Origin of the sequence: Candidatus Kuenenia sp. (assembly GCF_027493735.1) — a bacterium.
Taxonomy (GTDB): domain Bacteria; phylum Planctomycetota; class Brocadiia; order Brocadiales; family Brocadiaceae; genus Kuenenia; species Kuenenia stuttgartiensis_A.
In genome coordinates this window covers 57,672-115,342 of the sequence record NZ_JAOSKF010000020.1, presented here as the reverse complement: position 1 = coordinate 115,342, position 57,671 = coordinate 57,672, and the positions used below count along the sequence as shown (strand labels likewise).

43 protein-coding genes and 1 pseudogene (2 of these 44 cut by a window edge) are annotated in these 57,671 nt (G+C 41.1%); 22 read left to right on the top strand and 22 right to left on the bottom strand.

The genetic code is table 11. The features are described from left to right. Window positions 1-181, top strand: a pseudogene (locus tag M5U24_RS13250) (DEAD/DEAH box helicase family protein); its annotated part reaches 1,079 nt to the left of the window's first position; the annotation flags it as partial. Window positions 182-624: 443 nt separating this feature from the next. On the opposite strand, the gene argC reads toward M5U24_RS13250, so the two are convergent. From argC to M5U24_RS13210, 8 genes are all read right to left on the bottom strand, one after another. Further along, a complete protein-coding gene (gene argC / locus M5U24_RS13245; RefSeq protein ID WP_099325069.1) occupies window positions 625-1,656 on the bottom strand; it encodes an N-acetyl-gamma-glutamyl-phosphate reductase in 1,032 nt (343 codons plus the stop codon). Between the two features lie 188 nt (window positions 1,657-1,844). Next, a complete protein-coding gene (gene lon, locus M5U24_RS13240; RefSeq protein WP_099325070.1) occupies window positions 1,845-4,262 on the bottom strand; it encodes an endopeptidase La in 2,418 nt (805 codons plus the stop codon). 38 nt (window positions 4,263-4,300) lie between these two features. Next, window positions 4,301-4,753 carry an Hsp20/alpha crystallin family protein gene (locus tag M5U24_RS13235; protein ID WP_099325071.1) on the bottom strand — a complete coding sequence of 151 codons (453 nt, stop codon included), beginning with the start codon at window positions 4,751-4,753 and terminating at the stop codon, window positions 4,301-4,303. Between the two features lie 194 nt (window positions 4,754-4,947). After that, window positions 4,948-6,585: a chaperonin GroEL gene (gene groL, locus M5U24_RS13230; protein WP_099327020.1), complete on the bottom strand. Its 1,638-nt coding sequence runs from the start codon at window positions 6,583-6,585 to the stop codon at window positions 4,948-4,950. A gap of 524 nt (window positions 6,586-7,109) precedes the next feature. Beyond that, entirely contained in the window at window positions 7,110-7,448 is a 339-nt protein-coding gene (locus M5U24_RS13225) for a type II toxin-antitoxin system HicB family antitoxin (RefSeq protein WP_099325073.1), read from the bottom strand. Then, window positions 7,445-7,705 (bottom strand): type II toxin-antitoxin system HicA family toxin, encoded by a 261-nt coding sequence (locus M5U24_RS13220; protein WP_099325074.1) that lies wholly within the window; start codon window positions 7,703-7,705, stop codon window positions 7,445-7,447. Before M5U24_RS13220 ends, M5U24_RS13225 begins: the two co-directional genes overlap by 4 nt. Before the next feature lie 100 nt (window positions 7,706-7,805). Then, window positions 7,806-8,885, bottom strand: a complete 1,080-nt coding sequence (locus M5U24_RS13215; RefSeq protein WP_099325075.1) for an ABC transporter ATP-binding protein — start codon at window positions 8,883-8,885, stop codon at window positions 7,806-7,808. Then, window positions 8,882-9,583 (bottom strand): carbohydrate ABC transporter permease, encoded by a 702-nt coding sequence (locus M5U24_RS13210; RefSeq protein WP_164994388.1) that lies wholly within the window; start codon window positions 9,581-9,583, stop codon window positions 8,882-8,884. Before M5U24_RS13210 ends, M5U24_RS13215 begins: the two co-directional genes overlap by 4 nt. A 554-nt stretch (window positions 9,584-10,137) precedes the next feature. Between M5U24_RS13210 and M5U24_RS13205 the strand changes: the two genes are divergently transcribed. The 7 genes from M5U24_RS13205 to uvrB all read left to right on the top strand — a co-directional run bounded on the left by M5U24_RS13205 (window position 10,138) and on the right by uvrB (window position 24,278). After that, window positions 10,138-10,905, top strand: a complete 768-nt coding sequence (locus tag M5U24_RS13205) for a hypothetical protein (RefSeq protein ID WP_169703045.1) — start codon at window positions 10,138-10,140, stop codon at window positions 10,903-10,905. Between the two features lie 210 nt (window positions 10,906-11,115). Beyond that, entirely contained in the window at window positions 11,116-14,814 is a 3,699-nt protein-coding gene (locus M5U24_RS13200; RefSeq protein WP_298202670.1) for a mechanosensitive ion channel domain-containing protein, read from the top strand. 480 nt (window positions 14,815-15,294) lie between these two features. Then, the gene (locus M5U24_RS13195; RefSeq protein ID WP_164994385.1) at window positions 15,295-17,511 is read left to right on the top strand and encodes a TonB-dependent receptor; all 2,217 of its coding nucleotides are present in this window, start codon (window positions 15,295-15,297) and stop codon (window positions 17,509-17,511) included. A gap of 14 nt (window positions 17,512-17,525) precedes the next feature. After that, window positions 17,526-18,551 (top strand): ABC transporter substrate binding protein, encoded by a 1,026-nt coding sequence (locus tag M5U24_RS13190; RefSeq protein ID WP_099325080.1) that lies wholly within the window; start codon window positions 17,526-17,528, stop codon window positions 18,549-18,551. Window positions 18,552-19,192: 641 nt separating this feature from the next. Then, complete coding sequence (locus M5U24_RS13185) at window positions 19,193-21,577, top strand: EAL domain-containing protein (RefSeq protein WP_164994384.1); 2,385 nt, start codon at window positions 19,193-19,195, stop codon at window positions 21,575-21,577. 251 nt (window positions 21,578-21,828) lie between these two features. Further along, window positions 21,829-22,233, top strand: a complete 405-nt coding sequence (locus M5U24_RS13180; protein ID WP_099327021.1) for a helix-hairpin-helix domain-containing protein — start codon at window positions 21,829-21,831, stop codon at window positions 22,231-22,233. A gap of 77 nt (window positions 22,234-22,310) precedes the next feature. Continuing rightward, the gene (uvrB, locus tag M5U24_RS13175; protein ID WP_099325082.1) at window positions 22,311-24,278 is read left to right on the top strand and encodes an excinuclease ABC subunit UvrB; all 1,968 of its coding nucleotides are present in this window, start codon (window positions 22,311-22,313) and stop codon (window positions 24,276-24,278) included. Window positions 24,279-24,455: 177 nt separating this feature from the next. On the opposite strand, the gene M5U24_RS13170 is transcribed toward uvrB, so the two are convergent. The 10 genes from M5U24_RS13170 to M5U24_RS13125 form a co-directional block, all read right to left on the bottom strand. Next, window positions 24,456-25,043 carry a DNA-binding protein gene (locus M5U24_RS13170; RefSeq protein ID WP_197705390.1) on the bottom strand — a complete coding sequence of 196 codons (588 nt, stop codon included), beginning with the start codon at window positions 25,041-25,043 and terminating at the stop codon, window positions 24,456-24,458. Between the two features lie 123 nt (window positions 25,044-25,166). Then, entirely contained in the window at window positions 25,167-25,517 is a 351-nt protein-coding gene (locus M5U24_RS13165) for a hypothetical protein (protein WP_099325083.1), read from the bottom strand. Then, window positions 25,517-25,990, bottom strand: coding sequence for a hypothetical protein (locus M5U24_RS13160; protein ID WP_099325084.1), 474 nt, complete (start codon window positions 25,988-25,990; stop codon window positions 25,517-25,519). Before M5U24_RS13160 ends, M5U24_RS13165 begins: the two co-directional genes overlap by 1 nt. Then, window positions 25,959-26,750 carry a TIGR04255 family protein gene (locus M5U24_RS13155; protein ID WP_099325085.1) on the bottom strand — a complete coding sequence of 264 codons (792 nt, stop codon included), beginning with the start codon at window positions 26,748-26,750 and terminating at the stop codon, window positions 25,959-25,961. The genes M5U24_RS13160 and M5U24_RS13155 overlap by 32 nt, the downstream gene beginning before the upstream one ends. 338 nt (window positions 26,751-27,088) lie before the next feature. After that, window positions 27,089-27,277, bottom strand: coding sequence for a hypothetical protein (locus tag M5U24_RS13150; protein WP_099325086.1), 189 nt, complete (start codon window positions 27,275-27,277; stop codon window positions 27,089-27,091). A 240-nt stretch (window positions 27,278-27,517) separates the two neighbouring features. Continuing rightward, window positions 27,518-29,704 carry a DEAD/DEAH box helicase family protein gene (locus tag M5U24_RS13145; protein ID WP_099325088.1) on the bottom strand — a complete coding sequence of 729 codons (2,187 nt, stop codon included), beginning with the start codon at window positions 29,702-29,704 and terminating at the stop codon, window positions 27,518-27,520. A 2-nt stretch (window positions 29,705-29,706) separates the two neighbouring features. Further along, the gene (locus M5U24_RS13140; RefSeq protein ID WP_099325089.1) at window positions 29,707-30,267 is read right to left on the bottom strand and encodes a hypothetical protein; all 561 of its coding nucleotides are present in this window, start codon (window positions 30,265-30,267) and stop codon (window positions 29,707-29,709) included. Window positions 30,268-30,639: 372 nt separating this feature from the next. Next, window positions 30,640-34,071 (bottom strand): DNA methyltransferase, encoded by a 3,432-nt coding sequence (locus M5U24_RS13135; RefSeq protein ID WP_099325091.1) that lies wholly within the window; start codon window positions 34,069-34,071, stop codon window positions 30,640-30,642. A gap of 148 nt (window positions 34,072-34,219) precedes the next feature. Further along, window positions 34,220-36,169: a C-terminal helicase domain-containing protein gene (locus M5U24_RS13130; protein WP_298202663.1), complete on the bottom strand. Its 1,950-nt coding sequence runs from the start codon at window positions 36,167-36,169 to the stop codon at window positions 34,220-34,222. Then, window positions 36,075-37,568, bottom strand: a complete 1,494-nt coding sequence (locus M5U24_RS13125) for a phospholipase D-like domain-containing protein (protein WP_298202661.1) — start codon at window positions 37,566-37,568, stop codon at window positions 36,075-36,077. Before M5U24_RS13125 ends, M5U24_RS13130 begins: the two co-directional genes overlap by 95 nt. Before the next feature lie 511 nt (window positions 37,569-38,079). Between M5U24_RS13125 and M5U24_RS13120 the strand changes: the two genes are divergently transcribed. Further along, a complete protein-coding gene (locus tag M5U24_RS13120) occupies window positions 38,080-38,955 on the top strand; it encodes a helix-hairpin-helix domain-containing protein (RefSeq protein WP_099325094.1) in 876 nt (291 codons plus the stop codon). 75 nt (window positions 38,956-39,030) lie between these two features. On the opposite strand, the gene M5U24_RS13115 is transcribed toward M5U24_RS13120, so the two are convergent. From M5U24_RS13115 to M5U24_RS13105, 3 genes are all read right to left on the bottom strand, one after another. Beyond that, on the bottom strand, window positions 39,031-40,752 hold the full coding sequence (locus M5U24_RS13115) for a VWA domain-containing protein (protein WP_298202659.1): 1,722 nt from the start codon (window positions 40,750-40,752) through the stop codon (window positions 39,031-39,033). A 74-nt stretch (window positions 40,753-40,826) separates the two neighbouring features. Next, window positions 40,827-41,135: a hypothetical protein gene (locus M5U24_RS13110; RefSeq protein WP_298202657.1), complete on the bottom strand. Its 309-nt coding sequence runs from the start codon at window positions 41,133-41,135 to the stop codon at window positions 40,827-40,829. Window positions 41,136-42,107: 972 nt separating this feature from the next. Continuing rightward, window positions 42,108-43,505, bottom strand: a complete 1,398-nt coding sequence (locus tag M5U24_RS13105) for a sodium:alanine symporter family protein (RefSeq protein ID WP_099325096.1) — start codon at window positions 43,503-43,505, stop codon at window positions 42,108-42,110. Window positions 43,506-44,131: 626 nt separating this feature from the next. On the opposite strand from M5U24_RS13105, the gene M5U24_RS13100 reads away from it, so the two are divergent. Continuing rightward, complete coding sequence (locus M5U24_RS13100; RefSeq protein ID WP_298202655.1) at window positions 44,132-44,893, top strand: hypothetical protein; 762 nt, start codon at window positions 44,132-44,134, stop codon at window positions 44,891-44,893. Between the two features lie 278 nt (window positions 44,894-45,171). Here M5U24_RS13100 and M5U24_RS13095 read toward each other — a convergent pair whose 3' ends face one another. Further along, window positions 45,172-45,831 (bottom strand): protoglobin family protein, encoded by a 660-nt coding sequence (locus M5U24_RS13095; protein ID WP_099325098.1) that lies wholly within the window; start codon window positions 45,829-45,831, stop codon window positions 45,172-45,174. Between the two features lie 684 nt (window positions 45,832-46,515). On the opposite strand from M5U24_RS13095, the gene folK reads away from it, so the two are divergent. From folK to M5U24_RS13035, 12 genes are all read left to right on the top strand, one after another. Continuing rightward, a complete protein-coding gene (folK, locus tag M5U24_RS13090) occupies window positions 46,516-46,989 on the top strand; it encodes a 2-amino-4-hydroxy-6-hydroxymethyldihydropteridine diphosphokinase (protein ID WP_099325100.1) in 474 nt (157 codons plus the stop codon). Between the two features lie 15 nt (window positions 46,990-47,004). Beyond that, complete coding sequence (locus M5U24_RS13085; protein WP_099325101.1) at window positions 47,005-48,078, top strand: LptF/LptG family permease; 1,074 nt, start codon at window positions 47,005-47,007, stop codon at window positions 48,076-48,078. Beyond that, entirely contained in the window at window positions 48,071-48,820 is a 750-nt protein-coding gene (locus tag M5U24_RS13080; protein ID WP_164994378.1) for a ComF family protein, read from the top strand. The genes M5U24_RS13085 and M5U24_RS13080 overlap by 8 nt, the downstream gene beginning before the upstream one ends. A 95-nt stretch (window positions 48,821-48,915) precedes the next feature. Further along, window positions 48,916-49,275: a ribosome-associated translation inhibitor RaiA gene (gene raiA / locus M5U24_RS13075; RefSeq protein ID WP_099325103.1), complete on the top strand. Its 360-nt coding sequence runs from the start codon at window positions 48,916-48,918 to the stop codon at window positions 49,273-49,275. A gap of 36 nt (window positions 49,276-49,311) precedes the next feature. After that, window positions 49,312-49,782 (top strand): PTS sugar transporter subunit IIA, encoded by a 471-nt coding sequence (locus tag M5U24_RS13070; protein WP_099325104.1) that lies wholly within the window; start codon window positions 49,312-49,314, stop codon window positions 49,780-49,782. Between the two features lie 441 nt (window positions 49,783-50,223). Then, on the top strand, window positions 50,224-52,260 hold the full coding sequence (gene ptsP / locus M5U24_RS13065) for a phosphoenolpyruvate--protein phosphotransferase (protein ID WP_099325105.1): 2,037 nt from the start codon (window positions 50,224-50,226) through the stop codon (window positions 52,258-52,260). 464 nt (window positions 52,261-52,724) lie between these two features. Further along, the gene (locus M5U24_RS13060; protein WP_315851727.1) at window positions 52,725-53,489 is read left to right on the top strand and encodes a TIGR03936 family radical SAM-associated protein; all 765 of its coding nucleotides are present in this window, start codon (window positions 52,725-52,727) and stop codon (window positions 53,487-53,489) included. A gap of 3 nt (window positions 53,490-53,492) precedes the next feature. Next, entirely contained in the window at window positions 53,493-55,022 is a 1,530-nt protein-coding gene (locus M5U24_RS13055; protein WP_099325107.1) for an Rne/Rng family ribonuclease, read from the top strand. Between the two features lie 40 nt (window positions 55,023-55,062). Further along, window positions 55,063-55,377 (top strand): 50S ribosomal protein L21, encoded by a 315-nt coding sequence (rplU, locus tag M5U24_RS13050; protein ID WP_099325108.1) that lies wholly within the window; start codon window positions 55,063-55,065, stop codon window positions 55,375-55,377. 133 nt (window positions 55,378-55,510) lie between these two features. Next, window positions 55,511-55,759, top strand: a complete 249-nt coding sequence (gene rpmA, locus M5U24_RS13045) for a 50S ribosomal protein L27 (protein WP_099325109.1) — start codon at window positions 55,511-55,513, stop codon at window positions 55,757-55,759. Between the two features lie 878 nt (window positions 55,760-56,637). Further along, complete coding sequence (locus M5U24_RS13040; RefSeq protein WP_099325110.1) at window positions 56,638-57,129, top strand: ferritin family protein; 492 nt, start codon at window positions 56,638-56,640, stop codon at window positions 57,127-57,129. A 211-nt stretch (window positions 57,130-57,340) separates the two neighbouring features. Next, window positions 57,341-57,671, top strand: the 5' portion of a protein-coding gene (locus M5U24_RS13035; RefSeq protein WP_164994377.1) for a glycoside hydrolase family 15 protein. 2,000 nt of this gene lie beyond the right edge of the window; only the first 331 of its 2,331 coding nucleotides appear in the window; the start codon lies at window positions 57,341-57,343; its stop codon lies off the right edge, out of view.

The following is a 57,671-nucleotide window of genomic DNA, read 5'->3' as shown; positions in this document are numbered from 1 at the left end:
CGCCAATGATGGCGCGATGGGTAAACAGTATTTGCGCGAGTTTCAGGATAATGAAAAGACTATCCCGACTATTCTGACTACCTCGCAAAAGCTATCTACCGGTGTGGATGCCTGTAATATCCGCAATATTATCCTCATGCGTCCGGTCGATTCTATGATCGAGTTTAAGCAGATTGTGGGGCGCGGCACACGGCTATTTGATGGGAAAGAGTTTTTCACAATCTATGATTTTGTCGATGCCTACCATCATTTTGCCGACCCTGAATGGGATGGCGAGCCTGTTGTTGATGATTCCTGCCCTAAGTGCGGCTACAGTCCGTGTACCTGTGTAAAAAAACCGCAGGGACATTGTCCGGAATGTGGTGAACGGCCTTGTATCTGTATAAAAGAACCGACCGAACCCTGTTCTGTTTGTGGAAATGCCCCATGCATCTGTAACAGGAAACAAAAGGTAAAAATCAAACTGCGCGATGGTAAGGAGCGCGAAATTCAGCATATGATAGCCACTTCATTTTGGAGCGCCGAGGGAAGGCCGATCTCTGCAGAAGAGTTTTTACAGAATATGTTTGGAAAGCTGCCGGTTTCAAAGAGGTCAATTGTTCCGAACTATTACGTATATTTTATCTATTTCAATCCAGTTTCTTCTTTAAATCCGCACATTACATTCATATTTTGTACTGCCTGGCCTGCGGCGCCCTTGATTAAATTATCGATGGCAGAAAGAATCACTATCCTTTTTTCTGTTACCTTTACCGCAATATCGCAGAAGTTTGTGTGGCTTACGTCTTTTGTTTTCGGCAGGGTGTTGTTTTCTTTTAAGCGGATAAAGGGTTCTTTTTGATAAAATTCCCTATAGATATTCAATGCTGCCTCATCGTTCAGAGCTGAAGCGCCTGTCCTTATTTTGGGGTTGCAGTAAATAGTGCATAATATGCCTCTGTTCATGGGGATGAGGTGGGGAACAAACTGGATGGATACGGATTTGCCGGTTTGGGTGGATAGTATATGTTCTATTTCAGGACTGTGGCGATGGCCGCCCACAGCGTATGCCTCGGTATTTTCGTTGCATTCGCAGTAGTGTGTGTCTTCCCGTGCTTCTCGTCCTTTCCCGGAAACGCCCGACTTTGCATCCACAATGATATCATCGGGTTCTATAAGACCTTTCGCAAGCAATGGCGCTAATGCCAGTATGGTTGCGGTAGTGTAGCATCCAGGATTTGCCGTTAATTGAGTATTTTTAATTTTATCGCGAAAAAGCTCCGGCAGGCCGTAGACGGCTTTTGTTATGCCGGTGCTATCGGTATGCCGGGCCTTATACCATTTTTCATACAACGCGCTATCCTGAAACCGGTAATCAGCACTGAAGTCTATTGCCTTTATTCCTTTCTGAATAAAATGCGGCACATATTTCATTGAAATCGTGGGCGGCAGGGTAATAAAGGCAACATCCAGGTTATCAGGGACTTCTTTTTCCTGAATACTATTGCAAGGCAATTCGATTTGACCTTGCAATGAAGGAAATATATCGGAAATTTTAGGACGGTCTGTTCTCCTCACACCGAGAAAGGAAATTTTCACTTCCGGATGGCGAAGAAGGATTTTGATGAGTTCAAGGCTGGTGTAAGCAGTAGCACCAATAATTCCAATGTTTAACATAGCTGTATCTCCCTGCAAGAACGAAAACAGTCATTGGCATTGGTCAACCGCCAACCGCCAACTGCCGATTGCTGACTGTGGATTGTGGATTGTGGATTGTGGATTGTGGACTGTAGATTGCCTATGCCTGTTTTTAAGTATTATTCGCTCCATAAAGAATAGACTTCCTCAAATCCTGCTAATAAACTTTATCCTTTTTTTGGCTCTTCTGCGCCGAAAACAATTGGCAGCATTTCATCTACCCTTTCTACAAATGCGAAATTCAATCTTTTTTTTGCATTTTCAGGAACTTCGGTTAAATCTTTCTCATTTCTCTTCGGTAAGACAACCGTTGTAATCCCTGCCCTCTTGGCTGCCAGTACCTTTTCTTTTATGCCTCCAACGGGTAGAACCCTTCCGCGCAGCGTGATTTCGCCCGTCATTGCCACATTAGAGAGGATTGGCGTCCCTTTCAAAAGTGAGATAAGCGCCATAGCCATTGTTACTCCGGCAGAAGGTCCGTCTTTTGGAATAGCTCCCGCAGGAACATGAATGTGAAAGTCGTATTTATCAAAATCCTTAAATGAAATCTTCAGGCTTTCGAGTTTTGACCTGATATAGCTCATTGCTGCCTGGGCAGATTCTTTCATAATATCCCCTAAACATCCGGTCAGGGTGAGTTTCCCAGTGCCTGGCATAAAAGTCGCCTCAATAAAAAGTATGTCTCCGCCGGCCTGCGTCCACGCGAGACCGGTGGCAACTCCGGCGTCAGTGGTTCGTTCCGCCGCCTCAGAGAAAAACTTGATTGGCCCTAGAAGCGTATTTAATTGTTCCGCATTTATGGTTACCGACGTCTCTTCTCCGGAAGCGATTTTCTTCGCCGTTTTCCTGCAAAGGTGTGCGATTTCACGCTCCAGGTTTCTCAATCCTGCCTCCCGTGTGTAATCAGTGATTACCATCTTTATTGCATCGTCTGTAATCGTTAGCTGCTCCTCCTTGAGGCCGTGGGCTTTTAGCTGCTTGGGAAGGATGAATTTTTTCACGATGGATATTTTTTCTTCCGCAGTATATCCTGAAAGTTCCAACACCTCCATACGATCTTTCAGTGCAGGCGGTACCGTATCTAATATGTTTGCGGTGGTGATAAACATTACATTTGAAAGGTCAAACGCTACGTCGAGATAATGGTCGGAAAAGGCATGGTTTTGTTCAGGGTCAAGCACTTCCAGCAAGGCGGCTGAGGGGTCTCCGCGGAAATCAGCGCCAAGTTTGTCAATTTCGTCCAGCATGAATACCGGATTGTTTGATTCCGCCTTTTTCAGTCCCTGTATGATCCTGCCCGGCAATGCACCGATATATGTGCGCCTGTGACCCCTTATCTCCGCCTCGTCTCTTACTCCTCCCAGGGACATACGGACAAATTTCCTGCCCATCGAACGTGCAATTGACATCCCAACAGAGGTTTTCCCTGTGCCGGGCGGTCCGACAAAGCACAAGATCGGCCCCTTCATATCATCCTTGAGTTTCCTTACCGCAAGATATTCAAGGATCCGTTCCTTTAATTTTTCTAAATCGTAGTGATCTTCATCCAATATTGTGCTTGCCGTTTTAATATCCAGTTGGTCTTTTGTAGAAACCGACCATGGAAGGGCAATCAACAGATCCAGGTATGTCCTTGAAACCGTATATTCCGCCGAAGCAGAATGCATTTTTGCAAGCCGTTCAAGCTCTCGTTCGGCCTCTTTTTTTGCTTCGGCAGGCATTTTGGCATTTTCGATTTTTTCCTTTAATTCTTTTATCTCCATTGAACGTTCGTCGCCTTCGCCCAGTTCATCCTGAATCGCCTTTAGCTGCTGCCTCAGATAATATTCCTTCTGTCCCTTTTCCATTTCGTTCCTTACCTGAGACTGGATTTTTGTAGCCATTTCCAGGACTTCCAATTCGCTGGCAATCAGTGTAGTAACTTTTTGCAAACGCAATTTTACGTTTGCCAGTTCAAGCACCTTTTGTTTTTCCGCCACGCTAACATTTAAATGCGAAGTAATAAGATCCGCTAAACGGCTGGGATTTTCAATATTAACGACAGCTATCTTCAATTCTTCGGGCAGTGATGGCATCATGGAGATCATGTGCGCAAATTGGTCCGCCGCATTTCTTGCCAGTGCCTCTGTCTCTCTATCGTCTTCAATGATATCTTCGATAGCGCTGATTTTTGCTTTAAAATAAGGATCGGATTGAACGTATTCCCCGATTTTTACCCTGCGAAGTCCCTGGACAAGCATTTTTGCAGAATTATCGGGCATGCGCAGCATTTGAAGAACGACAGCCGCCGTGGCGCACTCATAGATATCGGATTGTTTTAGCACTTTAATATCTTTATCTTTCTGCGCGGTCAGGGTCAGGAATCGGTTCCCGGCTAAAACATCGTTCAGGAGTTTAATATCCCTATCGGTATAAACGCTTAACGCCGCGACCATTCCCGGGAATACAACGGTGTCTTTCACTGGAAGCACAGGGGTTTCATGTGGTATTTTTATTCTTTCTATTTTGTCCTGTACTTCTTCTTCAACCGTAAGTACAGGATGCTCCTGGTCTTCGCCATGGTTATTATTTTCGCTATTTGTCATGTTGTGTATTGTTTCCTCTCCGGCAATACAGGGAATGGTTAAAGGTTAATTTTTATGGCAAATGCTTCCGGCTCTTTTTGCTGAATTTTTGGCAGGATTATTTGTAAAAAACCTTCCTTGTATGAGGCTTTTATATTATTTGTATCAACTGGTTTGGGCATATAAAATGCTCTTTCAAAATATCCATACCTGATTTCTACCTGATAGAAACATATCTTTTCGTGAGGTGAGTCGTCAGTTCTGTGACCAGTTATCGTAAGGGTGTCTTTTGAAAAAGAAACCTGCACATTGTGCGGTTTAGTGCCAGGAATGGCCATTTTTACAATAATGTCTTCAGGTGTTTCGTAAATATCTGCCTGGGGTTTCCAGGGAGACATTGAATCGAAAGAATATTCTTTCCCGGCAAAAGAAAAAAATTCGCTTAAGATTTGTTCTATCTTATTTTGTTTTGCATCGGCTTTGTAATAAGTGTCGTTATCATTTGAAATCATTTTAGAATGAAACCTCCAGGTCAAAAGGAAAACGATGTCAATATAACAATTTTCATTTTCAAGTACAAGAGAATTTGCAGCATAAGCATCTGCAAAGAAATAATGATAAAACTGGCATTAGCGCCAAATTCTGCCGAAATAAAAAACCCCGCAAAAGCGGGGTTTTTTGTGATGGCGGTAAAAACGTAAAAAAATTAATACATATCTCCATAACCACCATAGCCGCCGCCAGGAGGCATTGGAGGGGTCTTCTTTTTCTCCGGTATCTTGCCTATTATGGCGTCTGTTGTAAGCAGCAAAGTGGAAACGCTCGCTGCATTTTGCAGTGCGGTTCTCACCACTTTCGTCGGATCAATGATGCCTTCGCTCACCATATTGCAATACCGGTTTGCCCCCGCATCATAGCCTTCATTTCCTTTCGCATTTTCAACATTCTGTACGACAATTGCAGCGCTAACCCCTGCATTCGCTGCGATTTGTCTTAATGGCGCCCTTAAAGCCCTCTGAAGGATATCAACGCCTATTTTTTCATCGCCTGTAAGGGCAAGATCATTCAGGGGGGAAATAGACCTGAGAAGTGATACGCCTCCGCCGGGAAGGATGCCTTCTTCAACGGCAGCTCGGGTTGCATGGAGTGCATCTTCAACACGCGCCTTCTTTTCCTTCATTTCACTTTCCGTTGCCGCGCCTACATTGATCATTACCACGCCGCCAGCCATCTTGGCAAGCCTCTCCTGAAGCTTTTCCCTGTCGTAATCCGATGTGGTAGTCGAGATTTCCCTTTTTATCTGTTCAATACGATCCTTGATTTTTTTGCTTTCACCGGCGCCCTCGATGATGATTGTATTTTCCTTGTCGATTTCTATCTTCTTTGCGCGGCCAAGGTCGCTTAATTCTAACGTTTCAAGGTTAATACCCAAATCTTCAAAAACAGCCTGGCCGCCGGTAAGGACAGCGATGTCTTCCAGCATCGCCTTGCGTTTATCACCAAAACCCGGCGCCTTAACTGCAGCGCATTTCAGCGACCCACGAAGCTTGTTCACAACAAGCAAGGTCAAGGCTTCGCCTTCTATCTCTTCGGCAATAATCAAAAGAGGTTTGCCTGTTTGAGAAATTTTCTCCAATATCGGCACCAGCATCTTGGTGGTGGTTATCTTTTTCTCATGAATAAGCAGGTAAGGGTCTTCCAGAACACATTGCATCGTGTTAGGATTCGTGACGAAATAAGGAGAGAGATATCCTTTGTCAAACTGCAATCCTTCAATCCATTTCGCTTCAGTTTGCAAACTTTTGCCTTCCTCTACCGTAATCACGCCATCTTTGCCGACCTTATCCATAGCGTCGGCGATAATTTTACCGATTTCAGCATCGTAATTAGAGGCTACCGTGGCAATCTGCTCAACCTCTTTTCTTCCCTTTACCGGAATACTCATCTGCCGCAGCTTGTCCACTACACACTGAACGGCCTTGTCTATGCCGCGCTTCAACGCCATTACGTTGGCTCCAGCAGTAACATTCTTAAGCCCTTCTACAAATATTGCCTCTGCAAGCACCGTAGCTGTGGTTGTTCCGTCACCGGCAACATCGCTCGTTTTTGCGGCAACGGACTTTACCATTTGCGCACCGATGTTTTGCATGTGGTCGGGCAAGTCTATTTCTTTCGCAACAGTTACCCCGTCCTTCGTAATCGTTGGCGAACCAAAACTTTTTTGAATAATAACATTACGTCCCCTCGGTCCCAACGTTACCTTTACCGCATCTGCTAATTGTTTTACGCCAATCTTGATTGCCTCCAGCGCGTCGTGATCATAAATAATTTTTTTTGCCGACATAACAAAGTTTCCTCCAAATGTATGTACTGCTGACTTTAATAAATCTTTTAACGGCTGAATTAACGGAGCAAACAGTATGCCGAACAATGCCTGCCACCCCTCAGTTGACTTCTTTTTCCCCTGCAAATTAACTTATTTAATCACAATAGGATATGTGAAAAGTTTTTTGCACAAAAAAATCTTTACGGATTACATAAACAAAAGTATGCCATTGTGGCAGTGCTTTGCTTAAAACCACCCTTTTAGATGTGTCAATATGACAGTATTACATGGTAGGCGAATGGTATTCGGCGGACGAGCAGGCTTTGCACGAAACCTACCGGCAAAAACAGTCGGCAGTCGGCAATCCACAGTCTACAATTTGCCGATTGCCTGCTGTAAGTACTTTCCATTCTAATGATGGACGACGGATGATAGATGATGGACGATGTTCGTCCTTCGTCCATCGCCCAAAGTTGGGTCGGGATAGGACACTTCATGTATTTTAAGAATTAATCAGGGAGTGTCCCTCTATTTTCAGGTGATCAATTATGTACCAATTCTTTCTCTATTGCTGTTTGAACAAGCTGATTTAATGACAAGCCTTTTTGAATAGCTCTCTCGGCTGCTTTTCTGTGCATCTCTGGCGGTATACGAACATTAAAACTTCCCCTATATGACTTTATAGGCACTTTACCCATTTCTCTGCAAAGAGCAGCATAATCATCCGCCGCATTGTGAAATGCCTTTACTAGTTCTTCTACACTATGACCCTCAAAGATTACAAGGTCATCTATACCCTCGATTTTCCCATGAAAAACTTTATCCTCTGCGCTGAAATGCACAGTTCCCGTGAAACCTTTGTACGTTAAAACATCCTTCATTGTATTAACCCCTTATTTCTTAATGCTTCTTCTATATAATCCAATTGATATCTCTTAAGCTCAACTCCCGGATGTGGTTTATGCAATCTTATAATATGCCTTGTTTCCGGATTAATAAAGGTTACCCCCGACCCGGTAGTTTTGCCTGACTTTGCCTTTTCATAACCAAATCCAGCCAGAAGACTTTTAAGATCATCATAGGTGAAATCCTTTGGCTTTGATAAGAAACGCCTCAATAATTTCTCAGCCTTACTCATGCTATAAATATAACAGCAAAATAAAAATGTGCAACTGTAATATAGTTGCTATTCCTGTTTTCTCTTATTGCGTAGCACTTTAATTTTTTGAAAAAGATATTCACGTATGCATGGTATTAACAGATCTGTCTAGGATTCTCATTCCTGTTGACTGGTCGAACCAATGAACCGCATCCGGGGAAAATGCCAGGCCAACAAGGTCGCCAGCCGAGACCGTTGATTCGGTATTTTTTACTGACCAAAGTATATCCGGGGAGATCCTCACATGGCATACTGATTCATGCCCAAGGTATTCAATATGTTCCACAATGCTTTTAATGGCGTTTTTAAAATCCGGCGAAACGCATTGCAATTTTTCAGGACGTATCCCCAGAATAACCTGCGGCGTATTTGCCGGGGGAACCGGGGATTCAAGGATTGTTTCCCCTAAGGCAAAAGAACTTGCCGTGATTAGCCGCACCTCTGCAAAATTCATGGCCGGAGCGCCAACAAACCCAGCGATGAAGGTGTTTTGAGGCGCATTGTATATTTCATAAGGAGTCCCTATCTGTTGCAGATGCCCCTTATCCATAACAGCAATCCGGTCTCCCAGTGTGAGCGCCTCGGTTTGATCATGGGTAACGTAGACGGTGGTAACATTCCGTTGTTTTTGAAGTTTTTTTAATTCCCCCCTCGCTGAAATTCTTAGGCGTGCGTCAAGGTTGCTCAAAGGTTCGTCCATTAAAAATACCTGCGGATTTCTCACGAGCGCCCTTGCCAGTGCAACCCGCTGTTTTTCGCCGCCGGAAAGTTCTTTTGGATACTTTTGCAATAAGTTGTTTATTCCCAGCATCCTGGCGGTATTTTCCACGTTTTCATTTAGATCCTTTGCCTTTCGTATCCTGAGAGGAAATGCAATATTGTCAAATATTTTCATATGCGGATATAAGGCATAGTTCTGAAACACCAGGGCAATGTCCCTTTTGCCGGGAGGCACAGTATTTACAAGGTTATCATTAAAATAAATATCTCCCGAAGAGGGAGTCTCCAGCCCCGCGATCATATTTAATGTCGTGGTCTTTCCGCTCCCGCTCGATCCGAGTACTACAAGGAATTCACCGTCTTGTATCTCCATGTTCAGGCAATTCACCGCAGCGGTGTGTTTGTAATATTTTGTAATATTTCTTAAGTGAATTCTCATTCTTTCACCGCTCCGGAAATAATGCCCTGTACGATATACCTTTGAAAGGCAAGTAAAAAAATAAGGAGCGGAACGGTAACAATCACTGAAGCTGCGGCAATATCTCCCCACGGAACCTCATATGTGCCCTGGAACAGGGCAATGCCTACAGAAGCGAGCCTGGAGGATTCGTCAAGGGTAAAAGTAAGGGCAAACAGAAACTCATTCCAGCAAAAAATAAAGGTTAGAATTGCTGTGGAAATCAGCCCCGGCAATGCAATTGGCGCAATAACGTACCTAAGCGCCTGAAAATGGGTACAGCCGTCAATGAGAGAGGCGTTATCCATTTCGATGGGTATTTTATCAATATATTTTATCATAAGAAATAGCGCCAATGGAAAGTTGTGGGCGCTGTAGGCACAAATAAGCGAAACGGGTAAATTTATCCACCCCAGGGTGTAAAAAAGTTTATACAGGGCGGCAACAAGACAGATCGACGGAAGGGTAAACAAAACAACAATCATAAACAATATCGCCGTTTTCCCTCTGAACGAAAAACGCGAAACACTGTAGGCGGCGAGCAATGCACATGGTATGGCTACGCATACGGTAGAAAGCGAGACCATGAAACTATTGAACAAATAATACGGGAAATGGCTTTTAAAGAGGACGTTTTTGTAAGAGTCAAGGACATACGTTTCAGGGAAAACGGGAGGCAATTGCATAATCTCTGAAGGGGGTTTGAAGGAGGTTAATACAATCCATGCAAACGGGCCTATGCTCCAACAGACCGCCATGAGGGTAAATAGAAAAAAAAGGCATCTTTTTCGCATTTTATAAAGGATGTTATCCGCCTTGCCTACACATTTAAGAAAGCAGGGGCGAGGCACTTGCCCGTTTGGGCATGAGCACATTTATGACAATTTACGGCAAGTGCCTCGCCCCTGCTTTGCGATTATTGGAATTTTTCAAAAACTAAAATGTTACCTATAAAAATAAAGATACGTAATCGGGTTTTTTGGGCCTTAATCGTGACCGTTATAAGACACAAGGAAGGTAAAATTATATACAATACGCATATTTATGAGAAGAAAAAAAAGACGGCATTTGAACAGTGTAAAGGGTGTCTGGCAGATACTTTCTATTGAAAAGCCCTAGTGTGTACTTTATAATCGATTCATTAATATTTGCAACAGTTTTCCGATAACCAAAAATGGAAACATGTTGTAATCATTAAAAATCGCATATCTTTGATAAGAAACAGGTGCTCAGGTTGCAAGGAATTAATAACAAGTACACAATACTTAATTTAGCAATAAAGGATTTGGGGTTAAGCGCCTTCACAAACTTCATCGGTATTAATCTGCGTTTTTTTACGGAAAATACCCTAAACGCATTTATCTTTTTTAATATTATCCAGGCGGATGACCCCGCAAACAGGTATGATATACATACCCCAAGCCCCCCCGATATAGCCGGAGATGCAGCAACCATAATTACCCTTACTATCGCGTACCTTTTTTTTACGTCCTATAACGTAAGAAATGCGCTCAACGTCACAATCCGCAATAATAATAAAATGGATGCGCAGTACATTAAAGCGGTCAAACATTTAGAAGCGTGTTACCGATGGGTAAAAAACTTTTTTTTGGTAACCGTGGCAGGTTTTGGAGTATATCTTTTTTCGAAATATGTATTGTCAACGGGAATCGACGTGGTCTTTGTTGAAGGCAATGCTATTTCAAATATTTTAGGCATCGTAAGCTGTCTTCTCCAAATCTGTTACCCCTTTATCTTTGTTTATGTATATTGTAAATATGTATTCGCAAATACGGCTATTGCCCTGTTGTTCTATACTTTTTTCTTTATAAGGAATCTTTTTGCGACGGGTTTGCTGGGATTTGTTACTTATTATGATCTGCATGTAGTTGCCCCTTTTTTAGATTGGCTGACGATTCTTATACTATTATATTCCATAGGCTGCATAATGCTGCATCATCGCGCCTCTAAATTGTTTCATAAAATTGAATTTAAGGGATGACAGGTTTACAACCTGAACCCATAGTTTTATGTTTAGGAATTTCAATATTTTCAGTTAAATAATGAACAAACCCACCCCTCAATCCCCTCCCAAGAGAGGACTTATAAAATTCCCCTCTTGAGAGGGGTCGGAGGTGGGTAAAAATGAATGCCGTTGGGTTTTTGGCTTTTCAAACCTTAGCCTAACGTAACCATAGGAGGTATTTTTCAGTTGAAAACCTTAAAAAAGTACATCATTAAAGTTGTTGTATGCGTAGCAATGTGTTTGCTGTGGACGTCACTGTGTATACAGGCACAGGACCAAACCGTTGCCGTTGAGAAAAAAGCAGATGAGATTAAACTAGCGGGACAGCGTACGACAATAAAAAACGAAGATCTTGAAAAGGCGAAAAATAGACTCGAAGAAATAAAGGTCAGCGCAGAAAAGACTATTGCTGAAAATGAAACGGCAATTTTGAAATTGCAAAGCGATCGGGAATCAACATCTTCCTACCTTAAAAAATTAACGGAAGAAAAAAATACCTATCCGGCAGAAGAACCGCATGTGAAATATTTGGAATTGTTAGACAAAGAGATCGGCATCCTAAAAGAAAAAATTGACGCGGGCAATGAGCAATTAGAAGAGTGCGAGGATCTCATCGCAGCACTTCAGCATCAGGTAAAGACATATGCAAATTACGTTTCATTATTAACCTCGGCGTTAAAGTTAAATGAAACAATTGCAGCAACCCCTGCCGACCAGGCGGCGCTTGTCAGACAGGAAGCTGAGATTGCAAAGGGATATATCAAAGCGGCGCAGGCAAGCATGAAAGAAAAAGAATCATTAATTGCCATTGCTACAAAAGAATTGGAGGATTACAGGCTTAAAGCGCCCGTTATCATGCAAGGGCTTGTTAAGGTGCTGGAGTCATTGAAGGCGGATACTGCCGGCAGTAAATTGGAAAGTCTGGTGCAGGAAAAGATAAACAATGTTTTGTTCTGGCAAAAGGAGGTAAGCAATCTATGGATTTCAATATTTAAAAAAAGACTGACGATAGCAAAAATTCAATATGATGAAGCAATTCAGGCGCTAAAGTCTGCAGAATTCAACGCGGAGTTATTGGCAGAAAAAGCCGGCCTTTTGGAGGAAAAGCAGAAAACAGAAGAATTGAAAAGAAAACAGGAAGAGCTGGCGTACGCAAAAAAGGTTGAAGAAGTTACAAAAAAGGCTGCGGAGGTCACCCGGGCAGAGACGGAAAAAACCATACAGGAGGCTGCTAAGAAAGGAGAAGAAATTGTTCAGGAGCAAATGATAACCACCTCCCCGGAAAAAAAGAGGGTGCTGGAATTAGAGGCGGAAGTCTACAAACAGAACGGTATGGTGGCAAAAATGAAGGACGCACTTATTACGGAAGGCGCACAGCGATATAAAGGGCGTACCGAACTTAAAAAATTACAGGCAGACATTGGCGTTTTTCTGAGTAAGGGCGCCACGGCAAAAGATATCGAGGAAATGGAAAAGAAGGTCGCTGCGGAGGAAAAGCGTTATTCAGAGGCGGTCAATTCAGTAAAAAGCCTTATTGTTTCCTTAGATCAGGTGAAGAAACTCCTTTCTGATAAACTTGCCCTTTCCAGCGAAGAGATGTCAAATATTAAAAAGGAAGTTTCCTCTTTTGCCGATAAGGAATTGGCGCAGCAGGCAATTAATCATGTGGAACAAAGAATCAAGGCGCAGGAAGAACAGTTCTCTCTTGTTCTGGAAAGAGTAAATATTTTATATGAACGTCTGGAAATAAGGGAATATGGCATGTCAGTGCTTTCAAATGTCAAAGAAAAATTACAACAGATGAAAGCGGCAAACATATGGAAAAGGGATGAAGTGCAGATAACCACCCAAACCTTTGACGTAATTTACCTTGATGTTATAAACCTTCCTTCAGGTATTCATGCTCTTCTTGAAACAGCAAAGAGCCATATGAAAAACGCAGCGGCATATATTACTCTTGAGAAAAATACGGTTCGTTTCTGGTTAAGATGCCTTGGATTGGCGTCACTCATAGCATTATTTTATTTTTCCAACCGGTATATACGCCGATGGAGCACAGACACCCTGCAACAGTTGCATGAATCAATAACCTTTACCTATTTTAAATCGCGGTTGCTCCCCAGCCTGCTTGTAATACTGGATAAGAGTATTACTGTGCTCTGGGTGGCGGTCCTTTGCATATTGATACGCGCGTTATTCCCTGTAAAAATACCGTCAACAACTTCAGCGATGTATATACTATTATATATTTCTCTTTATACGGCGCTGAAAGGTTTTCTTGTGGAGTCTTTCGGTCCGGAAAAGGGACACAGGAAACTCGTTGTTTCACTCGCCTACATATCACCAAAGCATATTTACAAGTCATTAAGCATCATTTTGCTCTTTTCCCTCATTTCCTTGTCTTTTATTACGGTACTTACCGTATTTCAGTACAAAAGAGACGTTATTGACCTGTTCTGGTTCATCTATCGAATAGGAATGCTGCTCCTGCTTTTGTGGCTTGCAACCCAAAAATCCCTGTTTTTCAAATTGTTGCCTGGAAAGAACAGCCAGTTGGGAAGGCTCATTCAGCGTATTATTGGCATTATTTACCCGGTGTTTGTGGTGTTTGTCGTCTCTCTTTTTGCGATACGCAGTCTGGGATATCCTATATTGACGTATGTACTGCTGAAAACATGTATAAAAAGTATAGTTGCCGCAATTATCGCTCTATGGATAGCGAAATTCCTGCTTTACCGGATAAGCAGAATGAGAGAAAGACTTTTTGCGGCGAGAAAAATAGAAAAGAACACCCCCGAAGAAAAGAAATTTAATGCGGCGACTGCGGCTTACGGTATCTCATTAAACTACGTCGCCTCCATTGTTTGTGCGATAGTTATTGTACGGATATGGATGGGAACCTTCCGGGATGCAGTGGATTCTCCCGCCGCGCCCTATCTTATTCAGAAGATTTTTGCACAGGTAGGCATAATTTTCAGGAGCATTGGCAATGGCCTGTTGTACCGTTTCGTAATGCAGGAGGGAAGGTACACAACGCCGCTGAGAATTATCTTTGCAATACTCGTATTGGTTGCGTTTTTCTTCCTTGCGCGTTATATAAAAAAATTGATGGAAGAAAGGGTGTTTTCCAGGCTGGGAATGGAACGAGGGCTTAAGCATTCGTTCTCCAACCTTATCCGATATTTTATCGTAGCCATCGCCGTGCTTATCGGGTTCAATCTGGCGGGAATACCTTTACGCAGCCTTGCCTTCTTTGCCGGCGCATTTGGCATCGGGATCGGATTCGGCATGCAAAACATCATAAGTAATTTTGTCAGCGGTATCATACTTTTACTTGAACGACCAATGCGTGTGGGCGACGTGGTAATCCTTGACGACGGGACATTAGGCACTATTGAAAAAATCAGCACCCGAAGCACCACAATGATCACCCCGGACAATTTTGTTTTAACCATACCCAACTCAAAGTTCGTTGAAGGCAGGGTGACAAATTGGTCATTGCCTGATTCCGTGATGCGGGGCAGTGTTCAGGTGGGGGTTGCTTATGGGTCTGATGTCGCCCTCGTAAAAAAATGCCTCTTAGAAATTGCCGCACAAAATCAGAATGTAAAGAAATTCCCTGAACCTTATGTACGGTTTGATGATTTTGGCGATAGCTCGCTTGTCTTTAAATTATTCTATTGGGCGGATGACCCCGGAAAACGATGGTTTGCCATGAGCGAGATGCGTTTTAGCATCGATGAAGTATTTCGCAAAAATAAAATAGAAATTGCATTTCCCCAAAGAGATATTCATATTCGTTCCTATGTGCCATTCCCCGGCAGCAACACGGTGCATGAAAACAACAAACGGGAAGAAACACAGGAAAAACCGCAGAATACCTGATGGAATGCTAAGGAATTTCAATGCGTAGAGGCGAAGCATCTGCTATAAACGGTTACGACTCGTTCCTCATCCGATATCTAAGTCCACTAAGTTCCCGGCGCGGCCTCTGGCCGCAACCAAATTCGAAATACAAAACAAATTCAAATGATAAAAAACCCAATGCTACAAACTTTACGTAAGCCCCATCTAATCCATTCTTTACAGTTCTGCATTTTGAAAAACCAGCATTAAAAACAAAAGGTTGATGGATAGTCGTCTGTCGTGCGATGCGGTTCGTCGCAATACAAATGACAATTTCCAGTTTCAAAAGGCTAAACTGTTGTATATTTTCTGATGTTCAATTTAACTACAAGAATAAAAATATTTGAAATCTTACTCATTTTTGGTTTAATGCTACCGCAGATTGAAAAAGCATTTTCCTGTCATCTCTACTTTACACCTCTCTTCTCACATCACACCATTCGGAAGTAGGCGGAGAATTTGAAAGAATCAAATATGAATCGTAATTTTGAAAAAAACGAATGTGGAAACATTATCGCGGCGTTTCTGTTTTTCATCTTTCTTCTTGCAGGCATTTCCGGGACACTTTTTGCTGCCGGTACGGAAACGGCACATCAGTGGGAAACGCCTCAAAAACCGGTTTCTCAAACATCCAACGGTGGTATTGATACTTCGGTATTAGATATGCATTCCTCTGAAGTTCTCTGGCTTGAAAGCGAAGGGGTAGCCATTGCCACGAGACATGAAACACCCGTGAGCAAGGCGCCGGGAATTGTTACCGTAATAACGGCTGAAGAAATCAAACACCTGGGCTACCGCACCTTTGCGGAAATCTTAAGGACCGTGCCTGGATTTGAAATCCTTAAGTTGCCTGATTTTGGCGACGTGGTGCCGGCTGTGCGTGGCCTTGAGGCCGCAAACAAGGTAAGGCTGATGCTTGATGGACACTTTGTAAACAGTCCCCTGAAGGGGAGTTCCTTTAACGCTTTTGATGACTTCCCGGTGCAAAATATAAAGAAGATAGAAATTATTCGAGGGCCTGGATCCGCAGTGTACGGAGAAAATGCATTCCTGGCCGTCATCAATATCATCACTAAGGATGCAGGCGATATCGACGGCGCCAGAATAAGCAGCGGCTACGGGAGTTTTAACACATACGAGGAGAATGTTATATTCGGCAAGAAATACGGGAAGGTTGACATCTCCGGCATGCTTCATTACCGGTCAACGGATGGTTTTAGCGGTACGTTAGAGAGAGACGTGCAGACAACGCTCGATGAAGTTTTTGGCACTTCGGCATCAAATACGCCTGGAAATGTGCATGATAAACGGCAGGAATTCGCAATGAATCTCAAAGTTGAGTACGATAACCTGTGGTTTCATGGATGGTATAACAATAAAAACAGGGAAACCTTTGTCGGTCCCCAATACGTGTTGAGCAATGATTCCGATATAGAAAACAATTATGTTTTCGGCGAAATAGGATACAAAAAGATTTTTGACGGGGGACTTACCATAAAGCCAAGAATTTATTATGACCAATTCGATATCAGGCCTGAAATTGAAGCATACCCGGAAGGCTCGGTACTCGCCTTTGACACAAACAAGGACGGCGTCTACGACACCACGGTATCATTTCCTGATGGTTTTATTGGCATTGGCAGTGAGATTGAAAGGATAGCAGGGGCGGAAGTGCCCTTTGATTATGAGTTATTTGATAAAAACATCCTCACCGTAGGACTGGAATATCGTTGGGTGAATCAGGGAAACGTCCGCTATCAAAGCAACTTTAATCCTGCAACCTACGAAGTCTTTGACGCAGTACAAAATCTTTCAGATACCTACCCGTATCTGAAAGAGGCGACCCGCCGGATATTGTCCGTATATTTACAGGATACCTGGGACTTGACAGACACCCTGAACTTAACGCTGGGGGTGCGCCATGACCAGTACAGCGATTTTGGCGGGGCAACCAGTCCACGCACCGGCCTGACCTGGGCGTTTATGAAAAACGCCTCGCTGAAACTCCTGTACGGAGAGGCATTCCGCGCGCCGGATTTTATGGAAATGTACATCCAAAACAATCCGGCACTTCAGGGAAACGAAGACCTCGACCCTGAAATTATCAAGACCTATGAAGCGGGATTGAGTTATAGATTTAACAAATATGTTACGGGCGGTTTAAATTATTTTTACAACGATATACAGGACTTTATCGTCAAGCGGCCGTTAACTCCCGGCAGCACCACCTTACGTTACGAAAATTATGGAGACGGGCACGTGCATGGAGTCGAAATGGAAACGAATGTGGATATTGGCGGAGGCAACTACCTGTTTATGAATTATTCGTTTCAGGATCCTAATGATGACAACGGCAACGATTTGCCATACGTCGCCCGGCACAAGGGCAACTTTGGGGTAAACGTGCGTTACTGGAAATATATAAACACCAACGTAAACACATTTGTCAGTGGAAGGCGGTCGAGGGAGGCTGATGACGCAAGGGATGACATGCCTTCATATGCATTGCTGAATCTTTCCGTAATTGGCAAGGAATTTTTCAGGACGATGGAAATACAGGGCACGGTGTTTAACCTGCTCGACAAGGATTACAATGACCCGGGGACTGCATCCATGTCAAGCGACCTTCCCCGTCCCGGGAGGTCGTTTTTTATTGGATTAAGTTATCAATTTTAGCTCCAGGGAACCGGATGGGTATGCATACACAGGGACAGGAATTGGTTCACGCCGCATCGCACCTTTCAATCGCCTTTATTGGCAACATTTCAAAGCAGATAGCACCCGTTTTCGTTTTTTTTCTGGCATTGTTTGCTGCCGTAATGTTAGGGGCTATTCCAAATGCAAATGGGAGCGGATACCGCGCCGTTATCGTGAAAAGCCTGGATATTCCGGCATATAATGACGTTGCCAAAGGTTTTAAAAAGCAGTGCCGTCATTACGGTATATCTCTCATGGCAACGTACGATTTAAAAGGAGACATTGAAGAAGGAAAACGGGACATCCAAATTATACAGGAACTCAAACCTGAGCCGGATATCATCATCACCATAGGAGTCCTTGCAACAACGCTCGCAAGAAAACACATCAGCAATATACCCCTGCTGTTTTGCGCCGTTATTAATCATGAACTGCTGGATTTGAGCGGCGAAAATATCTACGGCATCTCTTCCAGCGTGCCTTTCGAAGAACAATTTGCTGTAGTGAATAAGATGTTTCAGTCGCAAAAAACGATCGGGATAATATATGACCCGGCAAAAACCGAAAAGATTGTGTCAGAACTAACGTCTTTAGACGGCAGGCACGGCTACAAGTTTATTACCAGAAAGGTTACTTCCGGAAATGCCATCAAACCCGCGCTTGACGATTTCCGTAAGAAAATTGACGTTTTGTGGGTAGTGCCGGACGATACCGTGATTTCAAAGGAGTCAATCGGCATATTTCAGGATGCGGTAACGGAAAACCGCCTGCCCATATTTTGTACTTCGAGTGCGCTTGTCAGGACCGGTGCGCTGGTCTCTATCTCCCCGGATTATTATTCGATGGGTGAACAGGCGGCAAAAATGGCGCAGGAGTTATTGCATGACCCCTCACAAAATTCGCCGCGCTGTATGAAACCGGAAAAATTGACAATCACGATCAATGCCAGGACAGCGGAAATGCTGAAAATAGATATATCGCAGTTTTTTTCATTACCCGACGTGGTGATATACAAGTAATCTAAAAATGAGTAACACTTTGGTTTTTAAAAAAAGCGTATTACCGATAAGCTCCGTAGTAGCAACCTGTTTGTAGATAGGATATCATAACAGATCGTAGAGACAGGTTTGAAACCTGTCTCTATAATCAGGAGCGGCCTGTCTTCCTGTCAATCATATACAGGCCGCTCCTGCGGAGCTATTTACCTGTTGAATTTTATTGTGCTACAAACAGACCGCCTCTAAAGGGGCTACATTGTTTTTTATGTCCCCTTGGATTTTTCAAATAACTAAGGTGCTATGAATTATTTGATCAAAAACAACCCCCCCCCTTTTTTCCCCTTTATTAAGGGGGACTTTTGCGGCCGTTTGCTTAACTTAATGACATTGGTTTGCAACCTGAACCCGCCGGGAATGTTTGCCGCACGGTATAGGGGCGAAGTATTTGCTATAACTGGTATAATGCGTTCATGCCCAAACACGCAAATGCTTCGCCCCTACGGTTTCAAAATATTAAAGTGTTACTGATTTTTCAAAAAACTAAATTGTTACAAAAATGAGCATTCGGATAAAACTCATCTTATTTATAAGCGGAATCATCATTATCATTGATGCCCTCAGTTGCATGTCATTCTTTTTTTTACTCAAAAAAGAGATACCGCGTGGAACTGAGGTATTTTGGAGAGACACTGGTTAATTTGTTTAGCAGGGATAATGAAATACGATATGCCCTGGAATATGAACAGCCATTGCTCTTTGCGTCACCGGTAAGAAGGATAAAGGAATTTGACAGGGAAAACGTCGTGTGCTACATCAGCATTTCAAATGACAGGGAAAAGCTCTTTGAAGACAAAGCGACGTGGCTGGATATTGAAACAAACGAAATCCCCGGGAGGAACCATCAGGACGATACCTCTGATACAGACTACAGGGTAATCACCGTATCCGGGAAAAGATTCTATGAATATTTTACCCCTATCCGCGAAAGGCAGGTATTTTCAGGCGAGGGCCTTGCGGAGCAGATACTAAGCGAAGAATCGGTCAACAGGAAAAATATGCCGAAAGGGTTCGTGCAGGTGCTGTTATCCACCCACAGGTTAGATGAAAAAATACGCAGTGTTATCATATACAGCATTATGCCGGTAGGTATCGGCATTGTTTTTGGAGGTCTCGGCATTATGCTGCTTTTGACAAAATATATCGTGTCTCCTTTGCAGCATCTGACGAATGTTACCCTGGAGATAGCCGGAGGAAATCTTGACCGTAAGGTACACGCTTCCCATAATGATGAAATAGGGCAATTGTGCGATAATTTCAATCAGATGACTGATGCACTGAGAAACTCACACAACCATCTAACCGCCGAAATCGCCGATCATAAACGGGCAAAGGAACAGCTTCTGAAATTGTCCCAGGCCGTGGAACAGAGTTTCACGGCAATTGTCATTACCGATGTTGCCTGCGCTATAGAGCATGTTAATCCCAAGTTTACGGAGGTCACAGGCTATGCACGGGAAGAAGCCCTGGGGAATAAATTATTTGACCTGCTCTTATTCAATATGTCCGACGAAAGACACGAAAATATTATTACAATGGTGCTTTCCGGTGAAATATGGCGAAAGGAATTGGTTAATAGCAGAAAAGATGGTGAACAATTTTTTGCACAGGTAACCATTTCTGCAGTGCGGGGCGATGACGGATACATTATAAACTTTATCGGAGTCATAGAGGATATTACCGAAAGAAAGAAGTTTGAGGAGATGCTGGTCGTCATGGCGGAACACGACCCCCTTACCAACCTCTTTAATCGGCGCCGGTTTCAGGTGGAACTGGAATATTGGCTTGGATACAGCAAACGATACAACACGGGTGGGGCGTTGTTGTTTCTTGATATTGATAATTTTAAATATATTAATGATACGCTTGGCCATAAGGTGGGCGATGAAATACTGGTCGAGTTTGCAATACTCTTAAAAGAACGTGTACGCCCGAACGACATAATTGCCAGGCTTGGCGGCGATGAATTTGCCGTTATTTTGCCCAATACAAACGTTGATCACGCCCGGTCTTTTGCAGAACAAATAACACAGTCAGCGCAGAAACATTTCCGGGTGTTGAATGAACGCGGACATAATATTACAACAAGCCTGGGGATAGCGCTTTTCCCCGATCACAGCCTTGAAGCTGATGCGCTCCTTGCCTGCGCGGATATGGCCATGTATGGCGCAAAAGAGGCGGGCAAGAACCAGTGCTGCATATTTTCCCTTGAACAGAAACAGAATATCGAATCCAGGTTTTTGTGGGACAAGCGAATTCGTAGTGCTTTGGGAAAAGATGATTTTGAAATATACCTACAACCTATAGTAGATTTGCGGAGTAACGCTGTATTCGGCTACGAAGCATTGTTGCGAATGGTCGGCGAGAATGGAGAATTGATACCACCTGCCGAATTTCTCCCCTATGCCGAGAGACACGGCTCCATTCTTGATATTGATCGCTGGGTAGTGCGCAACGCCTTCCGGCTTTTTGTCAGATATAATATGCAGGAGAAAAAAGCAGTGCTCGAAATCAACCTCTCCGGTAAGGCAATTACCGATTCGGGAATGCTTTCTTTTATTAAAGAGGAGTTGTCCGCATCGCAGGCGGATGCGAGATACATAACATTTGAGGTTACGGAAAGCGCCGTCGTGGAAAATATAGAGTACGCCCGGTACTTTATGAATGACCTTTGCAACCAGGGTTTCCGGTTTGCGCTTGATGATTTTGGAATCGGATTTTGTTCGTTTACTTACCTCAAGCATCTTCCGGTAGATTTTCTGAAGATTGACGGAGGTTTTATTCGCAACCTGCCAGACAATCCGACAGATCAATGTTTTGTAAAGGCAATTGCTGATATCGGAAACGGACTGGAGAAAAAAATTATAGCTGAATTTGTAGAAAACAAACAGACCATTTCCTTGCTTAAGGAGATTGGAGTTGTCTACGGGCAGGGACACTTTTTCAGCAAGGCACTTTCCGCCTCTGAAATTTTTAAAACCTCCTCCTAACCCACACACTGGGGGGGGAAATGTTAAACTGGTACATTTGGGAGCTCGTAGAGACATGACATGCCATGTCTCTACGGGCTGCAACCAAATTCGAAATACGAATATCGAAATACGAAACAAATTCAAATGACCAAAAACCCAATGCTCCAAACTTCCGGTGTTGTTTCATTGGGATTTTGTATTTTGGAATTTGTCTCGTATTTCGTGCTTCGTGTTTAGTATTTTTTATCCACAATCATGGTATTGTTATTATGGAAAATTCGCAAAAACAGCCAAATAAATCTTCACCTGTAAAAAAACAACTTATTATTATCTTTTTTCTTACAACGGCTTTATTTGCCGGAATTGCAATAAAGGCAGGAAGAGATTACCATTGGTGGTTGCCGGAAACGGAAATCGTAAGCGTTCTTACCCCCGAAGACATAAAAACAAAAATCGATATTAATGAGTCCCCCTGGTATGAATTGTTATTATTGCCAAAAGTAGGAGAGGCAAAGGCAAAAGCAATTGTTGCCTATCGCGAAAAATATGGCAGATTTGAAAGCCTGGATGAATTGAGCCGCATCGACGGCATAGGAAAGAAGATAATAGCGTTATTAAAAGATTGCGCGATAGCAGGTACCGGCAGTGCGCATGTATCAGACAATCATGAATGAAATAACAACTAACGAAAATAGCCGTAAAGGAACCGGAATATCTGTTTTCAGACTAAACGATAGGAAAGTATGTGTTTATGTATGATTTTGAATTAATCTCCCCCTTCGAACCCGAAGGCGACCAGCCGGAGGCAATCCGCAAACTGGTGGAAAATTACAGGAAAAACGTCACATTTCAAACATTGCTTGGTGTTACAGGATCGGGCAAGACATTTACTATGGCAAATGTCATTGCTGCATTAGGAAAACCGACACTGGTTATGACTCACAATAAAACCCTTGCAGCGCAGCTTTACAGCGAATTTAAAGATTTTTTCCCTAAGAATGCGGTGGGGTACTTCGTGAGTTATTACGATTATTATCAACCCGAGGCATATATTCCGCAGCGTGATATTTATATTGAAAAAGAGGCAACGATTAACCAGGAAATTGACCGGTTACGATTGGCGGCGACCAGTGTCCTTATGTCGCGCAAAGACGTAATTATTGTCGCAAGCGTTTCCTGTATATATGGTCTTGGATCCCCGGCAGAATATCAGGAAATGTATCTGCATCTCAGCAAGGGCGATGAAGTAGAACGGGACACTGTTTTGAAAAAACTTATCAGTATTCAATACGAACGGAATGACAGCCATTTTAGACGCGGAACATTCCGGGTACGGGGGGATGTTATCGAAGTGTTTCCCGCCTACGAAGAGTTTGCGTACCGGGTGGAATTGTTCGGGGATGAGGTGGATAAGATTTCCATGATAGACCCTTTAACTGGCAATACATTGCAAAAAATAAAAGAGGTTTCTGTTTATCCTGCAAAGCATTTTGTCATGCCGGAAGAGAAAATAGAACGTGTTGTCCAATCAATTACCGCTGAATTAAATGACCGCCTTAAGGACCTTCGTTCCCGTGATAAGTTGTTGGAGGCGCAGCGTCTGGAAGCGCGGACGCGGTATGATATTGAAATGCTTCTGGAAATAGGGTATTGCCATGGCATTGAAAATTATTCAAGGCACATAAGCGGACGAGCGCCGGGAGAGCCGCCTTATACGCTGTTTGATTATTTCCCGAAAGATTTTTTCCTCATCGTTGACGAGTCCCATGTTTCAACGCCTCAAATTGCCGGCATGTATCATGGGGACAGGGCGCGTAAAGAAACGCTGGTTGAATATGGCTTCCGGTTGCCATCCGCCCTTGATAACCGTCCGCTGAGGTTTGATGAGTGGGAATCAAGGATTAAGCAGATACTTTTTGTTTCAGCAACCCCCGGCCCTTACGAACTGAAAAAATCTCAAAACAATATCGTGGAACAGATTATTCGCCCTACCGGCCTTGTGGATCCGATAATTTACGTAAAACCTGCAAAAACACAGGTCAATGATTTGATAACGGAAATTAAAAAAAGAACTTTGAGAAAAGAACGGACGCTTGTCACCACATTGACAAAACGGCTGGCGGAGGACTTAAGCGGGTATTTAAAGGAAGAGGGGATTAAGTGTATGTATCTGCACTCCGAGATTAATGCCATAGAAAGAGTCACTATTCTCAGGGAGTTGAGAATGGGGACGTTTGATGTATTAATTGGCGTCAATTTGTTACGGGAAGGATTAGACTTACCCGAGGTTTCTTTGGTGGCTATTCTTGATGCGGACAAGGAAGGTTTTCTCCGTTCGGAAACCTCCCTTATACAAACCATTGGCAGGACAGCCCGGAATGTCAACGCTGAGGTGATATTGTATGGGGATGAAATAACAAAATCCATGCGGCGGGCAATTGACGAAACCAACCGTCGCCGGGCAATTCAAAGCGCATATAATAAGGAACATAACATTACTCCCGCTACAATACAAAAGGAAATCAAAAAGGGGATAGAGTCCGATATTTCTTCGCATAAGATAGTCTATGAAGCCGTTGCGGAAAGCGAAGAAGAATACATTACCCAGGAGTACCTTAACGAATTGGAAGCCGAAATGCTGAAAGCCGCCGAGGAATTGGCGTTTGAGAGGGCGGCGGAATTAAGAGACAAGATACAACAGCTTAAAAAAAGTGTGTAGTAAAGATCAAACGGCATTTTATCGTAATTTGATAACGTAGGGGCAAAGCATTTGCCGGTTTAGGCATGAGCGCATGTCTGCCGGTTATCGCAAATGCTTCGCCCCTACATTTTGTTTCCAGACGTAAGCCAGTGGCTTTAGTCTGATTGAGTATATATGCTTTAAAATCCCAATCTCTTATCCAGTTTTAAAGGATGAAATTGTTTTCCCTGTGCGTGAAATGTCCGTAATGATCTTTTCAATATTTCCACACGGTAAGGCATAGGCGATAAATATTTCATCCGCCAGTTCTGCCATTAAGTGGTTCCTCTGGTTGGCCGTTTCTCTGGTAACTCGTTTAACCTTTTCATCAAATGGTGTAGCGATCAACAGTCTGTTTTTATCCAGGGCATCCTTTAATTCGGGCTCTAGTCTCTTTTTAAGACCTCTTGCCAGTGCAAGGATGATGGGCTGTGCGCCTTTGAGCAGGTAATGCAACACATCTTTCTCTATTTTGGAATGAAAACCTGATATGACACAAACGCCTTTTTCCCTTTGTGCAATTGCCCAGTCATACGATTTGAGGATGATATCAGCCGGGCATTTGCGGGAACATAAGAAGGCGATTTTGTGGTCTTTAAGTATCTGCTTATTCCCCATATAATTTATATTGTTTTGTGATAGGGGCGAAGCATTTTCCATGACAATGCCCGGAAGCGGTTTAATGGGCAAGGAAAATGCTTTGCCCCTACAGGCATCGTTTTGATTATTATTTGTTGTCGCCATTATTATGTCCCCTGCGGTATTTGATGTCGTAGTTCCGTAAGTATTACCCCATTGATTCTTAATGCAGAGAGCAGGTTAGTATTTTGTTCTTCTTTTGGGATGCAGTTATTTCTTTTTCAATTCTTAATCGGGATAGGCAATTCTTTTTGCTGATTTGGCAAGCACTCGCGATATCTTTTTAGTAATTTCGCCCTTTATCAAGGCGTGGGCATAGTTGGCGGGTTGCGGGTCATGCACACATTCTAGCCCCAATTCTCTTGGTTGTTGTGCTTTTAGATAATACAACCTAAATCTGTGTATATCTTGAATACTATCCTCGTAGGAGGTTAATCTTTCAACGTTTACAGAAAGGCCATACTCTCCTTTTTTTAATTGAAATGCACATGAGGTAAGCGTGCCATCATCCCTTACATAATTAGGATCAATAAAGGGAACTCTTCTCAGCAGATTATCATTATCCAGTATGGCTTCCATTAAAACAGTTCAAGTATTTGAGGCAATAAATGATCAAGCGCACCCTCTGAAATACAGGCATCGCCCTCATAAATCAAAACCTCATTTGAATTATCGGCATTGAAATATACTTCAGCCTCGTAATTTCCTTTTCTAAGCTCTACCACAATTTCCCCATTAGGTCCTGGAGCAACAAAGTAAACCGGAATTCCATGCGCATCAATGACTCTTATAAATGATAATGCATTAACAATGGCGCTTTCTGAAGGTTTTTCAGCTCCATAACTATCCCAATTATCTGCAAAATTTCTAAAACCTAAAATTTTTGAGGTAGCCTTCATGGCTGCATTACTTAATGAAGGCGTTTGTGGATAAATGTCTATAACAATGCTCGTATTCCATTCCTGTTGTTCGGTTTCGAATGCTTCTGAAAGATAAATAGAAGAGCTTGCGCAACGTTTTCTATATGGAGACGCTTCTTGTAAAGCTGTCATAAAACTTCCCCCTTGTCATTTCTTTAAATAACGGTGAAATAATCTCGTGTGCATGTGTGCACCATTTCGTCATTTCATTTCTAGTAAACCTGCCTTTTTTGACAATTGCTGTTTGCCAAACCAGTGTGGGATCATGGGTTTTTTTATCACTGCCTGTTGTTACGTTAATGTGCAAAGCAGACCCATCTTTTAACCCGAATGTTTGATTCAGGTTCAGACCTTCCATCGGACCGAGTGTGTCAAAATGGTTATGCAGTTCTATTTTCAGTGAATCATGTATAAAGGGTAATAAATTATCTTTGACGGTTACTTGATAATCTTTCAATTTTACAGCATCAATGTAGCGTAGGCTGCAAAAATTCAGGTTTATTTTTTGATTATATGCCTCAAATAGCTTATTGGTAGATTCTAAAATCAGTGGGAAAAAGGTATCCTTCCAACAATACTTTTTGTCGGTATCATTTACTGTAAAAATCCCGGGACCCAATTGCAGTACGGGCCAAATATCTTCACCTTTCCAAAACTGATAGATAACGGAATAGTTTAGTAAATCTGTTGGAAAATCATCGGGAATTTTACGTACTATGTGAGGAAAATCATTTTTTAGCAAGGTGGCCAATGTTCCTAAAGCAATAGCAAAACCCTCATCAAATTCCCGATTGCTGTCCGGATTTATATTTAAATCCCAGCGAATTTCAAATATCACTTCTTGTAAGGGTGCGTTAGGGAGTTTTTCGATATGTTCGTTATTCGATATCATATTTTATTAATAATACGATTTATTTGTTAATATAGGAATAGGGCTATTCCTATAGATTTATTGATCTTATACATTGTTTAACCTGAAATCAAGGATTGAGTATTGAAGAGAAATTAAAAAAACACAAAAGCAAAAATCAATTATTACGAAAAATTTGATGGAATATTCCAATGAAATAAAACTTATTCTTTGTCTTCGTCTTCGTCTTCGTCTTCAAGTTCTTTGCCCATGCGGTATTAATATCATAGTTGATACCTTGTCCTGAGCCAAGCCGAAGGAATGAAGTCTAATTCCTCATCGGTGAAACCGTAGTGGCGAGCTAAACCGCAAACAAGCTGTTATTTAATGGAATGCGCCAATTCAATTTTAGAAAATGCTTTCATTAACATTCCTTCTATGTTTACAATGAACAATCCCATGGCAAAAGAAGTCCGTTGGGCTTTGGCACAAGTTTTTTGCAACGTGTTATCTGCCGGTGCAAACACATTTTCTAATAGAAGGACAAATTTATAATCTTCCGACCACATATCGTCTTCTAGTTTTCCCTCCTAAAATTATCCTCAATCTCATTTAGTCTTTCCCGGCACTGATTTATCATGTGTAAAACACATTTAGTACAGTAGAAAGAATCCTTGTACATACCATCTTTGACCTTAAGAACGAGTTGACCCTTCTGGATAGAATGGGCATCATCGTGATAGCATTTTCGCTTTCTGCCAGCGACATCAACCGAATGAGTCTTAAGCATGCTTTTGTATTTTGCCATTTCAGTTACCTTCCATTTTTTTTCTAATTTCAGACACCAGTTTATCAATAATTTCATCCATGTTGTCATGAGCATTTTTGAGTTGGTTTTCCGTGAGTAAATCTCGTTCCCGTGAGCAAACATGCAAGTATTCAAGGACTGCTCTATTAATTAAAATTATTGCCGCCGGAAGATTAGCAGATGCAGTTGTTGATGGAAAATGCTTTGGGAGGTCTAATCCACCAATCTTCAACTGAAGTTCATTTAATAGTTGCTTTGCTGCAGAACGTACTCTCTCATCAAGACGCCGCCTTGCTGCCTTTCTCGCTTCTTGTGGGGACACCTGAAGTTTACTGAGAGTTCCTCTTTTTTGTGCTTGTAAGTATGATTGCATGAGCTTAGTCTCTAATTCCTCACGAGACAAACCAAAAACTTCAAAATCAATCCCTCGCATTTGCATTGTCTGAATTAAGTCCTCGACAGCTATTCTGGTGTCTTCTGGTACAAAATGATCCTGAACAAAATGTACGATGGCCTCTTCAATTACCTCCATTTCAGGTCTGAAGCGTTTGCGACTTGGAGCAGGGTCTTTTTCACTGCTTTTATGAAGAATGAACTCATGCTTACCAAATGCAAGTTCTGCAAAGAATGCCTCATCATCTTGGTCAAATTCCTTTAACTCATTCCACCACCGGTCAACATTGAGGCCAACATGAGAAACAACAAAACCACGATTAGCTGGATGACCAGGAGCGTTTTGTTTAATAACACGCATTACACGACCCACGAATTGAACGTATGGCATCAAATGCCTGTAAGGCCTGAATATCGCAGCTACGCTTAAGTTTGGATAATCTGCACCTTCACCAAGCATTTGGACTTGTACTATTGCATCAATACTTTTTGTTTGTAGCTTATTTCTAACCTTATATTGTTCTTCTTCTGGCAGATTACTGTGTATAATTTCTGTTCGAATGTTCCTCTCGGTGTATAAAGCCCTAATTGAATTTGCATGGTCAATTGAGCATGCAACGGCTATTATTTGGTGCACTTCCCCACTTTCTTTCAATTCTTGCAGGCTTTGGATGGAAGCATCAACAATGCTTTCGTTACATTCACGAGACAGTGCTACGCCTTTACTAAACCAATCTTTTTCCCGTAACATCAGGACGTCGTTTAGCCCAACTTTTCGGTTCTCGCCTTTGTAGGTAAAATAGATTTCTTGAGGCTCTAGCATACGAGAGGCAATGTCCTTGATGTACCCATCTCTTATCGCTTTCGCGATAGGAAAACGGTAGATTCTTTCTCCCTCAACCTTCTTCCCATCGGCTCTGAGTGGTGTTGCTGTGAAACTGACCTTCTTTGCATCGGGAAACTTGTTTAGCACTTCTTGCCAAGTCGGGGCAACATTATGGTGTGCCTCATCGATAAGTATCATATCAAAGAAATCTGGCGCAAGCATTTTAATCCATTTCTTTGAACTTTTGGTTGTAAGCTGCTGAATGTTAGTAACTACGATATCAGCACCATCGCAGTCGTGTATGCTAGCCTCGCTGTCGAGGTAGGCACAGGTAGGGCCATACCCGTTTGAGAGAACACCAAATCTCCGAAGAAAACTGCCACCGCAACTATAATCAAAATTGTCGTGTAGATTTCTTCTAATTTCAAGATTCGGCGCTATTGCCAAAACGCGCCCAGAACTTACGTGAAAGGGTAGCAAAGACATTGCCCCCGTTTTACCACACCCAACTGGAAGTTGAATTATCGCATGGTCGGAATAAGATTCGAAGTACCTCTTCGCAGCATAATATGCTTCTTTCTGCGGTACCCTAAGCCTATCGTTCTTCTCAATATTCGGTGCTAGCGTTTGAAAAGGGTTGGCTCTCAATGTTACTGCAGGAATTCGTGTTAGCTCTTTCTCAATCCATTGTTTGGTATCAGGTAAAGTGGAGAGTGATAATGCATGCCTAAATACCTTTACTGCTTCAGAATAACGGCGGGAATCACAGAGACAACTAGCCTGGCTAATGAAATTGATAACTGCATTTTCCACTTCACCTTTAGTCAAATATGCTCTGGCTATGATAGCCTCAAATACCGCAACTTCAGAACCTAGGTGGAAGATATCGCGATTATTTTTACTGAGCTTTGCATACTCAAGGGCAAGGAGTTTAGCATTTTTTTCTTTCTTGAGTTCATTTAGGTCCATTGTCACTCCTCACTTCTCTGGTAATACCATAGCCTTGCCTTTGAATCTTTGTATATGGCCACACAGACATACCCTGGTCTGCGAAATGGATTCTCAAGTAACTGCACAGATTTTTTTGCGCATATTTCTTCAATGTCGCCGTTCTGCTGACCACTTACTTCAATCATTTCTTCTCTTTCTCCGATCCAATAGTCGGCTTTTTCTCCTCGACGAGTTACCTCCGTGATTTCTCGATTGACGTTCAAATGCAAGAGTATACAACTGAGGCCAAGAGTCGCGAACTCAGTGATAACTGGTTCTTGGTAGGTGTTAATGCATTTATTATAGTCATCTCTAAGTCCTGACCAATTTAAATTAACATCCGTCTCAGTAGCCTCTAAGGCTGATGACCGGTAACTATTTCGCAAAGTTTTATGCCCATCTGTATAACGTTCTGTTCCTAAGAGTCTTCTGACTAAAGGAGAACGAAAATCCTCTGCACGAATTCTCGGATGATGATTGTGCAGTTCGTTCACATTAACTACGTTGTTATTGTCAGGGTCTAAAACATTTCGTCGATTCATTTACGCTCCCTTGAAGTTATCTTGAAATTTAATACGGTCTTTATTTGCAATAAATGATACATGGTCGTTTATATCTATACTCAACGTTTTCATATCTTCGCTCACACGAACAAATAACTCGTTTGTATCCGAAATACTTCGCTTTTCGTCCACTTTTTGGATGATATCCGAAGTATTTCTAACATTTACAAACTGGTTGAAGACTAAAGGCTCTTGCCTTGACAATTTATGGCACTTTTAATTTCCTCCTTTCTTCCTCTCTTCCTCGCTCATAACCTCATGCTGAACTTGATTCAGTATCCGTTTGTGAACGCAATTTCTGGTAAACCACTTGCTTTGTCTGAAACAGAGTTTAGAAACCCCTATGCAATCTCAATCCTCTACGTCCAGTTCTTTGCCCATACGGTATTTAATGTCGTAGTTGATGATGAAGTCTAATTCCTCATCGGTGAAACCGTAATGTTGGGCTAATACTTTGTCTATTTCGTCTATGATGGGTTTTGAGAGCCTTGGATAAAATTCTTGATAAGTAATGCTTCCTGTTTTTGCTGAGACCTTTTCCTTGAATTGACTATTATTTTTGTAGTCAACCATTAATTCATCACAAAGCTTCGAAAGCATTTTTAAATTCTCTGGTTTTAAATCAGCAACTGAAAATGGAAATTCTTTTAAGTCGCTTGGATTCAAATCTCTACAATTAGTTGTAAGAATAAAGTACCAATAAAATAGACTACTACTCAATATTGAAATAATTGCCTTTTTATTAGACTCTGACTTAAAAAATAAATAATTTTCTCGACTTGAGATAGCTTTGACTCCATTCAAAATGAAATTAGGGCTAAAATCCGTAAATATTTTCCAATATCTACCGCCACCTATTCGATAGAAAATTTTATGTTGCCCTTCTCTTTGTAAATCAAAAGCTAATATTTTCCCCCTCTTCTTTAATTTTTTTAAAATATCATTCTCAATTTTGTAACCGATTTTAGGAATTACGTAATCTTTAGCCTGCAATGAATTTTCACTATAAATGAGTTTTTCGAACAAAATCGATCTCTCTTCGGACTTCCATTTTATAAAAAAAGTCGTATGGATTGATTCAAAGTTTTTCTTAGGTGAAATAATGAAAATTGTAAGCAAGACTTCTGCTCCAGTAAATAGTTTACTTGGACGTTCGGCAAAGTTGCTCAACCAAACTTCTTTTGAATCAAAAGACAGTTTTTGTATACACTCCATCCGTTGTGTACAAATAACACTTATTGGTACAATAAGGCTAAAATAACCTTTTTCGGAAATTATTCTTCTTGACCTTTCACAAACAAAGCCAAATAAGTTTCCGCATTCCTGAACACTATAATTGTTTAGGGTGTAATCTTTTCTTACTTTTGAATACTCCACATACGGCGGATTGCCAATAACCACACCGAACCCGCCTTTTTCTTGTATGGTTTCATAAAATTCCGCAAACCAGTGGAAGGGTTGATGGCTGGCCTTCCATTTTTCAAGGTCCTTTGGTTTCCCCTCTATATCAATTTTATAGAGCTGCGCGAGATAGATATTTAACGTATCATTTAACTTTCTCAACCGCTCCTCTAAATCCTTCTTTGCGCCGCTCATTGCGGGACTGTCAATTATCACCTGTGAATTTTTAAAATTCTCGTACGCCATTTTTATCATTTCTGCCTGTTCTTTTATCGATTCGATTTCCTTCTTTGAGAAAAGACGGCCTTTTGCCTTTTCCACTTCTTCAAGTCTTGCAAAGCCCACAAGCGTATTGCCTGACCGGATATTGAAGTCAATATCAGGCAGCGGCTCTAATCCCAGATTCGGCTTTTTATAGTCCACGTCCACCGTTGCCACCAGTTTCAGGAATAACCTCAGCTTGGCAATTTCTACCGCCTCATGCATGATGTCAACGCCGTAGATGTTTTTTAAAATGATGTTCTTATAAATGAAATATTGGAGACTGGGGTGTTCGAGTGATTTAACTGCCGCTAAGGTTTCCTGGAAGAATTTGTATTTTGACACACCCTTTTGCCCCTTATCAGGAGTAGAATTTTTGGCATCTGTCATAAATGCCTCCATACGCTGAATGCATGCCTCGTATAACGGTTCAAGGATGTTGATTGCGGCAAAAAGGAAAGCGCCTGAACCGCAGGTGGGGTCAAGTATGGATATGTTTGTTAAGGCTTTATAAAAGTGTCTGATTAATTCAGGATCATCAGTGCTTTCGATTACATCCTGAGCAAATTGCCGGATGTTAAGGTTGTATGTGATAAGGTCGTTTATCTCGTGTATTTCACCGTTTTCAATCTTTTGCGTTGTCTCTGCATAACGTTTCCTTCGTTCAACCACCTCACGCCATATTTCAGTGGGAAGTCCATATTCCGGCGGGGTGGGTTTATTCCATGCTGTGCGTTTGGAAACGTCATTCAGTCCGGCAGCAATTTCAGATGGCAACGGTAATTGTGGTGGTAATGGTAGGGGCGAAGCATTCTCTGGTGTGTGCGATGGTTGTAGAGAATCGTTCCGCTGTTCTGCGGATAAATGTTGTGCGGGTTGTGACAGAGAATGCTTCGCCCCTACGGGAATAACGATGCCGTGTTTTACAGCATCATACAGGTATTTATCAGGTTCTGTTTGCAGGAATCTCCATATTTCGGCATCGGGGTTTAGCGCTTTGGGATAAGTTCTTTTTACCTCATCGAACAGGTAAGGGATTACGCAGTTTTTACTGATGTAGTCCGTAATGTCCTCTTTGGTATAATATGCCCCCATAGATGCCCGGTCGTTGATGTATTTTTCAAATATGTAACCAATTACATCGGGATTTATGTCTTTACCTGTGGCGGTAATGCGTGTATCCAGGTGCCATTCATACTGGTCAAAGAAGCTGAATACCTGCTCAAATGCCTCATCTGCTATCTCAATGTTGTCATAGTTTTGCTCTATGTGGTGAACATCAAACAAGCCGCCGTTGAGATACGGCACAATGCCGATTTCATTGGTGATCTCTGGCGTTCTTTCATACGAACCCAGTCCCTTATGGAAAAGGATGAGCAGGAAGTTTCTATAAAATGAGTAAAACCTATTCTTGCCCCTTTTCTCCTGTGTGGCTTTCAGCCTGTTTTTCAGGTAGTCTTTGTCATTATCTAAAAACCCTTTTTTCTGGATAAAGTAGATGAACATCAGGCGGTTCAGCATCAGGGATGCATACCAATCCTTATCTACATTTTCGCTGATGCCCTTGATGAAATCTAAAAATGAGGTGTGTTCTTTTTTGAACTGGTCGTAAAAACGCTTTGTAACTTTTTCGGCATTGGCGTTGAATTGCTCTTGTATGAGGGATTTAACGTCCACGATGCGGATCTTTTCCTCATCATCTATGGAAAAGAAAAGGCCCTTGAGTTTCTGGAACAATAGTTCCGGTTCCTGATGTATGTAGTAATGCGTCTCCCTTACAGCCAATGGTTTTCCTTGTTCACGGATTACCAGTTGCCAGATTTGGTGTTTTTGAGAAAGATCGCTAAAGATGATGAGGTGTTCAAAATAGAGTTTGGTAATGGCGCTGTCTATTTTTTTTCTGATGTGATAATCGGGCATCTTGCCATGATTACCTGGAAAGCAGGCAAAGATCACAAAGCCTTTTTTTTCTGCCACGGCCTCCAAATTGTACGTTTCGTTTTCAACGACTACAGATTCTTTTTTCCGTACATTGTCCCACCCCAGTTCATTAAAAAGCTCTTTGAATTGATAGTTTTTTATGAGATGTTTAAAACGTGTTTTGTCTATGGAGGTATTCATTTTCTTGATTTATTATAATTGCCGTATCTGGTATAGGGGCGAAGCATTTGCCTGCGTATGGTTTAACTCGTTCAACAGAGTGGAGTCGGCGCGTGTACCGTATTTACATCCTTATCTTCTATGCAGGCAAATGCTTCGCCCCTACGTTTTAGGGTTGTTTTTTAATTAGCCCTAAAGAACAAATAATTTGAGGTTCTTTGTATGTTTTTTCCTCTTCTTTTGTATTACATAATTTATCTTCATCTCTCAGTGATACGACCAGGTTTGCCAGGTCTTCATCAGATATGCCCGCCTTTAACTGCCTGTTTAATGTTTCCCGTGCGAATTCTTTCAGCGGGAATTTATATATATCGTCTATAGCCCTTTTCATTGCATCATTTACAAACAGGGTACCTTTGTATTCCTCATAATGGCGGTTCAATCGCATATATGTTCTATATCGGGCGCTTGATTTTTTGCCTAACTGGCCGCCAATGGTGCTCTCAACTTGTATGATATGCTCTATTCCTTTTTCCACCAGCTTGTGATGATTATCCAATTTAAATAATGGCGTTGTATCAGGATTGCATTCTGCCGCCCTTAGAATAACAAGTTGCGATTGTGTAATAATTTCACCCTTTCTGTCTACCCATATTAAAACATCATTGTCATCTGCCGTTCTTGTGTAAACAACAACCCCGTCATCTATTTTCTCATCTTCGTGTTTCAGTGATTTCGTGGCATAGATTACATGAGGCAAATCAGGGATTGTTTTTTTCAAGGTTGGGTCGGCATCGGTGGCATTTTTCCATATCTGATAAGCATAGGACGCCAAATCAACTTCTGTATCGTCTTCTTCATCGAGTATGCCCTGTTTTTCGTTATAAAAGTCGTGAATTCTAACCGGGTCACCGTCAAAAAATACCTCATCAGAACCAACCACCTCAGCGTTTTCCTTTATTCTCTTTCCAAGCCTGCCTCTTAATTTTATAATTTTTTCTATACCATCCTCAGGTAAAAATGAATAGCAGAGTATTTTGTCTGACTTCTGCCCGATTCGGTCTACCCTTCCTGCCCTTTGAATAAGCCGGATTATAGCCCAGGGCAGATCATAATTGACGATGATATGTCCGTCCTGCAGGTTTTGACCTTCACTTAAGACATCGGTTGTTATTAAAACCCTTATCTCATCGCGGGCATTTGCGATTTCTTTTTTGTTATTGCTTACCGGGCTAAATCTATATGCAAACGTTGTAGGGTCTTCACTATCGCCCGTAACACATTCTATTTGATGTACGTTTCTCTTTTTCAATTCATCATGTAAGTAATATGCGGTATCTGAGAATTGTGTGAATATCAAAAGTTTTCCTTTCGGATATTTATTTGCGCAAAGATCATATAATGCGTTTAATCGCCTGTCATCAGCGGGGTTCCAGTCCTTGCCTATCTTTAATATTTTTAGAATTTCTTTACTGTCATTGATTAATATATTTTTCAATGTATTTTCAAAGAAACCGCTTCTGATCCAGTCAAAACGGTTATGATAGTTGGTTTCATATAATGTATAAATCTTCTTAGCCTGTGCATAGTAACCCTCTTCATCAAGTAAAATCTTCATTGTGCCTTCGTTTGTGCCTGCATTATCGAAGTCAACATCATCCAGAAATTCATCAAGCATATTTGCTTCCTGAGCGCCTATTGGGAGCAGCAGGTTGTTCTCTAATGCATAAACATAAATATAATTACGCAGAATATGGCGGCTTAATGATACCAGAAAAGAATAACCACTGCTTTCTAACCTTTTAAAGAGATTTGTCCTGCAAAAGCCCATGAGCCGCCTGCCTGCATGAGATAGATTATCCTGTATAACTGTTTCTTCTTTTGTTGGTTTAAGGGTGGTCTTTTTATCAAGATAATTACCCAGTCCGTATCTCGGAAGATTTAGACTGTTAATGGTATCTACAACTGTGTCAGAATATAATTTTGCATATTGGTCTTTCGGGTCGTTGTGGTTAAAATCGTATTCAACCTTTTTTCGGTACCCTGTCGGGGAAATAGGAACGACTGCCGTCTGAAAACAGGAGATATTTCCTGCCGTTGACAGGGTCTGTTTCCGCATAATTCTGTTTAATAAAACTTCTTGGCCTTCTTACCATATATAACCGCATCAGTTCCCGCCAATCATCAGCGTAGGAGCTTTTTTCGAATGCGGGTAATGTTGTTGCAGAGTACTGATATTTAGCCATAAATTGAACCCTGCCGCCTATACTTTCGATAAACTTTTCGGGGCTGATACCTAAATCTTTATCTTCCTGAATAAAAAGGCGAAGTTGATTGGATAAATCAAGGTACGTTTTATTATACGGTGTAGCAGAAATCATAATGACTTTGCTCTCGTTAATCTGGATGTATTCCTGAATAGCCCTGTATCGTTTGCCTTCCCTGTTTCTTAAATTATGGCTCTCGTCAATGATGATTAATCGGTATCTTCTTAGTTTTGGCAGAACAGACTGGACTTGTGTAATGGGCAAGACCTTTGCCCGTAATTGGTATGTATGCGCGTAATCCTCCCACATGTTTGTCAGGTTTTTCGGGCAGATTATAAGCGTTTCGAGGAAAAAGTCTTCTTCGAATATCTTTGCCAAAGCCGTTGCTGTAAGGGTTTTCCCAAACCCAACAACATCGCCAATTAAAACGCCGTCTCTTTTGTTCAGGTAATGCGCGGCGATTGAAACAGCCTTTTGCTGGAAGCTATGTAATTTCTCTTGAAGTATCTTTGGGATTTTAAATTCTGTTAACCCCGCACGCGCCTCACGGGATAAGTGGTAGGCAATTTTTAGATAGATGTGAAAAGGCGAAACCAATCTGTCAGCAGCCCAGCTATTATCAATTATCTCTGCTAATTCTCCGGATATATCTATGCACCATCTGTCATTCCATCTGTCTTCAAACCATTTTGTCAGCTTTAATGCTGCATCTTGTTCCAAAACGTCAACATTTAATTCACCCTGATGAAGCAGTCCGGCAAGGGTTAAATTGCTGCTGCCCAGGTAACCGATAATGGGACTTATTTTGTCGTCTCTGAATAATAGGTATAATTTGGCGTGTAATGTGTGTCTTAGAAAAAGTTTAACAAGTACCTTTTTGTCTTTTATCTGTTGAGATAACCTTCTTAAACCAATCTCGTCTTCATCTGTGGGAATGCCAATGGTTAATTGATCTTTAAATTCCTGCGCTAATTTCTTCCTTATGGTGGATGCCGTCTGATTGTCAATAATAGCATGTTCAGCTTTACAGAAATACTCCCGTATGATTTCAAGCGGAGGTTTTTGCATCCCTATGAGCAACCTGCAACAATTCCCCTCATCCCCTTTTAAATTGTCTATATGAACTGCAACCTGTTTCCACCCTCTTAAATTGAAATAACCAACACAAAAGTCGCCCCTGTAAGACACCTCCAGGGTATTGTTTAATCCCTGAACTAAATGGTTTTCGATGTTATCAAATATTTTTGGCAAGGTATTTATATCCCGAATGACAATGAATGATAAAATGATAGGAAATTGCTTTTTCTCTGTGGGGGGATATTAAAACAAAAATGATTAATAAAGCAAGTATTTTATTCTTTGTAAGAGTGTAGTTTTTTGAAAAATTCCAATAATAGCGATGTTTGCCTAATAGTGTAGGAGCGAAGCATTTGCCGTAAATTGTCATAAATGCCTTCATACCCAAACGGGCAAATGCTTCGACCCTACTTTTTCAAAAACTAAAGTGTTACCAATATTCAATTCTACAGAAATAAGGATATGCGGGGTATTCCCGGCAAAGTAATTGAATGGGATGGTTTTACTGTAAAAATCAAATACAATCATATATATTTAATTGACATTTTCAATTCCTGGAAAGTTCTCGAAAATCTACTAAAAAATATTGGATTAGAAAAACCACACCCAGGGCAATCCAGCTGGCCACAAAAAGCTTGGCGGCCAATTTATTCGTTATGCAAAACCTTTTTAATGTCGGGTCACAATGAACGGACTGATTAAATTGCTCATCAAATCCCTATCCCTTACAGTAGTGTTGGTGTTTGTAGGAATTTCCCTATCACATGCTGCTGAGTTGCAGAAACTCACTAATGCCAAATTGATAAATAACCCGGCAAATGATGGCGATAGCTTCTTTGTGGAAGCTGATGGAAAACCTCTCCATATCAGGCTTTATTTTGTTGACTGTCCTGAAACTTCAGCCGGCTCTAAAAGCGATGCGCAGCGAGTAAGGGAACAAATGCGCTATTTCGGATTGCCTGGCGTAGAACGCACTATTCATTTTGGCAATGAAGCAAAAATTTTTGCAGAAAGTATCCTTGCGAAACCTTTTACTATTCATACAGCCTTTGCAAGTGCCTTGGGAAGGTCAGCCAAAGGCCGCATATATGGGTTCATCACTACATCCGATGGAGATGATTTTGCGAGTCTACTCGTTAAAAAGGGTTTTGCCCGCACTTATGGTATAGGCAGAGAAACACCCGATGGAGTATCACGTGCTGAAATGATTGAAAGACTTCGGGATCTTGAGATTTCGGCCATTTTGAAACGTGTTGGTATTTGGTCGGTTTGTGACCCGGATCAGATTGCTGAACTTCGTTCAAAGCAACGTAGTGAAGATCAGGAATTAAAGGAATTACAAGGCCAGGTTAAAAAAGCACTCTCCCCCCAAAGCTTGCTTGACCTAAACACTGCCAGTAAAGAAGAGCTTCAATCTATCAAAGGAATCGGTCCTGTTCTTGCAGAAAGAATTATAGCCGGTCGCCCCTATAGAGCCGTAGATGATTTGCTAAAAGTGAAAGGAATTAGCACTAAAACACTTGAAAAGATTCGTCCTTATGTTGCGGCAGGTAAAGAGTAGAGGAAAAACAGTCCCCAGTCTTCAATCTGCCGACTGTATTAAAAATTTTGCCAAAAAATGCAAAGAAATTACTGATTATGGTATCCATTCAACGGCATTTCCAACGGAAATGATGGTAGAAAAATCTTTTGACTGAGATCTTTTCCCCTCCTCATGAAATACTTGCCCCATATCATAGATTGAATTATCCAATTTAAAAGGAATGGCAAATCCTTTCTCATTAATATCGGCAACCACTATCTTACAAAGAGTTCCGAAGTCTCCAAATTCAAGGTTATAGCGGGGGTCTGTTTTGTCCGGGGATGATAGACGGTACCAGCCATCAGGATCTTTGCTTAATATCCAATTTTGGCAGAGTCCACCATCATAAGATGATGTAAGTATCACGTTATAAGGCTTCTCCAGCCCTATCCAAAAGCGAAATTCATTGATATACCTTGGTACATGTTCGCACCATATAAATATTTCTGCCTGATTATATTTAATAACAGAAGGTGTGGAAAAGCGTATGATTCCTTCTATAGTCCTCCCAAAGATAGAAGAAGGTTCTACTTCGTCATGCAATAAAGGTGTGCCGGTAATGCCACCGTAAGTAATTTCGTTTTTTACAATAAATTTTCCATCCTCCGGTTTTTTGGGAGTAATATATTTTATTTTATATTGACCTTTTATATCTTTGATTGTTTGTTTAAATCTTTCTCGGAATACGGCTATATTTTCAGCATGAACATAAGTACCTCCGGTTTCCAGTGCGATATTTTTTAACACCTCCTCTTCGCTGCCTCTCCCTATTCCCAGTATATAGATGTGAACGTCCCTCTCTTTTGCCAGGGATATAACATTCCCGGGAGTACTAAAACTGCTGTTGTCAAATCCGTCAGATAAAAACACGAGGGTTTTAAAAATATCTGGGTCTGGTTTTTCCGGGAATTGTTTTAATCCTTTTAGCACCGCATCCCAGCAACTCGAAAAATCCCGGTAAATCTTGCCGGAACTAAACTGGCTAACGGCTTCTATGGCGGCATTCTTATACGTCGTAAAATCTTGTAGAATTGCAGGAGGTTCATCGGGTCTATGGAACTCAACCACACCTACCTGATGTGTATCATTAAGACTTTCTATTAAATCTTTAGCGCTTAGTGCCATCCGGGTAATATCCCCGTTCTTTTCATACATTGATGCTGAATAGTCCAGAACTATCATAACCTGTAATTGAAAATCGTCTTGTGTGTAAAGAAGTGCATGGCTCTCCAGATAATCAATCTCCGTTCCGTTTTCCCAAATCCTTATGTTTTTCCGGACAACTTTATTAGGGTCAAATAAAATAGCGTGATTGCTCTGGTCTCTTAATGAGAATATAAATTGTATCGTGTTGGGAATCTGATGGTCTGTTGTTTGATTTAATATCTTTATATTCCGAACAGGCTGTAGGATCTTTATGGGACGGACTTCATCAAATAATGCCGGATTTCCGGCATCTTCTACCCGAATTGCATAATCATCCCCCTCCCGGATAAAATCATCAACTTTCCAGAGAAATGATCCTTTGGAAGTATCATCTTTCCTGAAATTATAATTGTCCGCAATGGTTCCAATTTTTTCTTCTTTTGAATAGAGAAAAATGTTTACACTTTCGCTTACGCCTGAAGTTGCCGTCCATTCTATTGACCTGTTATCACCTACGGATAATGAAGTGCTTGCTGCCGGAGATATAAGGGTTAATCTTTCTTCACTTTTTTGCACTAGTATTCGAACTTTAGCATCCCCTGCATTTGTGAAAATCCTTAATTCATCCATAGAACTACCATAGGACATCAAGTTTCTATCTATCTTTACGCTAATTTTTCCCGGGGTTTCCTTTATAGCGCCGGTTACAGGTTTAATGGTAAGCCAATGGGGGTTTTTTTGTTCTCGATTTCAAAATTTAGATTTTTAACGTCCGGACGAAAAAAGCCTTCAGCCTTTGCCGTATTTTTAATAGTAAATTCCATCTCTGTTTGTTTGTCTCCAAAATTCAAACTGATTGGAGAGATTTCAAGTATTGGCGGTGCATCTCTGCGCAACAAAATAATCAGTATTGCAATAAATATTAAAGCAATGGTAATGTAGATAAATTTTTTTTTCTTCTTTGTCCTATATGGTTTTTTCTTTTCGCTATTATCTTTCGGTATATATGACATTTTTTCAAAACTCCTTTTCTTTATCAATTTTTTAAACAATTATTCAAAATTATTGAATCATTGTAACTATTCAGCGTAAACATTACGGCTGCACCCCCGCTTGTTCTCAAACCCTGTGTTGAGCCTGCCGAATTATCAGTTTGGAAACACATTTATCTGGGAAACTCCGGTTTTTCATACGGGTTAAGGCTTGCAAGCCATGGTTTAACGTTTAGGAATTTCAAGGTTAGGACTGAAAGGCTGTTAGTGTATATAGCCAGGGGTGCAGTCCTGGTTATATGCTTTCTGCTCTTCAGGCCTGTTGTATTTCGGTTGCTTAATATATTACTAATGAATAGTTTCGAATTGTTTTATATTCAATATTAAGCTTGTGCCAAACAATATGGGAAATAGCCACTCTCTATCAAATAATATTAAAAATATCATCTATCCCTCAATATACCTGTATAGGCTCTGTTGAAAAATCCATAGTTGCCAAAATTTTTAAAAAATTCTATTTAACCATACTAACAACTTATGGCACATGTTTTTTTAAACTGCGGAAATTTCGACGTTATCAATTGAGTTCGCCATTGTAATTATTAATCATAAATTCTGCAATCGATTTTTAAGGAGCAATAATCCGCCATTTACAATGTCCCCGGCTGACAAAAAACAATGGAAAAAATCGGAATTACGCATTTCCATCATGGTTGCTGCTAAATCAACATCGACAAACTTCTCTTTAAGCCTGTGTTCTGAAGTTAGGTTGCTTTTGGCAGTAATTTTTTAGAGATAAAACAAATTTTGGGGTCAAGATAAAAAGAAGGCGAATCGGTGTTCAAAGAAACGGCATGATGAATTAGAGAGTGGCAATGCAGAATAGGCAATAAAGGCTGTAAGGATATTGTTGTCTTATACTCCATGTTCCGGAAAAAAATTACTAAGTAAATCGTAAATCAAATGCTGTAAATGTTCACGTTGGGTTTCGATCTAATTTGCCGGAGCATCTAATCCTAATGACACCACCCTTTCTTTTGGGGACTTCATCCGTCTGAAATAATCCTTCGCAAGAGAAGCAACTACAGGGGAAAGCACCGTAAGCGCTATAAGATTTGGCGCTGCCATAAGGCCGTTCATAGAATCACAGAAATTGATAATGGGGTCTATTTTCACAGTGGCGCCAAGGAGGATGAATCCAAGGTAGCTTATGCGGTACAGATGAACGGCCTTCTTTCCAAAAAGGTAGTCTGCTGCACGGTCGCCATAATACGACCACGAAATCAGGGTGGAAAACGCAAAGAATATGATGCTTGCGGCGACAAACTTCGCGCCTATATTGTTGCCAATGCCCATCGAAAACGCCATGCCGGTTAATTCACCTTTTACATGACATACCTCATGGGCGCCTGTTACAATGATAACGAGTGCCGTCATGGAACAAATACAAATAGTATCAATAAACGGGCCAAGCATGGCGACAAGCCCCTCCCGGATAGGTTCCTTTGTCCTTGCCGCCCCGTGCGCAATCGCGGCGGAACCAAGTCCCGCTTCGTTAGAAAAAAGCCCCCTGGAAACTCCGGAGCGAATCACACTTCCAAGTATACCTCCCGCTATCGACTCAGGGGCGTGGAAGGCATAATAAAATATCGTATACAATCCGGAGGGAACTGCTGAATAATGTATGCCTAAAATAATAATCCCGCCGATAACGTAAAAGATACACATAAATGGAACAATCTTTGAGGCCACACGTCCCACACTTTTAATCCCGCCGATAATTACAAGACCCACCAGTATCGCAATAATAAACCCCACAATGATATTAAACAATAGGTTTGGCTCGCTGCTGCCACGAATAAGTTCGTTCAGGCTTACCACAACATTATTGATCTGAAACATATTTCCGCTGCCAAAACTTGCCATAATCGCAAAGAAGGCAAATAACACCGCAAGCCATTTGAATTTTGCTCCCATGCCAATCTCAATAAAATGCATGGGTCCCCCATGCGCCTCTCCGTTTTCATCAATACGCCTGAAATGCACGGCAAGCGAACAGGAGGTAAACTTTGTCGCCATGCCGACAAGTGCGGTAATCCACATCCAGAATACGGCGCCAGGCCCTCCCATCAATATTGCTGCAGCTACTCCGACAATGTTCCCGGTGCCAATGGTCGCGGAAAGGGCTGTGGCAAGCGCCTGAAAGTGGGTAATTTCCCCCGGATCCCGCACATCATCATAGTTACCCTGAAGCACTTTTATTCCGTGAGTGAACCCCCTGAGCTGAACAAACAATAACCGAAACGTTAAATACAGTCCTGTCCCCACTAGGAGCGCCATAAGAGGTAAGCCCCATACATAACCGTTAAACGTCTCAAGGCATTTTCCCATTGTTCACTCCTCATCCTAAGCTGGCATAGCCAGCACCAAAATAAGCAAAAAATATGAAATACGAAACAAATTCCAAAATCCTTCCCCCTTATCGCCTCCAAAGGGAGACAATGTCCCACGCTGGCTGGGGTGCAGAGGGTGGATTCGTATTTTCGGATTTCACCATTAAAAATTTTGCAAAAAAATGCAAAGAAATTACTGAAGCACAGGGTTAGCGCGTGTACAACATTTTACGTCCTTATCTTCTATGCAGGCAAATGCTTCGCCCCCCCCTGCCTGGATGTTTTCATTGTGTTTTTAAAAGGAATATGGTAAAAGTCCCTAATTATTAGTTATTTTATTATAATTTGCAAAAATAACTAAAAAAAATTTGCGTATGCGTATGAATCGGGTCAATGCCTCATCCCCTGAAACCAGGCTGACTATAAATAATTTCTGTTTACGCGTTCGTTTTTATAAAAGCAATGCGTAATCGCCTCAACCCTTTCTAAACACAATAAACCATGAAGATAGAATGGATTAAACGTATAACTCCTTGCCTACCAATAATTTTTATTTTTGGTTGCAGCGCTTTGCAAAAACAAAGCATTTATGATGAAACGCGGTCACAGATGCTGGAAAAAAGAATGAATGATTTGTCCAAATCCGTCACCATTCTCGTTAAAGATGTAAACATGATACATAATGAAATAGAGATACTCGCAAACAGCCAGGATGCTCTTATGCAAAAAATTAGCTCCGTGGAAGAGGGAGTTGCTTGCCTCAGCAAGAGCTTTCCAGACTCTTCAGACACAAGTGTCGGCGGTTCAGAACATAATCAAATTTCCGGAGGACGAAAGGAAGCAGATGTTAGTTACAATGATAACGCAGGGCACAGGCGCACATCTGCCCCTGACGGGAGTATCCATGACGAAACAATTCATGCCGTTGTCAGAAACATTGCCGCGGGTTTCTGGGACGCATTGTTAGAAAATAACCTTGACACCGCAAAGACTTTTGCAACCATGGCAAGCGGGAAAAATTTGACCATCAACAAAAATATAGATGACAGTAGCAACCATGTAACTTTTGGAGATATCGTTGCTGACAATGATAAGGCAACAATAGAAACCATGTTGAATACACAAAAGGATGGATCCCAAATAAGTATTCCACTGCAAACAATCCTTGTTAAAGAAAAAAATCAATGGAAAGTGGATGCCGATCTTACCATGATGTCTGTTTTTGGAGGCGCTATGGGAGAAGTCATAGAAGGCATTGGAGAGGCAGTGAAAAATAGCGGTGAAGGTATGGGCAGGTCTCTTGCTGAAGGCATGTCAAAAGAATTAGAAGATATGGCAAACGGCAAAGAAAATATGGGGCAACAGGGCGCAACGCCGGCACCTTAGTCGGCAACAACAGTCGGCAAATTGCAGATTGAGGATTGCAGACTGAAAACTGTTCTCATGCCTGCTTCTGGCGTGCCATCTTATAGGGGTAAGAGGCATTTGCCGGGAATGGTGTCGCGGGTTGCAGTATTTTACGAGGTTCCCTTGTCCATACCGGCAAATGCATTGTCCCTTACACAGGTCTGTAAAACTTTGTTCTTATGGAGATATTTCAAAAAACGAAGTGGGTGTCACAATCCTGCTCTCCGTATTTCTTTTGCCTTTACAACCAGCCTACATTACATCCATGGCGCGAAATAATCAATATGATACACATCAATTATCAACCAAAACAGCTTTGTCCATGCGGTAGTAAATTTCTGTAGTTTTTCCGGTTCACTTTTATATGCCTCTGCCAAAAGGTTAAACAAGTATTGATGAATGTACCCCCAGAGTGCCAGGTTTAGTCTCATGGGTATGTACAAATCCTCATTTCCAAAGATCGGAACATGCACTGCGCCAACCCATCTCACATAATTCCAGAATTCCTCATCCCACTTGCATTCAACGATTTTCAGGATAAATATTTTTTGTCTTGCCCTTCGCACCTTTACGTATTCATCAGAGATATTCCCTGTTTCATCCATAAACCATCTTGACAACCATGGGTCATTAACCAGTTTTTCCCAATAGATATGATCAAGGATTTTCTCCAGATTTGGCGCAACAAATTCCTCTACCGATTGCTTAATCGCCGCAGTATCCTTGTCATTGAAATCCAGGCATTTCGACATATATTCAAATCGCTTCATTATATCCATACTCGTATCCCTGTAAATATTCCATGCATTATTAAATGCCGGCACATCCAGGATACGGGATGATTTGCCTGTCGATCTTTTATTTTTTGCTTCCATTGGAAAAGTCTTCATCCACGCTTCTGCCATTGCTGTTGCCATTACGTTACGCTCCTTACAACTAAGTTAAAAAAGTAAATAGTCCAAATAATCTCAAATAACAAAATAACCTTTCCACTGAATCTCTTCCCACTGCACCTCCTGATTAGTCTAAAATGTAATATAAATACGATATCTGCGTTTTGTAATAAGCAATCATCGTGCCTAAAAAAATCCATATTTTTGCCGATTTCTTAACTTAATAGCTACAAAAGATTTACGGATGTAATCCTCTTATGGCAGGCATAGTTGATTATTTAAAACACCTAGGGGAAAAACAAAAGAATCGAAATTTTTTCGGAGAATGCATTCCGGGATAAAAAAACAGCGAAATAATTTCGCTACTCCTGCCTTCTTAATTGGTGCTGTTTTCATAGGGTACTTTTTCGGTTTTTTGAAAAAGGCAATTAGTGAATATTTGTAACAATTTAGTTTTTTGAAAAAGGCATGAGATTTTGATGTTTTTATGAAAACGCATGAATAAACTTTTGATACGTGCTGGATTTTGTTAACATTTAAAGCAATTGAAAAAGGCATTTTGCTTTACCAGCGGTTCTTATATCAAAATAACGACCCACAGAAAGGTTGCATGGCGTTTTCCTGCAAAGGTATCATAAAAAGCATGGAAACATTCTTTCTCCGTTTTTTTAGGAGAGTAAATAGAAAACGGAAACGGGAAATAATAGGGTGCTTGAAACGGTATATATTGCTTTAGGTGCGAATTTGGGCAATAGGGAGAGAAATTTAAGGAACGCTTATGAGTATATGAGTGCGTCTGAAGATATTCACACCTTAAAAATTTCGCGCTTTTATGAAACAGCCCCTCTTGGGGGACCTCTACAGCCGATGTTTTTAAATGCGGCTCTTGAATTGCAAACATCACTAACACCCCACCAATTGCTGGAAAAACTTCAGCATATAGAATTGCGTATGGGCAGGATACGTAAGGAAAAATGGGGACCTAGAACCATAGATATCGACATCTTGCTTTTTGGCGACAGAATTGTGGAAGATGATCAACTAAAAATTCCTCATCCCTTGATGCATGAAAGAATATTTGTGCTGGAACCTCTCGTTGAAATAGCGCCAGATATGGTACATCCCGTTTTAAAAAAAACAATACTTCAGATATATCAGGAGTTTAAAACTTTTAACCAATAAGGTTTGCGAAATTACATGTTTTCAAGGCTGGACAGATACCTGTTAAAAGCGTTTTTCCCAACATTTTTTTTGTGTCTCCTCATTATTTCAGGCACATATGTTATTATTGACCTTCTTCAAAAGCTGGATGATTTTTTGGAGATGGGAATAAATTCATTTGGCGTTGCATCGCGTTATTATGCCTACCTCTTTCCGGTGATAATCACGCAATTTTTTCCTGCCATTACTTTAGTTGCGGTGGGCATTGTACTGGTCAGACTATCCAGAAACAAGGAAATACTGGCGATGCAGGTTGCGGGAATTTCACTATACCGAATATTGCTGCCCATATTTGTCGTGACGGTGTTTATGGGGTTTGCGTCGTTTGGCGATCAGGAATGGATTGTTCCCCGGTTTGCTGAAAAATTGGAGGCTATGCAGCAAAATACCTTTGATAGCGACGTTCAACGGAACCTGCTTGTGCATGATGATGAAAACAATGCATTAATCAGAATATGGAAATATAGTAATAAAACGCAAAAAATGGATTCTGTGTTTATCCTTTCGCGGGATGAAAATGGAAAGAAAAGATTCACCCTTAATGCAAAGAAAGCGGAATGGATTGGAAATAACACGTGGGTATTAAGCAAGATATTAAAACATGTTTATGACGAACGGGGGAGATGGGTGGCTCCGGTTCATCGGTTGGATACGCTTGAGTTCGTATCCTCCGTAACTCCATTAGAACTTGGAAAGAAAAAATTAGATTCCAGTTTGTTAAGCCTTGAACAGTTAAATGAATTATGCGAAAAGGAACCCGATAATCCGAAGAATAAGGTATTGTTTCATTCAAGAATTGCCTATACGCTTACGCATATTGTGTTGCTTTTTTTGGGAATACCTCTTGTTGTTGGGTTTGAAAGAATGAGTAAAAACATTTTTTTGCGCGTAAGTTTGTGTATCCTTGCCTGTGGGGTGTTTTATGCGGTGTCTTTTATTTGTTCCAATCTTGGCAATACGGGAATGGTTCACCCCGTATTGGCGGCATGGATGCCCATTGTACTTTTTGGGTCTGTGGGAATATTCTTTTTTGATATGATGAATGCTTAATGCGATTAATAATTATGTACAGGCATTATTAGACGTATTCTATCCGCGGATTTGCCTCTATTGCCATAGGAATATAAATTACCATTGCGAGCAGTATATTTGCGGTACATGCAGGAAAAATATTCCATTTGTAAATGAGAGACATTGTATTCGGTGTGGGAGTGTTTTAGGGCAGTATTCCGTCGCGTCTGAGGTAAAAGGCTGTGCTTTTTGCCGGTCAGAGCATCTTTACCATGATTCATTAACGGCAATTGCATATTATGATGGTGCGATTAAAGCTTTAATACATAAATATAAATATGAAAGACAGCGTTTCTTATATAAGGCAATAGGGGACTTTCTGCGGAAAAACAAAAAACTTGGGGAACTTATGCGGGAAATAGATATTATTGTACCGGTACCCCTTTATTGGCGAAAGAAATTGCAGAGAGGCTTCAATCAATCAGAGCTTATAGCGCGTGAAATTCATCGGGCTTTTTTAACGCCTTTCTCCGTAAATAACCTTATCAGAATCAAAAACACTACTTCACAAACAAGATTATCTAAAAGCAAAAGATATTCAAATGTCCAAAAGGCGTTTTTTATTAAAAACCCGGCAATAATGAAGGGAAAAAGGGTATTATTGGTGGACGATGTTCTCACTACTGGCTTAACCATGCGTGAGTGCGCAAAAAAACTGAAAAAAACAGGGGCCAAATCCATACATTTGTTTGTTTTTGCAATTGCAGAGTATAAGAATTAGGTATTCTGCTTTAATTTCCTTGACGGAAAGTCTTATATCAGTAAAATGTAAAGGTTTTAAGTGAATATTTTTTATTTAAAGAAAGGAATTGTGCTTTGGATAATATAACAATAGTTGCCAGACATTTGGATATTACGGAAGCAATAAGAAATTATGCCTTGCAAAAAGCTGAAAAAATAAAAAAATTTTTCGAATGGATTTTGCATGTACAGGTAACGCTTGACATAGGGGGGGATAGCAGCCATCTTGTCGAAATGGTTGTCAATGTTTCAAGAGGACCCACGATTGTGGCAGAGGCGTCAAATACAGACATGTATCGTTCTATAGATATTGTTGTGGATAAAGTAGTTGCGCAATTGAAAAAACACAAGGGGAAAATAGAATCTAAAATTGTTCGTCAAAAGAAGCATTCTATTGGAGAAGTCGCAGAATCTGAAGGCAAACAAGAGGTATAGAGGTATAAAAGAATACTTATTGGGGGTGCAAGGGTAATGAAATTAACTGATTTTATTGTATCTGAGGCGATTATAACAGAAATACAGTCCGTTGAAAAAGAAGCAGTCATCAGGGAGATGGTATGTGCTCTTCGTGATGCGAAAAAAATCGATGCAAAAGATGTTGGAAGGATTATTGAAGCCCTTATGAAAAGGGAAGAATTAGGAAGTACGGGCATAGGCAAGGGAGTGGCCGTACCCCACACAAAGCATGAAAGTATAAAAAATGTTATAGGTTCTGTGGCCCGTTCTGCAAAAGGGGTCGATTTTAATGCATTGGACGGCGAACCAGTATTCCTGTTTTTTTTGCTGCTTTCCCCCACCGATTCCACCGGGTCACATCTCGCCGCTTTAGAGAAAATATCTACCGCAATCAGAGATGATGATTTCCGTCGCTTTATGCGTGAAGCAAAAGGCATTGAAGGGATGGTAGATACACTGAAGGAAGTAGACGGTATTCAGGTGTAATACTCAGCAGGGTGCTTTTATTCCTCAATACCCACGCTGGCATAACCAGAACCAAACAAGTACTAAATAAAAAATACGAGGCACGAGGCACGAAGCACGAAACAAATTCCAAAATACAAAATCCCAATGAACAAAACCGTAACACTTTAGTTTTTTGAAAAACCGGGTTTTTAAATAGTTGAAATTTAGAATTTGTTTAGAATTTCGTATTTAGCTTTCGGGTTTCACCATTAAACATTTTGCCAAAAAGCACGCACTGACGAATGGAAGTGTGCAAAGAAATTACTGATAAGCTATTATGGCGAACGGCTGTCGGACTAATTTTTTGCATGGCGACGGACAAGCTATCGCAAGAGTGAAAGAGCATTATTCTCCTGTTTTTCAAGCATTACCATTTATTTAGATACAGTATTTTATTGTAGTTTTGTAGAGAAGCGTATAATGGATTTTTTCTTTGTAAACTCCAAAATATCTGAACGGAAAGTGAAGATATGGAATTCAAATGGCCTGCACGCGCGGCCTGCAACCAAATTTTCCGAAATTGCCAATAAATATACTTCTGAGATACGCGTGGAAGCAAAGGGTAAAAATATTGATGGCAAAAGCATCATTGAGCTTTTAACGCTTGGTGCGGAAAATGGCACGGAGTTATTAATAAGTGCGAAAGGGGTGGATTGTGCAGAAGCGCTGGACGCTCTGGAAGAACTGGTGAATAGCAAGTTTGAAGAAGAATTTATGGAAATCCGAAAAGGCATAGCCGTTTCACCGGGGGTTGTGATCCGGCAGGCTTTTTTGTTTGAGAGCGAAGGCTTCCGGATACCACGCCACGTCATAAAAAATGAGGCAGTTGAAGATGAGGTTTGCAGACTCGAAAAAGCGATCGATGCCTCTAAAAAAGAAATAGAGGATTTGGAAAAGAAGGTTTCTGAGAATTTAGGTTCTGAAATAGGGTCCATTTTTGGCACTCACAGAATGGTTTTGCAGGATGCACGGTTGAAAGATGAAATTATAAAACGGATTCGGAAAACCAACTTTACGCCTGAATTTGCAGTTTCTCTCGCCTTGCGTGTATATATCAGGAAATTTCAGGATATTAAAGATTCATACCTGGCGGAAAGGGTAACAGATATCTTTGATGTTGAACGCCGTCTTTTAAGAAATTTGTTGGGTGAAAAGAGGGAAGAACTTAAAAATCTTGAGGAAGAAGTAGTTTTAGTGGCGCACGACCTTACCCCTTCCCAAACGGCCATGCTTGATCCTCAAAAAGTGAAGGGTTTTGCCACCGATGGCGGAGGACGTACTTCTCATACGGCAATCGTTGCGCGTGCATTGGGGATTCCTGCAGTGGTAGGGCTTGGCACTGTTACCTCGGATGTTTTTGGAGGTGATATCGTAATTGTAGACGGAAACCGGGGATTGGTAATTGTCAGGCCAGACGATGAGACGTTAGCAACGTACCAAAGTAAGGTAAAGAGTATCGATGTTTTTGAGAAAAAACTGGCGATAGAACTAAAAGACCAACCTTCCACCACGGCGGATGGAAGACATATTTCCATTTTCGGCAATATTGAATTTCCACGGGAAATAGGTGTAAATTTAAACTACGGTGCGGAAGGGATAGGCCTTTACAGAACGGAGTTTCTCTATTTGAATTCTCCAACGCCTCCGACAGAAGAGCAGCATTTGGAGGCATACACTACCGTTGTTCAGGAACTAAAGGGAAGACCTGTTATCATCAGAACGCTTGATTTAGGTGCAGATAAGCTGCCATACCTGGAACATAGAAAAGAGGGAAATCCTTTCCTTGGGTGTCGTTCTATACGTTATTGTTTTGAAAACCCTTCCATATTTAAAATACAGCTTAGAGCCTTGCTGAGAGCCTCTGCTCTGGGAGAGGTGAAAATATTGTTTCCCTTAATTTCATCCATCCAGGAACTGAGACGGGCAAAACAGATGGTGTATGAGACGATGGAAGATCTGGACAAAGAGAATATTTCCTTTGATAAAAACGTCAAAATGGGAACGATGCTGGAAGTCCCCTCTTCTGTTATGATTTCAGACATGTTGGCAAAAGAATGCGATTTTTTTAGCATAGGCACAAACGATCTTATCCAATATTCTTTGGCGGTTGATAGAAACAACGAACGGGTGGCATATTTATATTGTCCTGTACATCCGGCGATTTTAAGGTTTTTGAAATTTGCGATAAAATCTGCACATGAAAATGATATTCCTGTTGGAATTTGCGGCGAAATGGGAGGGGAACTGGAATATACGATCCCCCTTGTAGGGCTTGGTCTGAAAGAGTTTAGCGTCGCTCCCGCAACAATCATACCCGAGATGAAAAAGATTATCCGGTCTGTTTCTTTTGAAGAAGCCAGGGAAGTGGCGGAAACTGTATTTAAGTTTGACAATCCGGAAAAAACCAAAAAATATCTTAATGATTTTGTAAGAAAAATTTTACCGGAAGTATATTAATACTTTATCAGTAATCTCCTTGCACACTTCCATTCGTCAGTGCGTGTTTTTTGGCAAAATATTTAATAGTGAAACCCGAAAGCTAAATACGAAATTCTAAACAAATTCTAAATTTTAGTAACTATTCAGCGTAAACGATACACGGCTCGTTCCCAAACTCCAGTTTGGGAATGCATTTGTTCGAGAAACTCCGGTTTCTCGCCTGTTTGCTGATAGATAGGGAATAAAATCACAGGGTTAAGACAGTTTGTAATTCGTCAAGTCTGACACGCACTGGAAACAAAGTTTCCAGTGCAATTGTGTTCCCAAACTGTGGTTTGGTAACGAGTTGCGCTCTGATCTCCGGTAGTTTAATAAATTACGCTGAATAGTTACAAATTTTAACTATTTAAAAACCCGGTTTTTCAAAAAACTAAAGTGTTACGGTTTTGTTCATTGGGATTTTGTATTTTTGAATTTGTTTCGTGCTTCGTGCTTCGCGCTTCGTGTTTCGTATTTTTTATTTAGTACTTGTTTGGTCCTGGCTATGCCAGTTTAAGAATGTATATCTTTACGGTAAAGTTGTTTTTTTCACCTCACTGTTTTATGAAGGATGGCTGGCCATAGGAGAAAAAATACGCATTCGTTTTTCCAAATCGGGGGATATTCGGTTTATTTCCCATAATGATTTGATGAGAACCATTGAACGGATAATACGAAGAGCAAATATCCCCATCGCAATGTCCAAAGGTTTTAATCCTCACCCAAAAATATCCATGCCGTTAGCGCTTGGTGTTGGCATGAGCGGAGAAGATGAAATTTTGGAATTGGAGTTGCTCCATCATGAACCGCTTGAGTTACTGGCGGAACGGTTCCGGAGGCAATTGCCGGAAGGGATTCGCATTGTTTCGGCCCGGCAGATACCGCTATCGGAAAGAGGCGCTGTTGATAATGTGACATATAAGATTATTTTTAAAAATAAAGATATTCTGCAAACCTTAAAAATTGAAGATTTCTGGAATGAACATTCTATCGTAATAAAACGCATGAAAAAAGAGGTGCAAAAATCCGTAGAAATCAGATCTTCTGTTCAAAAAATCTGGCGGGAGAACGAAGCCCTGTTTTTAACTTTCCGATTGACGCCGGATGGTATGCCGAGGCCTGAAGAAGTCGTAAGTGCCCTTGGGGTCGATATAAATAACGAGCTTTTTGAAATTATCAGGACGGAAGTGGATATCTCTTCTGTATAAAGAATGGAAAAAACAACGAAAACGAAAACAAGGATGCTTATAAATGCGATTGAACCTGAAGAGTGTCGTATCGCTATATTAGAAAACAACATTCTTGAGGAATTGTATATTGAAAGAAGCTCACGTGAGCAGATTGCAGGGAATATTTACAAAGGAAGAGTGGTTAATATAGAACCAAACCTGGAAGCGGCATTTGTTGATATAGGGCTCAAAAAAAACGGATTTCTCCATGCTTCGGATGTGTTGGTTCCGTCAGAAGGAAAGAATCAGGGAGAAGAAGCGGATCCCCCCCCTGTAAGACACCATCGGATACGCGATGTTTTGCAACAAGGTAAGGAGATACTTGTTCAGGTAACAAAGGAAAGCCTTGGGACAAAGGGACCCAGTTTGACCACCTATATAAGTTTGCCGGGCAGATATCTGGTTTTAATGCCGGAAGTAAAGCGTTACGGCGTTTCCAAGAAAATAACCGAGGAAGAAGAGAGACAAAGGTTAAAGAAAATCCTTGAAAGCTTAAATCCCCCGAAGAATATTGGTTTTATAGTTCGAACCGCCGGTGTACAACAAACAAAGAGAGAACTACAGAAAGATTTTCATTATCTGTTGAAACTATGGAAGAATATCTGTAAAAAGTCGAAAGAGATTGACGCGCCAGGCGTAATTTATCAGGAAAGCGACCTGGTGATTCGCGTAATTCGTGATATATTTAGCCAGGATATAAATGAAATCATTGTAGATTCAGAATCTGTTTTTAAGAGAACACGAGAGTTCCTGCGGATAATAATGCCTAAATATGAAAAACAGCTTAAATTCTACAACAAAGAGAAGCCATTATTTCATAATTTTGGAATTGAAAATGCCATTGAAGAAATAAACTCGCGAAAAATTCCGTTGCTGCATGGCGGATCAATCGTTCTTGAACAGACAGAAGCATTAGTTGCGATTGATGTGAATAGCGGTAAATATAAAGGGAAATGCGATCCCGAAGAGACGGCGTTCAGGACGAATATGATTGCGGCAAAAGAAATTGCACGCCAAATAAGACTGCGGGATTTAGGGGGAGTAATTGTTATTGATTTTATCGATATGCGGAATGAAAAACATATCCAGGCGGTTGAGAAGGCAATTGCGGATTCGTTGAAGAGGCATCGCGCAAGAACAAAGATGCTGAAAATGTCAAAATTTGGTACAATTGAAATCACCAGACAGAGAATCCGGCCAAGTCTGAGAGACGTTTTGTTTGAAGAATGCAAATTTTGCTGCGGAACAGGCTACGCAAAAACAGTAGAATCTCTGTGTTTAAATATCATGAGAGATGTAAAATTTGCTTTACATTTACCTCAAGTCGTAAGGATTGAAATAACTTCAAATAATGACGTAGTCGATTATTTACAGAATCAGAAAAGAAAACAAATGGCGGAGATTGAAGATGCGTATAACAAAAAAATAGTTATTTTTACCGATACAGCAAATGAATATGGCAAAATAGATATTCGTTATTTTGATAATAAGGGTGAACCCGTTACCGTATAATTTTTAATTCAGTTTTAAGACAAGGAGGAGAAATAAAGAGATGTATGCTATTATAAACGACAGGGGCAAACAATATAAGGTGAGAACCGGAGAACAGTTTTGTATTGATTTAAAGGCGGATGCCAAAGTTGGAGATGATCTGGAGTTTGACAATGTGCTGGTTTGTTCAGATGAATCCGGAAATGCAACATTTGGAAGCGCTGCAAATGCAAAGGTCGTTGCGGAGGTAAAAGGTGTAATAAAAGATAAAAAATGCGTGACGATAAAGTTTCGAAGGAGAAAAGCGTCTATGAGAAAACGCGGACATCGTGAGAGATACACAAAGATCAAGGTAAAAGAGATAATTGCCGGGTAGCAATCCGGGAAATAGTGCAGATACTATTTTAATACACGGGAAGTACATTTTGTATAAACGTAGTTTTTCAGGGTGGCGCGGACAACATGTTTGTCCGTGTCTGCCCGTATGGTTAATTTAAGAGGAGAAAAAAATGGCACATAAAAAAGGACAAGGTTCTTCAAGGAATGGAAGAGACAGCAACCCCCAAATGAGAGGCATTAAAAAATTTGGCGGCCAATCCGTGATAACCGGCTCAATCATAGTTCGTCAATGCGGCACTAAATTCAGGCCAGGCAAAAATGTGGGACTTGGGAGAGATTATACGATTTTTTCCATGATAGAAGGCGTGGTGAAATTTGACACGAAACGCCGTATAAGTGTATATCCTGCCACTAATTAAATAGGCTGTTTATTTTCACCATAAAATCAATTTCTCCATTTCTTTTAGATTTGGAGTGGTAATATAGTATTACTCTGTAAAAACGTACTTTCTTGATAATAGTTTGCCCACCCCTAAGCTGGCAAGCATGAAATCCGAAACAAATTCTAATGACGAACTGATTTTCGCACTCGTTCCCAAATGCTACAGCTTGGGAACGAGTGTTTAAACAAGCACGAAATCCGAAAGAAGTATTCGTTTAGCATTCCAAATAAATTCCCTGAAAAACAGTGACCATATCATATCCACTTCCGCGATTATCATAATTAATCACTTGGGCACTTTTTGACAAAAAAGGTAACTATCCGGCGCGATTTATTAAATTACCGGAGATCAGAGCGCAACTCGTTCCCAAACAGATACTTCACTAAGTTCAGTACAAGGTTTGGGAACGAGCCGTGTATCGTTTACGCTGAATAGTTACCAAAAAAGGCACTTCAGCCGTTCTGGATTTTAGTTCGCAGGATTAAAGTAAAGTGTCCCTGGAATTACCTTCCCATACTGGTCACGGACTTTACGGTATCCACCATTTCATTTCTTTTTTATTGTTAACGGGCATTTTTTTTCTCAAAAAATTCATCTTTTAAAAAAATCCATTAAAATGGTATACTTCTAACAATTAAAATTAAGATGCAAAATATAATTGTAAGCAACGCCTCAGTTTTTTGAAAAAAACCATTAATAGCGATGTTTGCCGCAATAATGTAGAGGCGAAGCATTTGTTATAAATAAGTTCATACCCAAACGGGCAAATGCTTCGCCCCTACTTTTTCAAAAAACCAAATTGTTGCAATTGTATTTGATCTCCTGACAAATTAACTCTGTATTTTGGGGGAAAAATGGTAAATGAGAAAAGCGATGTATTGAAAAAAATACTCGAAACTGCTATTGTGCAGGAAAACAAATCTAAAAAATTTTATTTGAAAATGCGGGATCAAATACAAAATGAAGATGCCAGAAAGCGTTTAAAGCTGATGGCTGACTCAGAACAAGAACATGAAGAAATAGTTACTTCCTGGTATGAAGAGGCATATGGAAAAACATTTGATCCTGAAAGTACCACTTCGCATGAAAACAGACTTGATGTACAAAAACTTGACGACAATGCAGCGCTCATTGATGTTGTACGGCTTATTGCGAAGGCGGAAAATAAGGCATACCAATTTTACAAAAATGCCGCTTTTACCGCCAAAACACCGGAAGAAAAAAAATTATTTGAAACCCTTGCCAGCGCTGAACAAATGCATGCAGATCAATCTTTGACCGAGCTGGATATGCTTGCCGGCGAGGAATTCTTTTTTTCAGACGAGGAGATCCCCTGGGAAATATAAAACAATCGTGACACTTTAGATTTTTGAAAAACGCAAGAACGCAAGAACGAGAGGCAAGGATGTCCGCCGTCCCTATATCGGGCGGCAAACATCGTTAGTATTGGAATTTTTCAAAAGACTAAAGTGTTACGTATTTTCGGTTTTTTCCGGCAAAGAGCAAAATGATTCTTTGCCATCAACTATTACCACTAAAGTTAAAAGGTTTGCAACTATGCCCAGAGATATTCCCGTTGGAAACGGATCATTATTGGTGACCTTCGATTCAAGCTATTCGGTTCGGGATTTTTACTTCCCTTATGTTGGAAAAGAAAACCATACCAGGGGTTATCCATGCCGGTTTGGGCTATGGACACAGGAAGGTTTTTCATGGATTAATCCCAAAGAATGGAATATTTCTTTGGGGTATCTTGATGAAACGTTGGTGACTGCTGTGTTCCTCCGTCATGAAAAGCTGCGCCTTCAACTCATGTGTAATGATGTAGTTGATTTTGAGAAAAATATTTATTTGCGGAAAATGATAATTAAAAACTCCGCCCCAACAG

Bases quoted from the DNA above. Each gene is read 5' to 3' on its own strand.
- M5U24_RS13100 (WP_298202655.1), top strand. From the start codon at position 44,132: ATGAATGATTTGTCCAAATCCGTCACCATTCTCGTTAAAGATGTAAAC.
- uvrB (WP_099325082.1), top strand. From the start codon at position 22,311: ATGTATGATTTTGAATTAATCTCCCCCTTCGAACCCGAAGGCGACCAG.
- M5U24_RS13180 (WP_099327021.1), top strand. From the start codon at position 21,829: ATGGAAAATTCGCAAAAACAGCCAAATAAATCTTCACCTGTAAAAAAA.
- M5U24_RS13040 (WP_099325110.1), top strand. From the start codon at position 56,638: ATGGTAAATGAGAAAAGCGATGTATTGAAAAAAATACTCGAAACTGCT.
- M5U24_RS13165 (WP_099325083.1), bottom strand. From the start codon at position 25,517: ATGGAAGCCATACTGGATAATGATAATCTGCTGAGAAGAGTTCCCTTT.
- M5U24_RS13080 (WP_164994378.1), top strand. From the start codon at position 48,071: ATGCTTAATGCGATTAATAATTATGTACAGGCATTATTAGACGTATTC.
- M5U24_RS13155 (WP_099325085.1), bottom strand. From the start codon at position 26,750: ATGATATCGAATAACGAACATATCGAAAAACTCCCTAACGCACCCTTA.
- ptsP (WP_099325105.1), top strand. From the start codon at position 50,224: ATGGATTTTTTCTTTGTAAACTCCAAAATATCTGAACGGAAAGTGAAG.
- M5U24_RS13055 (WP_099325107.1), top strand. From the start codon at position 53,493: ATGGAAAAAACAACGAAAACGAAAACAAGGATGCTTATAAATGCGATT.
- M5U24_RS13160 (WP_099325084.1), bottom strand. From the start codon at position 25,990: ATGACAGCTTTACAAGAAGCGTCTCCATATAGAAAACGTTGCGCAAGC.
- M5U24_RS13190 (WP_099325080.1), top strand. From the start codon at position 17,526: ATGGGTATGCATACACAGGGACAGGAATTGGTTCACGCCGCATCGCAC.
- M5U24_RS13070 (WP_099325104.1), top strand. From the start codon at position 49,312: ATGAAATTAACTGATTTTATTGTATCTGAGGCGATTATAACAGAAATA.
- M5U24_RS13085 (WP_099325101.1), top strand. From the start codon at position 47,005: ATGTTTTCAAGGCTGGACAGATACCTGTTAAAAGCGTTTTTCCCAACA.
- M5U24_RS13130 (WP_298202663.1), bottom strand. From the start codon at position 36,169: ATGCGGAAACAGACCCTGTCAACGGCAGGAAATATCTCCTGTTTTCAG.
- M5U24_RS13140 (WP_099325089.1), bottom strand. From the start codon at position 30,267: ATGAATCGACGAAATGTTTTAGACCCTGACAATAACAACGTAGTTAAT.
- M5U24_RS13215 (WP_099325075.1), bottom strand. From the start codon at position 8,885: ATGAGAATTCACTTAAGAAATATTACAAAATATTACAAACACACCGCT.
- M5U24_RS13120 (WP_099325094.1), top strand. From the start codon at position 38,080: ATGAACGGACTGATTAAATTGCTCATCAAATCCCTATCCCTTACAGTA.
- M5U24_RS13220 (WP_099325074.1), bottom strand. From the start codon at position 7,705: ATGAGTAAGGCTGAGAAATTATTGAGGCGTTTCTTATCAAAGCCAAAG.
- rpmA (WP_099325109.1), top strand. From the start codon at position 55,511: ATGGCACATAAAAAAGGACAAGGTTCTTCAAGGAATGGAAGAGACAGC.
- M5U24_RS13150 (WP_099325086.1), bottom strand. From the start codon at position 27,277: ATGTGGTCGGAAGATTATAAATTTGTCCTTCTATTAGAAAATGTGTTT.
- M5U24_RS13115 (WP_298202659.1), bottom strand. From the start codon at position 40,752: ATGGATGAATTAAGGATTTTCACAAATGCAGGGGATGCTAAAGTTCGA.
- groL (WP_099327020.1), bottom strand. From the start codon at position 6,585: ATGTCGGCAAAAAAAATTATTTATGATCACGACGCGCTGGAGGCAATC.
- rplU (WP_099325108.1), top strand. From the start codon at position 55,063: ATGTATGCTATTATAAACGACAGGGGCAAACAATATAAGGTGAGAACC.
- M5U24_RS13095 (WP_099325098.1), bottom strand. From the start codon at position 45,831: ATGGCAACAGCAATGGCAGAAGCGTGGATGAAGACTTTTCCAATGGAA.
- M5U24_RS13135 (WP_099325091.1), bottom strand. From the start codon at position 34,071: ATGAATACCTCCATAGACAAAACACGTTTTAAACATCTCATAAAAAAC.
- M5U24_RS13105 (WP_099325096.1), bottom strand. From the start codon at position 43,505: ATGGGAAAATGCCTTGAGACGTTTAACGGTTATGTATGGGGCTTACCT.
- M5U24_RS13170 (WP_197705390.1), bottom strand. From the start codon at position 25,043: ATGGCGACAACAAATAATAATCAAAACGATGCCTGTAGGGGCAAAGCA.
- lon (WP_099325070.1), bottom strand. From the start codon at position 4,262: ATGACAAATAGCGAAAATAATAACCATGGCGAAGACCAGGAGCATCCT.
- M5U24_RS13145 (WP_099325088.1), bottom strand. From the start codon at position 29,704: ATGGACCTAAATGAACTCAAGAAAGAAAAAAATGCTAAACTCCTTGCC.
- M5U24_RS13235 (WP_099325071.1), bottom strand. From the start codon at position 4,753: ATGATTTCAAATGATAACGACACTTATTACAAAGCCGATGCAAAACAA.
- M5U24_RS13110 (WP_298202657.1), bottom strand. From the start codon at position 41,135: ATGTCATATATACCGAAAGATAATAGCGAAAAGAAAAAACCATATAGG.
- argC (WP_099325069.1), bottom strand. From the start codon at position 1,656: ATGTTAAACATTGGAATTATTGGTGCTACTGCTTACACCAGCCTTGAA.
- M5U24_RS13225 (WP_099325073.1), bottom strand. From the start codon at position 7,448: ATGAAGGATGTTTTAACGTACAAAGGTTTCACGGGAACTGTGCATTTC.